The organism is Phocaeicola sp. (assembly GCF_057861905.1).
In genome coordinates this window covers 1-57,671 of the sequence record NZ_DBMACV010000003.1, presented here as the reverse complement: position 1 = coordinate 57,671, position 57,671 = coordinate 1, and the positions used below count along the sequence as shown (strand labels likewise).

Genomic DNA, 57,671 nt, shown 5'->3' with positions numbered 1-57,671 from the left:
TGCAAGACGAATTAAACTGGAACTGATCTTTTAACCAATAACACATCAATCATGGCAGACAACTATCTGGAACGGCAGCGTGAACAGTACGAGGCACGCAAGGCCGCATGGGAAAAAGCAAAAAAACTGGGCAAAAAGAAAGTGAAACCTACAGTCAAGCCTCAGCAGCCAACGGACAAACCCTGACACATTCCACCATCATAAGCAAACAGCTTTCGGAAGCAAGTGAATCGGTTCTGAAAAAAATCGCTACCTTTGCACGATTTTTTAAAGAAAAGCAAGATGAGAAACGCATACGAAGAAAGACTTGGAACCGACCGCATGCTGCCACTTATATTCAAGATGGCACTTCCCGCTGTCGCCGCACAGTTGGTAAACCTGCTATATAATATCGTCGACCGTATTTATATCGGTCATATTCCCGATATAGGAACAGATGCACTGGCGGGCATTGGAGTGACAAGTGCCGTCATTATCCTGATATCTTCGTTTTCGGCCATCGTAGGAGGCGGAGGAAGTCCGCTCGCAGCCATCGCCCTGGGACAAGGCAACCGTGAACGCGCAGGCAAAATTTTAGGCAACGGATTTATCCTGCTGTTACTTTTCACACTGGTAACCTCGGGCATCACTTACATCTTCATGGAGCCGATACTGCTCTTTACCGGAGCGTCCGAACGTACTATCGGCTACGCAACCGACTATCTTTCCATTTATCTGCTGGGCACCTTGTTCGTAGAATTGTCCGTAGGGCTGAATACGTTTATCAATACGCAGGGACGTCCTGCCATTGCCATGTGCTCGGTACTGATCGGTGCCATCCTGAACATCGGTCTGGACCCTCTGTTCATCTTCACCTTCGGTATGGGAGTAAAGGGAGCCGCACTCGCAACCATTCTGTCGCAGGCATGCAGCGCCATTTGGGTAATATCTTTCCTTATATCGAAAAAAGCCTCGCTCAGGCTGGAATACAAATACATGAAACTGCATAAAGGCATTGTACTCTCCATCTTTGCATTGGGCATCTCACCATTCATCATGTCGAGTACAGAGAGTCTTGTGGGCTTCGTACTGAACAGCAGTCTGGAAAAATTCGGAGATATCTACGTCAGTGCATTGACCATCATGCAGAGCGCCATGCTCATTGTAAGCGTTCCGCTGTCAGGATTTGCTCAAGGTTTTGTCCCCATTGCCAGCTACAACTATGGTCAGCACAACAAAGAACGCCTGAAAGAATGCTTTAAAATAGTACTGACCATTATGTTCTCCTTCAATTTTCTGCTGGTACTGTTCATGATTCTCTTCCCGTCGCTGGTAGCATCTGCCTTTACAAGCGACCAGAAACTGATAGCGACCGTAGAACAAGTCATGCCTGTTTTTCTGGGAGGGATGACCATCTTCGGCTTGCAGCGTGCCTGCCAGAACATGTTCGTCGCACTGGGGCAAGCCAAAGTATCAGTCTTCATAGCCTTGCTACGCAAGGTTCTGCTGCTCATTCCGCTGGCACTTCTCCTGCCCCGCTTCATGGGCATGATTGGTGTTTATGCTGCCGAAGGAATCTCCGATGCAACCGCAGCCATCTGCTGCACAGCTATTTTTGCCATGCAGTTTCCCCGCATTCTACGCAAAATGCAGGATAAAGCCTGAATACATCCTTATTCTGATTCAGGCTTCCGGCTCATTACCCGGTGGAAATCGTTCACAATCTGCTGTCCCATATTGATACGTGTACTGTCCACCTTACGGATTTCTACCGGAGTAACGGCATCCTTATATTTTGCCTTGCCCAGCTTGAATTTCATTTTATCCAGATTTCCCGTAATATTCACGCCCATCTTAAACGGCAGAGGCGATTTCAGGATAGAGATATGGTAACTGAAGTTCATATCCAACCCCTGAGTTCCTCCTACCGCCGCCTTATACCGGTCTATCTGTACAATGAAAGGATAAACCGTTACGTTACCATCTTTCACCGTCATGTTCACGGAAATACTGTCGAACATGTTACGCTTCTTGTTCTTGAACATCAGCATTTTCGAAATCTCGGCAAATGTTTCTCCATCCATCAGCACCAGACTGTCACCCTTGATGTGTACGGCAGAGCGCAACGACGGAATCTTGATATTCAGATTCGAGTCGAGTACCGCTTCGGCAGCCGCATCAAAGTCGACCACTCCCTGAAACGAACGAAGCATCGGGACAATCGTGTCCAGCGACGGAACAAATTCTACCAGCTTGGCAATATTGATTTTATGTAATTTAAAATCGAATCCGGCATATCCGCTCTTCTTTTCACGAGCCCGATAAACCAGTGTAGCATTCATTTGCGCATCCATTCCCCGCATGCTCAAGTCCTTCAGATGAACAGCCTGATTCCGGATGTCGACAGCTCCATGCACATCTTCGAAGACCATATTATCATACTTCACCCGCTTCAGGTTGGTCTGTAACTCGAAATCCAGGTTTTTAGGAATAACGAACAGTTCCAAAGAAGCAGAAGTCGTATCGGCTTCTGCCTGTAACGTATCTTCCGGAAAGTTCAATGAGTTGATAATCTGGTTACAGTCCAGATTACGAGAGGATATTTCCAGTTTCGCACGCAACGGACGATGGCGCTTCATTGTACCATATAAATCGTAGACAACCCCCGTTGCCGTCAAGTCTGAGTGTCCCACCCGGCAGGTAGCATTCTTCAATGTTATCATCCGGTTGCCTACCGTTACCGAAGTTTTCTTCATACGTATAGGCAATGCAAATTCAGGGGTCGACATCTTCATGCGATTAAAACCGATGATACCTTTCGGAATCCAGAGAGAATCACGCAACTTCTCGGCAGTAACTGCAAAGCCAGCCTTATCCATTCCCATCTTTGTCTGTCCTGCACGACAGAACATGGTGTCTGCTTTCAGAGAAAGAGCAACCTGAGGCATCGAAGGATTCTTCTTTCCCGGCTGCAGGCGCACGGTAGCATCCGCTTTCTGGCAGAACAAGGCAAGCGAGTCGCCCATGTTTCCCTTCAGCCGGTTCAGCAAGAATTTACACTCCATATCGGCTATACGGGTAGTATCCTGCGGGTTGGTAGACTTGACCGTCATCGTAAGCTTTTCCACATTCGAATTACCCAGCTTAGAGCGCAAGACAAGCTTATTAATTTCTGCCTGAGCCGCCAGATTATCATTGCCCATAAATTTCAGAGAAGCGTCGCTTGTAAACTCGAAATCCCTGTTCGTATCGCGCAACGAAAGATTTTTCAGTTCCAGTTTTCCCGCCATACGGATACGTCCCAAGTCCTGCTTCTTGATGGAAGACAGCCGGCACTTCAGATGCAGGTCGGCATCCAGATTTCCGCCAATCGTCACTCCATCCTGCAAAGGAAACGTCTTTGCCAGTGCAGTCAGGTCTGCTTTCGATTTCGTATTAAACGTAATATCGGGATCCCCCAGCAGGTCGGTCACCTTGGCATCGGCAAGAATATCTGTATGCGCTCCCTGAAAATGGAAAATCTTCAAGTCGGCATACGAAGGCTGCTGGCGCATCAAATCGACAAACGCATGAAAGTCGGCTGTAAAATCATCTATCCCGTACGGAAGTTTGTCGTACTTGGCCGATGCCTTGTCTATCTTGACTTTCAGTGTCACGGCAGGCATCTGTTCTTTTCCATACCATCCTTTCACGTCACCTTCCATCTTCACGCTCCCCTTTGCCGTCATCTCTTCACGCTTCAACACACTCTCAGGAATCATATTCAATACTGTTTCCAGCGAAGGGGCATGTAAACCATAGGCCATATCTATACAGAGAGCACGCTGAACCGTATCGCGTTTCAGGGTTCCCTTCACATCGAAAGTTATACCATTGATAGAAATATTGGCATCCTTCAGCGTCAGAGTACGTGTACGGCGGTCCAGATCGAGCGAGGTCTTCAGCTCTGTAGCAACCTTGTTGACCAGCAACTGACCGTCCTGCCAGAAAAGTACATTATCGTTGGCAAACCGCAGCCCCAGCGTAGAATGTTCCTTATGCAAGGAAGCTGTCAGGTTCAGCGAAGCATTCGTCAGACGGGCATACACCCTCGTATCGCGGTCATCAAAAATCACATTCGCACGTTTCAGTGCAACCCGGCGAATATCAATACCTCCCGACAACATTTGCTTATCTGCCGAGGCTGTATCGGCTTCAACCTCAGCCGTATCGGAAGCCATAATATCCCAGTTGGCTATCCCGTCTTTATTCTTAAAAGCATAGACCGATGCATCTTCCAGTCCCAGATAGTTCAACGTAACCTTCCGCTCCATCAAGTAATCCAAAGGATTAATCACGACCACACACTTTCCAAACGAAAGCAGCGAATCGGTCTTTTGCCATGCCGTATCATTCAGCACTTTCGACACCAGATGTCCGTCTACCAGCTTCAGACCGAAACGGGGAAAAGTAGAAAAGAAAGTCAGTTCTACACTTTTCATGTCGAGTTTGGCGTTCAGCGCCTGATTGGCCGTTTTAAGCACCACAGGCGTAAGTCTTGCAGGTGTAAATACAAAATTTGTCACAATCACGATGACTATCAAGACAACCGCAATCAGTGAGCCGAAAGAAATTCCGGCTATTTTCAATATCCCTTTTGTACGTTTCTTCATAATTATCACGCTTTCTAAATTTCAGGCAAAGATACAATCTTTACGATTCCGGTGTATGCTGTTTTTCTTTTAATTAAGAACTTACTTTTTTCTGCCCGTCTTCCGGAAAAAACGTCCTGACGTTTTCTGAAAATTTGTACAAATTTTCTAAGTTTTTGTACAAAAACAAATGCCTTTCCGTACAGATCTCAGGAGGAATGTCGTCAGGTTATAAAAATATTTTCACTTTTATCGAATAATATTCCACTTTCCCAAAAACATTTATTACCTTTAATTGTTTATTATAAAGATAAGCCTTATGAAAAAAAATCACATTAGGAGCTTTCATGCTCCTGGCAATCACAACCGCATGCAGGGACGATAGCTATAGCCTCCCCGCAAAATCATCAACCAATCTTGTTACTCCAGCACTACATACCCGTGTGAGCGACTCCCAAAGTCCTCTCACCGGTATCGTAGAGGCTTATCCTTGTGTGCAAGGTAGTTCCATCTATTTCGGGAACTACGTGAATAATACCTTAAATGTATTTTACGGCTTTTACAACATTCTGGATGGAAACATTACAGGAGACTACAACCGCGAAATTTCGCTGCCGGTCGGTACTTACAACATTGTGTATTGGGGAACCCCCAAATACGAAGAACCCATTCACACCACTCCGGCAATCGTAGAGCCCGGACTGACTCTCGGAGCAGATTTGTCGCAACTGTATTTCGGACTGCGAAAGAACGATCAGGATACAACATACATTCCTGTATACGACATGGTACATACCAACAAAGAAGTCCACATCGGGCAAGAAGATCTGGAAGCAAACATGAACCGAGTTGTAGCCGGATTGAAAGTAATCGTCAAGGCCAAAAATAATGCCGTCATCAATTCAAACATCACCGATATGAAAGTACTAATTGGTGGAATTGCAGAAAAGCTGAACTTGTATACGGCCGAACCTGCCAATATGACGAAAACAGTTAAATTTGACCTGGTACGATCGACCGACAATACCGAGATGAGCAATGCAATGGTTATGTTATTTCCTTCAACAGCCAACCCGCCACTCACACTGGTCATTACATTAAAAGACGGAAGCGTACATACCCTGTCGAAAAATCTGGCTTCAACCCTGACCGCCAATACACGCCTGACGGTAAACATCGTTATCGGAGATATTTTTGCAGGGGGGAGTTCCGGAAAATTCACAATTGAAAACTGGAACGAAGCCAGTGAAACAATTGAGTTTCCAGTGGTGGATTGAAGAAAAACTAAGTCCTTTCGGGGCTCCCCTGCCCTAAAAGCTTTAGCTATACAAGAATCCGTCCGACTGAAATACAGCATGATATTCTCTTAAAACAGACAAGCTGCAAACCGATTTCCAACTGAAAATTCGACGGAAAAGGGTTCAAACCCATCTTAAAAATTAGGAAAAATCCTCGCCAAGCTATAACTTTGCGAGGATTTTTTTATACATATTATGTACATATTCCGTTCGATACACGAAATTATAAATACCGTTTCCGCTGCAAGAGGGCTGCTGACGGAAATGTTCGAGAAAAGAAAAATACTCAGCTTCAGATATTCCGACGCACTGGCTTTGCTGAAAGACGACGAAAACCGCCTGAAACTGCTCATAGAAAAAGAGGTCATTCATCAGAACGGCAATTTTGTGGAACTGGACGCGCGGTTCATGGATTTCTTCGAGCTCCTGCTTGAAGCAAACGAAGAAATCAATACGGCTGTCATAGACGAGAACATCGAGTATCTTCACGAGCTTATGGATTATTACCTGAAGGAACGCATTCCTGCGCGTAAGGCCAGCTACGTAAGAAACATCAAGATTACATTTCAGAAAATAGCGCGTACTACTATCCGTAATATCATGAACCTGCAAACCAGCATCGACAATGCCTTCAAGCATGAACCGACCTATCAGATAAAAATTGCCAAGCTGGAAAACCTCGACAAGAAGCGAATCAATATCCAGCAACTGATTGACACGACGGAAAACTTGATATTACACGAAGAACGACTGTTCTTCCAGCAGGCAACCGACGAGGAACTAAGCCGCATTCTGCTGGAATTGCGCCGGGAACTGCAGTTGTCGGCCCATAGTCTTATCCGTGCCCAGCAGGATATTATCAATTACCTGAACCAGATTAAGAGCCAGATTATTCTGGTGGAAAAGATACGTCGGGTAAAATACCTGCAAGATCAGTTTGAACTGCGTGCCAAGAGTAATCTTGCCGAAGTGCTGGAACGTGAGCATTCGGTACTGCTGGAGGGAACAACACCTACATCGTTTAAACTATCTCTCAACTTCCTGAACTCGGACGAGGCACGCCCCATCATTCTGAAAGTAATAAAGAATCTTCAGTACCGGGAAACGATACGCAGCAACGAGGCTGGCGCCTTCAGCGAAGAAGACCTGACTTCACAGGCCATGTATCAGGAAAGTATCAATCTGGAGGAAACGGTGGGCGATTATATTCAGGCACAAACCGAAGCGATATGGAAAGATCCTACGGCAGAGCCGGAGGATTTGTTCTCGTTCCTGATGCGCTATTCATTCCGCAGGGAGGTAAACGAAGAAGAACGTACTACACTGTTTTGCCAAATTGTGTCACTTTATGAATCGCAGTTTCGCATTACAGACGAGTTCGGTGTATACAAGAATTATGAATATGCTCGCATCTACCCGATGCAATAAACACATATCGTGCTGCCAATAAATAAATTGCAACTATTTATTGAAGTACAAATTAAAGCAAGTCTGAAAAGAATAAAACAAAAACATGGAACTAAATATAAGAATTCCCGACCATACGGCTGCCATCTTCGACTATCTGCAGAAAGGACAGTTCATCAGTTCGAACAGCACAAATGAAGATATACGCAACCTCTATGACATGATAGATGATGACTTTGAGGCATTGTCTGTTTATTTTGCCCAGATAGGATATACACTGGAGCGAGGCAATGAATACTTTTATTTTTCACGCACGGAACCACGCATCACACTGGAACAGAAAATCCTGCGTGCCTATTACTGGATTGACGTACTCGACTTGTTCAAGACTTACGATGAAACATTTGGTCCGGGCTATCGTTTCCAGCCGGAACAGATACTGGTAGAGGCAAACATCAACGTCATGCTGCAGAATAAACTGGACGGAATACGAAAGCACTTCTCCGACAAGGATGTACGTAAGGAGGTACTGGAAAATATGATACGCCAGCTTACGCGTGACTCTTTTCTGGAACTGGAAAACGAAAAGACCAACACTTATAAGGTTATGAGCTCCTGGAACTATCTGGAGCGCCTGATTGAAAGTATAAACATTTACGACGATACCCAAGACAATGAGAAATCTGAATAGAATCATCTTTATAAATAGTGCGAACATTCCTTATGCTGACGATATTTATCTGGACGGAAACGTGCATTTTATCGGGACTCAGGGTGTAGGAAAAAGTACCGTGCTTCGCTCTATCCTCTTCTTTTATAATGCTGACACACAAAAGCTGGGTATTCCGGTAGAGAAACAAAGCTATACGGAATATTATTTCCCTTATGCCAACTCGTACATTGTTTACGAAGTAGCTACCGAAAACGGTGCTTTCTGCATACTCAGCTTCAAGTCGATGAACCGTGTCAGTTACCGTTTTATAGACTCTCCTTACCGGAAAGAGTTCTTTATCGATCCGGAAACACGCACGGCGTATTCCGGAGCCGACCGCATACGTATGCAGCTCGACCAGTTGAATGTGGACTATTCCCGCATTATCTATACGTTCGATGAATACAGGAATATTCTTTATGGCAACGGAGTTTCTCCAGACATGAAAAAATATTCGCTGATGGAAAGCAAGCAGTACCAGAACATTCTGCGTACCATCCAGAATGTGTTGCTGAACTCTAAACTTGATGCAGAGTTTATCAAAAAGACAATCATTTCATCCATCAACGAAGATGAAACGGCTATCGACCTGAATAACTACAAGGAACATCTGAAAAACTTTGAAGTCCGCCTGCACGACATCGAAGAGTTCCAGAAGCGGGAAACGCAAAAGCAGGCAAAAGAGATCACGCTGCTTTCGGCACAGGTATCGAAACAGCAGACGGCTTTGGCACAGGGTTGTCGCGAACTGGTTGCTGCCTTTATTAAAACTCAGGAGGCTCTGCCGCAATGGCAGGAAAAGAAAATATATGCCGAAAACGAACGGGGTAAACTGATAGCCCGCCGTCAGGAGTTACAGGAACAGTCGCGCCAACGATGCGACAAGTTACAGGAAACTCTTGCCGTACTGAACAATGAACTGCAAAAGGCACAAAAGAAGGAAAAAGAATACGCCCGCCAGCAGATAGAGCAGGTAATGGAACGCTCTGCCCGAAAGGAAGAATGGAAAAACCGCCGGAACGGACTGGTGGAAGAACAGCGCATCCTGACTTCTCAGTATACGGAGATATCGACAAAATACAAATCGCTTATCCAAAGCCTCGACGAGCAGTGGAACAAAATTCACGAAGCAAAACTCAAGCAACTGGATGAATTGAATAACACATACAATACGCGTATCGAGGAAGGACGCCGACGCCATGAAGCTGCTACGGAAGCTTTGTATCAGGAATACGAACAGCTCTCGCAACAATTGCATCCGGAAAAAAGTGAGAAACAGAGTGCACTGACGGCTATCGACTATCAGATGCAGCTTTGCCGCAAGGAAGTTTTCTTCGAAGCCGAACAGGAAGAACTGAAACATCGCATACAGTCGTATACGGGTATGCACATGAGCAAAAAAAACCGTATCGACAATGCTCAGCTCATTATCAAGGAAATAACCTTGAAATGGGAAGGTGAACTGCAAAACGGCATGAAAGAAAAAGACGATGCGCTTGTCCGGTTGCAGGCTGAACAGCAGCAATTGAAACCGCGTGTCGACGAACTGGAAACTTTCTTGCAGAACAGCCGCAACACATTGCAGGGCTGGCTGAAGGACAACAAACCGGGCTGGGAAGAGAACATCGGTAAGCTGTGCGATGAATCGATTCTCTGGCAAACAGGATTATCGCCTCAGTTGCACGATAACGGCGAATCTTTCTATGGTATTTCCATCAATCTGGCTGGAATAGACCGTCATATCAAGTCTATCAACGATTATCAGAAAGAAAAAGAAGCGGGCATACGCCGACTGGAAGAGATTGCATCCGAGATTGCTCACCTGCAAAAGGAAAAGGAAGAACTGGAAGAGGCCTTGAAAGGCAAATATCAGCCAAAGATAAAAGAGCAGAAGGATGTAATCTCACTGCAAGAATATGAACTGGAAAAGCTGGAAAGACAATATCAGCAGGACATGCTCGACTTAGAAAACTGGAAGAAAAAGGCTCAAGAAGAGAGGGAACGGAAACTGCACGAACTGGAAGCTCAAAAAGTTCAGGCTCAAAATGAACTGAAACTGACAGAAAACAAGTTGAATAACCTGAACAAAGAAAAAACGGATAAACTGAATGGACTGAAGCAGGAATGGAACAGTCTGCAACAGAACCTGACGAATGAAAAGGCAGAGCAGGCAGAAACCATACGGAAAGAGGAGCAAGAGGAGCAGAAGCGTATCGCATCGGTCAAGGCAGACTACGAAAACGAAATGCAGAAAGAGCTTCATACTCAAGGTGCTGATACAGAACGCCTGCAAGACATCGCCAAACAGTTACAGGACATCGAGCAGGAACTGTTGTTTATCAAAGACCATGCTACTCTACTTATCGAGTACCAAAAGGACAAACGCGACTTGATGGATCACATTCCGGAATGGAAACGTGAATATGACGAACAGAAACGTTTGCTCAACAATGAAAAGGAAGTGCTTCGCAAGGAAGCAGGTGCCTTGCAAACGGAAATTGACAAACTTGGTAAAACGCTGCATGAAGCGGAAGAAAACGTGCGCGTATTCTCCAGCAATCTGGAAGCTTACGAAAAGATTCCGGCCTACGACTGGTATAAACCTCATCAGGATATTTTCCGACCGGGAAGCTGTCCGGATACGGACGTCGCCGTACAGAAAAGCTGTATCGAACTGATTGAGGAACTGGGACGCATGGAAAATCAGTATATGCAATTGCAGAGTCGCCTGCGCAAGGAAGTCAATCTCTTTACAGGGCACTTCGACGAGGACAATACCTTCAAGTTTAAGACGAAGTTCAACGAGGACTGGGAGTACATACGTTTTGCCGATGAATTGCACGACTTCGTGGAAGAGAATAAAATCAGTGAATTTGTCCGTCGTATCAACAATGAACATTCCGACATATTCAAGCGTATCAGCATGGATACGTCGATGCTGACTGCCTCGGAAAGCGACATCCACGACCTGATAAACAAGGTCAACAAGGGATTCCAGACCTGCAATTTTGTCGGGGTTATCCAACGGATTGAAATGAAAGTGGAGGAAAGTAGCAACCGAGTGGTCAATTCCTTGCGAGCTATACAGAAGTATTACAACGAACATGCTTACGACCTTACTCCAGGCACGAACCTGTTTTCGAGTGAAAATGAGCAACTGGTCAAGCAGGAAGCAATTGCTTTGCTGCGCGATTTCATTAAGGAAATGCATGCTTACCGGTACGATAAAATCCGGTTGTATGATTCATTTGAGTTACGTTTCCGCATCGTAGAAAACAACAACGATACCGGATTCGTGGAAAAGTTGTCGAATGTGGGTTCGGAAGGTACGGATATTCTGGTAAAAGCCATGATTAATATCATGCTGCTGAACGTATTCAAGGAAAGTGCTTCGCAAAAATTCAAGGATTTCAAACTGCACTGTATGATGGACGAAATCGGTAAGTTGCATCCTAACAACGTAAACGGAATCCTGAAATTTGCCAACGACCGTAATATCATTCTGATAAACGGTTCGCCTACGGAGCTGAACCGCGATGCATACAAACATGTTTATCTCCTGACAAAGGGAGCACAAAGCAAGACACGTATTGCCCGGCTGATTTCTGATCAGAAATTGTAAGTCTGACCTTTTTTAAGTATCTTTGCTAAGTACGCATAAATAATTAGCAATGATTCAAATACTTAAATTACAAGGAACCGACAAACAACTATATCAACTGGTAGGACCGCTGGTGATGAATCCTAAAGTTCTGCAATACAACAACGGATATCCATTTAAAACAGGAGAACAGTTTGTATGGTATATTGCAGTAGAAAAGCGTAAAGTGGCAGGATTTATTCCACTGGATTTACGCAAGAAGGAACATATCATCAACAACTATTATGCAGGGCCTGAAGGTCATAACGAAACAATAGGGACACTGCTTGATGCAATTGTTGCAGACGAGGGAGAAAGTACGCTGCCATTACTGGCTGTTGTACAAACTCCTCATCAGCATTTGTTTGCCCAAAAGGGATTTGAAGTGATAAAGAGTTGGAAATTATACATCAAAATGCAGAAGATACAATGAAAGAAATAGCTCAGAAGCCTAAAAATGTCTACGAACTAACTCAGGAACGCCTGCGCGTAATCTTCAATGAATTCGACAACATTTATGTATCTTTCTCCGGAGGGAAAGACAGCGGCGTGTTGCTGAACCTATGTATCGATTACATACGGCGAAACAATCTGAAGCGTAAGATCGGTGTATTTCACATGGATTACGAAATACAATATAAAATGACAATCGACTTTGTGGACCAGATTCTGGAAAAAAACAAAGACATACTCGATGTTTATCGTATCTGCCTACCATTCCGTGTAGCGACTTCCACCTCCATGTATCAGTCGTACTGGCGGCCGTGGGATGAAGAAATGAAAGATTTATGGGTCCGGAAGATGCCTAAAAATGCCATGACCATTAAAGACTTCCCGGAATTGAAGCCGGAAACATGGGATTATGACTTCCAGCTTTATTTCGCACAGTGGCTTCATAAAAAGAAAAAAGCAACACGTACTTGCTGTCTGGTGGGAATACGTACGCAAGAAAGCTTCAGTCGCTGGCGCTGTATCTTCCAGGTCCCCAAGAATATTTTATACCACAAGTATATATGGACCTCCAAGATTGGAAATGATATCTATAATGCTTATCCAATATACGACTGGCGGACAACAGATATATGGACAGCCAATGGTAAATTTAAATGGGATTATAATCCGCTATACGACCTGTATTACAAGGCAGGAGTCAGTCTGGACCGGCAGCGGGTGGCAAGTCCTTTCATCAGCGAAGCGATAGAAAGTCTGGCACTCTACAAGGCTATCGATCCTGATACGTGGGGAAAAATGGTAGGACGTGTAAACGGTGTTAACTTTTCGGCCATTTATGGTAGTACACATGCTACGGCACGACAAAAAATACGACTGCCCGAAGGATATACATGGAAATCGTTTATGTATTTTTTACTTTCCACACTACCGGAAAAAACGCGAAACGGTTATTTACGACGCCTGGATGTGAGCATCAAATTCTGGCGGACGAAAGGAGGATGCCTCAGCGATGATGTCATCCAGAAACTGATTGACGCAAAAATTCCAATTGAGGTTGTAGACAAAAGTAACTATCATACGCGGAAGCATCCTGTCAAAATGGAGTATCAGGAAGATGTCGACATTCCAGAATTCAGAGAAATCCCAACCTATAAAAGAATGTGTATCTGCATACTTCGCAATGACCATGCCTGCAAATATATGGGTTTCTCTCCTACCAAAGAGGAAATCAGTAAGAAAAATCAAATTATGGAAAATTACAAAAACATTTGGCGATGACAAACAATGATTATAAAAGTCCGGTATATAATGTGAAGGCTATCCCTGTAGAAAAAGTCGTAGCAAACGATTATAATCCTAATGTAGTAGCTCCTCCCGAAATGAAATTGCTGGAATTATCTATTTGGGAAGATGGATTTACCATGCCTTGTGTATGCTATTACGACAAAACGGAAGATAAATATATCCTGGTCGACGGATTTCACCGGTATACCGTTTTAAAGACATCGAAGCGTATTTATGAACGCGAAAAGGGATTACTTCCTGTGGTAGTGATTGACAAGGACTTATCTAACCGCATCGGATCTACTATTCGCCACAATCGTGCGCGAGGCACACATAACATTGAACTCATGTCGAATATTGTTGCCGAACTGGATAAAGCGGGAATGTCCGACCAATGGATTATGAAAAATATAGGAATGGACCGTGATGAACTGCTTCGCCTAAAGCAGATTTCCGGTCTTGCCGAACTTTTTGCAGATGCCAGCTTCAGTATTCCTCAACCCAAGCCGGCTTATACTCCGACAACCGGCAATGACGAGGAGGTTAAATCTGTATAAGTAGCCGACACCTGCTTGCTTTATGGATCAAATAATACAACCAGCGAGAGAGAATCTGGCAAAAATGTTTCTATTCTTAAAGGAAACAGCAAGATTATGTGTACTCATTTTTACCAATCGCTGTTAAAAGAAATGCATAAGTTCAATAAAAATGAGGGCTGATTCCGTTTGTGAAATCAGCCCTCTTAAACGATATAATTCTTCTCAAAACGTTAGTTCAGGAACTTGTTCCCATTATTATCAGCTTATGAGCTTAGCCTTAATATTCTCCAGCAATATCAGACAACCTTGCATTTTGGGGTTTTCAAAACACACTTCCGCCTGATTAAACAAACGTTCCACTGTTTCTTTCAGATTGGGAATATAGGTTGCTTTATCTACCTGTAAAGACTGAGGCAGATTCTGACTGGCAAACCAATCACGTAAAGCCTTCAATTCTTCTTTCTTATAAATTTTTCTTTCTTCCATATTATAATTATTAAAACGGATATCCAACAGCAAAATGAAAGGCAAAATCACGTTTAAAGTTGGGTGATATGATAGGAAAATGGTCACGACCCGTGTACATCGGATTAATCGCCTTCATACCTCCATCAAAACGCAGTATCAGGAAATCAAGATCGAAGCGAATTCCTAAGCCATACGATACCGCAAGCTGCTTGTAAAAGCGGTTAAATTTAAACACGCCTTCTGTCTGAATACCCTGATTGCGTATGTTCCATATATTTCCGGCATCGATAAATGCAGCGCCGTTCAGCTTCCAAAATAAGAAAGTACGATATTCCAGATTCAGATCGAGTTTAATATCTCCCGTATGGTTCACGTAATCTATCGTATTTCCGTCTCCACGATAAGAGCCAGGTCCTAATGAACGTACACGCCATCCACGCACACTGTTGGCTCCTCCCGAAAAATATAACTTCTCGAAGGGCAAACTTTTGGAATTTCCATAAGGAACGGCGACTCCCAGTCCGGCATGAAAGACAAGTGAATTCCGTTCATCAATTACAAAATTCTTTGCATAATCGATATCAGCCTTTACGTACTGTGCAAAATCAATATTCGCCAACTTATACGCCTCTCCGTATCGGGGATTTTTATTTATCAGACGAGAAAATGCATACAACAGGTTTCCGGCTTCTTCTATATTGAAACGTATGGAGTAGGAATTCCGGTTTCCCGCAGAAAGACGACCGCCAGCCGCACTGTTATAGGTATATGTATATCCCATGCGCACAATAAACAGGTCTTCGTAACTATGACGTAATAACGGATTGACTTCATCCATTCGGTTCAAATAATCATCGAATGTGGGCGATGTATAAGGCATGTAGATATAGTTTATATCCAATAAGTCAAAGCGATGAGTAGATTTTCCCCGACGTGTCCAGCGATAACTCCATCCTGCCGAAGCCAGCGTACGTTCAAACTCCGGACGAATCTGCCAGTTGTACTTCATGCTGACTTCAGATGTGGCCTTAATACGCTTTTTAAAATCAGACGAAAGGAATGGAAACATGAATTCCGGAAAATTCAAACTGCTTTCCACTGCATATTCCATGTAGTTACTATTGGTATAACCTTCCAAGCCAGTCACTGCCTCGTATGCACCTCTCAGCTTTATCGTAAACGTTTCGGAACCTTTAAACAAGTTACGATGTGTATATGAAACAGATGCTGCAGCTCCAAGGTCCCCGGCCGAGTTAGTTCCTTCCACCTCAAACGAAAGAGATTTATTCTTGTTTCTCGAAAGCAATACATAAGCATCCAGATAAGCCGAGTCGTTATCCAAAACTTCATCGAAGCGAATATTGGAATATTTCAGAATAGAAAGGCGACTCAAAGCCGAGTAAGTATTCTGCACGTCCCTGCTTCGGTACAACTTACCGGGAGTGAGAAAGTTATAATCGGATAATACTCTCGGACGCAAGAACAGCTTGTCTTTATAATACAGATTGACATCTCCGGAACGGATAGAATCAAACTCCTGAAGAGCTTCGGCCGAAAGTGCTGAAAAATCAGCATCCAGCATATAATTTACGTTACGGATCTTATACTGACGATGCTCCCCCGGCTGGTCTTCCTTGCGAGAACGAAACGGAGCCAGTTCCAGCGTGAGCCCTACTTTATGCGTATTCAGCATAGTATCTGCCTGAAACGTGATATAATCTTTATTGAAACGATAATATCCTCTATTCTGCAAATACTGAGTAATGCGCTGACGTTCTTCGTCGAGTGTATTGACATCGAAACGCATTCCCTCGTGCAATAATGTTCTGGCCGAATCTGATTCCAGAAAATCACGTATTTTATAATCAGAAATATCGTAAGCAATGTGATCTATAATATAAGGTGAACCGGAATGAATCTGATACGAAACCTTCATACGTTTGCCCTTGGTCTCTTCCTCCAAGTCGACAACGGCTCCCATATATCCCATATTACGTACGGCCTTTTCTATTTCCTCCTGCGTTTCACGGGCCGCATCCCGGCTATAAACAACTGGAGCATCTCCCAGTTTACGCCAGAACTTATTAATCCACTTCGTAGAATCCAGTCCTGAAGCACTGTATATATACATCGGAAAGCGGAACAGACTAAACCATTTGGCATTCGGAGTCTGACGCACATACAGGTTCATCTGAGATGACTTAATCTCCTTATTATCCGATTCAATCTTCACATCGTCCAACAAATAGCTTCCTTCGGGAATAAATTTATTGACAGAACATCCTGCCAGCAGCAAGACAATACCCATAAGACTGATATGTAAAAGAGTCGTTTTCTTCATTTTAAAACAAACCGGAATAAGCAGATTTATCTGCAAAGATAGGCAATAATTAAAAATATCTTCTTAGCTTTGTCAGTGAATATTTGTTATTTTATACACAAAAGCCCATGCTAAGCAAAAACAAGATTAAATATATCCGTTCGCTGGAGTTGAAAAAGAACCGGAAGGAAGAGCAAGTCTTTCTGGCAGAAGGAAACAAGTTGGTCAATGATCTAATCGGTCATTTCTCATGCCGCCTCATATTAGCAACGGAACAATGGCTGCAAAGCCATCCTCGCCTGCTGGCTACCGAAACAATAGAAGTCACTCACGAAGAGCTTTCACGGGCAAGCCTGTTGAAAACACCGCAAGAAGTACTTGCTGTTTTCGATCAGCCTCACTACAAATTCGATGCAGATGTAGCCAATAATTCTCTCTGTCTGGCGCTGGACGATGTACAAGATCCGGGAAATCTGGGAACGATTGTACGTATTGCCGACTGGTTTGGCATCGAACATATATTCTGCTCGAACGGTACTGCCGACATTTACAATCCCAAAACCGTACAGGCAACAATGGGAGCCATCGCCCGCGTCAAGCTGCATTACTGCAATTTATCCGACTTCATCGGAAAGGCTTCTGAAAAAAACATTCCTATTTTCGGTACATTCCTCAACGGAGAGAATATCTATACCCAGCCACTTCCTAAAAATGGAATCATTATCATGGGAAATGAGGGAAACGGTATCAGCGAACAGATTGCGCAAAAGGTCAGTCATCGTCTGCTGATTCCCAATTATCCGCAAGGATGTGAAACAAGCGAATCGCTGAATGTAGCTGTAGCTACCGCCATCGTCTGTGCCGAATTCCGAAGAAGAGTTGCTTTTGAGCCATCACTTTAACAGGACAATGCGGCTGTTTTTTACAAACTCCATAGCCGAAACATTAAACGGATGTATCCAATATGCCCGCACGGCAGAATGAGGGAATAGATTACCCTCCATCCGTTTGATGAAATCGGCAAAGCATTCTCCCGGACATACCGCTACAGGAAACGGAGAAAGAAGAACAAGTCCGGGAAGCCACTCGGTAGCACATATTTCTTCCGTCAACGGATAAAGCTCACTCACACCACCCTCTTCATCGAGTTCCAGTACTTGAGAAGATTTTAGCTCTGCCGTGAGCAAGCTGTATACTCTGTGCGTCGCAAACCGTTTCATTTGCGGTTTTCCATTTTTCGCATAGGCTGAACCTGCACCTTTTCATCCATTTTAGCCTTCTGTTCCAATGGCTTAGGCAATTCTTTCGGCTGTTCCACAGGAGGCTCTATATGCGGAATCGTATCCATTTCTGCCTTTTCCTCTTCCAGATTATGGTAGCGAGTAAGACGAATATTGTCAACCAGCACACTGGTTTCCGGATTCTTTTCGTCCATGTAATACACAAAACCGCTGATACTGCGAATCGTAAAAGCCGAATCGGCACGCACATACAAGCGCTGTCTGCCCGAACTGGTTATCATACGAGTAAGCCCCTGTACACTGTCATTGTCAAAATAGAAGTTAAGTGCCATAATCGCCTTACCCGAAGCACGGCCCGTTTTCGGCATAAAATGGAAGTTGGCAGTCAGTTCCATAGCATCGTGAGGCTTGAACGTTGTATCAGCTTTCAAATCGAACACCAGCTTATTGGTCAGATTAGAAGACGAAAGCCAGTACAATGTACGGTCCTGCCATACATCGACCGTATCACCCGACATGGAAACGTCTATCTGATTATCGCGTTTGGCCACCTGTACCTTCATGTGATTCTCCTCACTTTCCAGACGCCTCTGCAAATTCTGATAGATAGTTGCCAACTGATCGCTGTTACGCGTATACCATACCATTGACGAATCGAACTCTTCTTCAGTGACATGATGCTTCTCGAAGACATACTTATAGTAAGCATCCTTCTTATAATTCTCTGTATACGACAAAGAGTTACTCATGGTAGAAGCCAGATGATAATCGTACAACAGACTTTCCATAGCATCCGGCTGAATAATATCATCCGGAATCTTCTTGCCGCAACCAGCCATTCCAGCCAGAAGCACAACAGTACATAACCAACCAGTCCGCTTTTTCATCATTTTACTTCTTTGACATCTTTCGAATGCATATTCTTACCCAGGTAACTGCTATAAAAGAGAAGCAAGCAGATAATGCCGCAACTGATTGACGCATCGGCAAAATTAAAAATAGGGCTGAAGAAGATAAAGCGTTCACCTCCCCACAGGGGCATCCACTCCGGCCAGTGTGTATCAATAATCGGGAAGTAAAACATATCCACTACCCTACCATGAAGCCAGTCGGCATAGCCCTGACCTACCGGAACCCACGATGCAATCTGATAGTGCGTGCTCTCACTGAATATCTCTCCATAGCACACACAGTCGATAATATTACCTATTGCTCCGGCAAGAATAAACGCCAGACACACGACATATCCGGTTTTCAACCTTTCCTTCTGCGTAGTAATTTTATGCAGATACCAGGTAATCAGCACTACAGCTACGATGCGGAACAAAGTCAGAAACAGTTTCGGCAATACTTCCATACCAAAAGCCATTCCGTTATTCTCCGTAAAATAGATGTAAAACCAGTCGGTTATATAGATATTTTCATGCAAATACATATGCGTCTTTATCCATATCTTTATTACCTGATCAATCAGCAATACTGCAACAACAATCAAAGCCGCCAGACGTCCTTGTGTCAAAAATTTCTTCATAAATACCTATATTCATTAACATATTTGTCATTCAGGCAGGCATAAATGGAGCCCTATTTTCCCCACTTCGCCTATCTGAATGACAAATCTATCATCAAATTATTTCTTGCCATGCTGTTTAGCCTCGATACTCAGAGTAGCATGAGGTACGGCACGGAGCCTTTCTGCAGGAATAAGTTTTCCTGTTTCACGGCAAATGCCATAAGTCTTGTTCTCGATACGCACCAATGCTGCACGCAAGTTTTGAATAAACTTCAGTTGTCGAGCTGCCAGACGAGTTGTTTCCTCTTTTGATAACGTATTGGCACCTTCTTCCAAAACCTTGTAAGTAGGTGATGTATCATCAGTGTCATTACCGTCGGCATTCATTATACTGCTCTTCAATTTCTCATAGTCGCGCTCAGCGAGCTGAAGTTTTTCCATGATAATGGCACGGAACTCCTCGAGTTCAGCGTCAGAATATCTTGTTTTTTCAGCCATAAGATTTAGTGTTTAAAAGTTAATAATAGTCTAAGGTCTGAAATCCGCCGCGCAGCTTCTTTTCCGAAAGAGAGCTTTCTTGCAGGAGCAACGCAGCGCATTACATCCTTATGGGTTCAATATCACAATTTGGTAACCTTCACATAAAGCGAGAAGTCATCAAAGTTTAATTCTGTTCCGTCAGCAACTTCATCAGCCAATGTCAGTGAGTTTGCCAAAACTTGGTTACAAATATAAGTATTATATTCGTTCACTGCATCATCCGTATTCGGATTTTTCGACAAGACAATATTTATCTTGTCAGTGATTTCGAAGCCACTGCTCTTACGAAGATTCTGGATTCGGTTCACCAGTTCACGGGCGATACCCTCACGCTTCAGCTCTTCCGTAACGGTTACTTCCAAAGCTACAGTCAGCTTACCCTCATTGGCAACCAGCCATCCCGGTATATCTTCGCTGAAGATTTCTACATCGGAAGCTTCTACTACGGCTTCTCCACCGTCGAGCTGGAACGTATATTTGCCATTCTTTTCCAGTTCGGCAATAGCTTCCTGGCTCATGCCTGCTACAGCAGCAGCTACAGCCTTCATCTGCTTGCCGAATTTCGGGCCAAGTTTCTTGAAGTCGCATTTTACCTTCTTCACGAGTACGCCGGAAGCTCCTTCTACAAAACGGACTTCCTTCACGTTTACTTCGGTCATGATAAGGTCTTTTACCGCATCGATATGACGTTTCTGTTCTTCATCCACTACCGGAATCATGATACACTGCAGCGGCTGGCGAACCTTGATGTTTACCTTACGACGCAATGCCAGTACCATGGAAGTTACATCCTGTGCCATCTGCATACGTGCCTCAAGCTCTGTATCGATCAGGCTTTCGTCGGCAACCGGGAAGTTAGCCAGATGAACAGATACCACGCTGTCACGTCCGGTTACGCTTATCAGATCCATATACAGACGATCTGCATAGAACGGAGCAATCGGAGCCATCAGTTTGGCAACCGTTTCCAAGCAAGTATAAAGAGTCTGATAAGCAGAAAGTTTGTCGGTCGACATGTTGCTTCCCCAGAAACGCTTACGGTTCAGACGAACGTACCAGTTACTCAGGTTGTCGTTTACGAAGTCTGTAATCAGACGTCCAGCCTTTGTCGGTTCGTAATCATTGAGGCAAGCATCCACATTCTTGATCAGCGAGTTGAGCAAAGACAATATCCAGCGGTCGATTTCCGGACGTTCTGCTACCGGAACATCAGCTTCTGCGTATGTAAATCCGTCGACATTTGCATACAGTGCAAAGAACGAATAAGTATTATACAGTGTACCGAAGAATTTACGGCGTACTTCGTCTACCCCATCGGTATCGAATTTCAGGTTGTCCCACGGCGATGAGTTGGTTATCATATACCAACGCAACGGGTCGGAACCGAATTTTTCGATAGCACCGAACGGATCGACAGCATTGCCCAAGCGTTTTGACATCTTGTTTCCGTTCTTGTCGAGCACAAGACCGTTGGAAATTACATTCTTGTAAGCCACACTGTCGAACACCATTGTAGCGATAGCATGAAGTGTAAAGAACCATCCACGAGTCTGGTCCACACCTTCAGCGATAAAGTCAGCAGGATAATAAGAACGGTTATCTACGATTTCCTTATTCTCGAACGGATAGTGCAACTGAGCATAAGGCATAGCACCCGAATCGAACCAAACATCTATCAGGTCGCTTTCACGCTTCATCGGCTTGCCACTGGCAGAAACCAATATAATGTCGTCTACATACGGACGATGCAAGTCAATCTTATCGTAGTTTTCTTTAGTATATACACCCGGAACAAAGCCAAGCTTCTTATAAGGATTCTCAGTCATGAATCCGGCTGCAACAGATTTTTCAATTTCGTTGTACAGTTCTTCTACCGAACCTACACAGATTTCTTCTCCTTCTTCGCTGCGCCAGATAGGAAGCGGAGTACCCCAGTAACGCGAACGGCTCAAGTTCCAGTCGTTCAGGTTTTCCAGCCATTTGCCGAAACGTCCGCTACCCGTAGATTCCGGCTTCCAGTTGATCGTCTTGTTCAATTCAATCATACGGTCCTTACAAGCCGTAGAGCGGATGAACCAACTGTCGAGCGGATAGTAAAGTACCGGCTTGTCTGTACGCCAGCAGTGCGGATAATTATGTACATGCTTCTCCATCTTGAATGCCAGACCTGCCTGTTTCAGCATCATGCAGATGTATACATCGAGCGATTCGGCAGCCTGAGCAGCCTTCTCATCGTATTTTCCATCAATCGTAAACTGAGGATCGTATGCATTCTTTACCCAGCGTCCCTGATATTCTTTATACTTTTCTACGTCAACACATTCTTTTACGAATGTTTCATCCAGTTCATCCAGCAAATAGAATTTACCGGTCAGGTCTACCATCGGACGTGTTTCGCCTTTCTTGTTAATCATAAACAGCGACGGAATGCCTGCTGCACGTGCTACGTTCGCATCGTCCGCACCAAAAGTAGGAGCAATATGTACGATACCTGTACCATCTTCGGTAGTTACATAGTCACCCGGGATGACACGGAACGCCTTAGCCGAAGCCTCTTTCCAGCTTCCGTCTTCAGTTGTTTCAACAGGTTTTACCCATGGAATAAGCTGTTCGTACTCCATACCTACCAGATCAGTACCCTTATATTCGCCTACAACCTTGAAAGGTATCAGCTTGTCGCCCTGCTTGTAATCTTCCAGAGCCAGACCTTCAGCCTTCTTGTTGAAGTGAGCATACAGCAACGGTTTGGCAAGAGCTACAGTCATCTTATCGCCAGTATATCCGTTGTAAGTCTGAACGGCTACATAATCAATCTTCGGACCTACACAAAGAGCAGTATTCGAAGGCAAAGTCCACGGAGTTGTTGTCCACGCAATAAAATAAGGTGTACCCCATTCAGCCATTTCCGGTTTCGGGTTCTTCATCTTAAACTGAGCCACTACCGTAAGATCCTTTACGTCGCGGTAACATCCCGGCTGGTTCAGCTCGTGCGAACTCAGTCCTGTACCGGCAGCCGGCGAATACGGCTGGATAGTATAGCCTTTATAAAGCAGACCTTTGCCGTAAAGCTGCTTGAGCAGCCACCACAAAGTTTCAATATAACGGTTGTCGTATGTAATATAAGGATTTTCCAAGTCTACCCAATACCCCATCTTATGAGTCAGATCGGTCCATTCTTTGGTAAACTTCATGACGTCTGTACGGCAATGTCTGTTGTACTCTGCAACAGAAATAGTCTTACCGATATCCTCTTTCGTAATGCCCAGCGCTTTTTCTACGCCCAGTTCCACCGGCAGTCCGTGTGTGTCCCAGCCTGCCTTACGCTTAACCTGGAAGCCTTTCATCGTCTTGAAGCGGCAGAATGTATCCTTAATTGTACGAGCCATCACGTGGTGAATACCCGGCATGCCGTTTGCCGAAGGAGGACCTTCATAAAATACGAAAGACGGATGTCCCTCACGTTCTGTCATACTGCGGGAGAAAACATCGTTTTCATCCCATTTCTTCAGCACTTCCTTGTTCACCTCAGAAAGGTTGAGCTGCGAATATTCAGTAAATTTTTTACTCATAATTATGTTGTTTTTATCTTACTTCTCTTATCATCTGGGTATAACCGCCCCAAAATTAGGTTGCAAATTTATAAGAAAAATGGATATATGGAAAACTTTTTAAACTAATATTCACACAAACAGGATTCCAGCCTCATTTCGGTTTCCTCTGGATTTAATTTTTTGAAACAAAGGAAACAGGCGGAACAACGAGCTGAAATAATCCTTAACTTTGCCCGGCTTCCTGTGAAACCAGCTAAACACAAAAATCGAACAAGCATATGAACGCAATCGTAACGCAAATGATTATCCTCTTCATACTGGTAGTTGTGGGATACATCATAAGCAAGAAAAAAATGATGGATGCGGATTTCGACCGCAAGTTGTCTGTCTTTGTCATCAACGTAGCATGTCCCAGCCTGATTCTTTCGTCAGTAATGGGCGACACACTGCCCGACAAGCACCTGATACTTCCTCTGCTCATCGTCGGATTTGCCACCTATGTGGTACTGATCGGTGCCGGATTCCTGCTTCCACGCTATCTTCCCGTAAAAGTAACCGACCGGGGCATCTACAGTTTCATGCTGGCTTTCGGCAATGTAGGATTTATCGGATATCCTATCGTGGCTTCTATTTTCGGGGCCAGCGCCGTCTTCTACGCCAGCATACTCAATTTTCCCAGTACCTTACTGATATTTGTCTTCGGCACACTTTTCATCTCGGGCGACCAGGGAAAAATGAAATTCAAATGGGACACGCTGTATTGTCCGGCCATGATAGCTTCTTATCTTTCTATCTTAATAGTGGCAACCGGATGGGTGCCGCCCAAAGTCATCAGCACACCGTTCACTCTGCTGGGCAACATGACCGTTCCTTCTGCCCTGCTCATTATCGGTTCTTCCATTGCACAAATACCTATCCGGCGCATGTTGGGCACTTCCAGCATCTATCTCACGGCAGCCTTGCGTTTGTTTATCATTCCTCTTTTCATTCTGTATCTGTCAAGATTATGTCAGGTCGACCCGACCATTGCCAACATCAATGTAGTGCTGGCTGCCATGCCTGTAGCTTCTTATGGCACATTGTTCTGCATACAGTATGAAAAGGGAGAAACCATTATGGCACAAGGCACGTTCATCACAACGCTGTTGTCGGTAGTAACCATTCCGTTGCTCACCCTGTTTTTGTAATTTGCGGCAACAGACAGTTCTCTTTTCTCTCCTTTTTCCGGAGAAGTCCGGCAAGAATGATATTTCAGATAAGCATATATAAAAAAGACATCAGGGAATCGGCACTATTTTTTGTACAAAAAATAAAATCTTTTGTACAGATTTTCAAAAAACGTCGAGAGAAATTCCGGAAGAGCCGCCGACATCCGAATTCGCTTTGCGGCAACCATGAAAAGGAAAATGAGAAGGCATCGTAAAGTATACGCTTACACTTCACGATGCCTCTCGCTTTATACACCTTTAAACAAAATGAACTTTCCGTTCTCTATTATTTGCGAGCTTCTGCGATATAACCCAGAGCTTCTTTACATTTTTCTGTCACATAAGCCCAGTCTTCGGCTGCGACTTTATCTTTCGGGAAGAGTTTAGAGCCCATACCTACGCAGAATACCCCTGCCTTAATCCATGCAGTCAGATTTTCCTGAGTCGGTTCCACTCCACCTGTCACCATCAGTTTAGACCAAGGCATCGGAGCAAGCATTCCTTTTACCAGTTTCGGACCCAGCACATCGCCCGGGAAAATCTTACAAAGATCGCATCCCAGTTCCTGAGCAAAGCCAACTTCCGATACGCTTCCGCAGCCCGGAGTATAAGGAACCAAACGACGGTTGCATACTTTTGCTATCTCGGGGTTGAACAACGGACCAACTACAAAGTTAGCTCCCAGCTGAATGTACAAAGCAGCAGTAGCAGGATCGACAACAGAACCTACACCCATTGCCATTTCCGGACATTCTTTGGCTGCAAATTTCACAACTTCGGCAAATACTTCGTGAGCGAAATCACCACGGTTTGTAAATTCAAATGCACGCACTCCGCCGTCGTAACAAGCCTTAACTACTTTCTTTGCGATTTCTACATCCTTGTGATAGAATACGGGGACCATACCGGTTGAACCGATTTTGTTCAACACGGCGATTTTATCAAATTTTGCCATCTTTTATTTTATAACCAACTATTATTATTCTATGCTAATTTATCTCTGAACACGTCCGCTTGCATCACCTCCGGCCAGTGCTTCAACTTCTTCTACCGAAACCATATTAAAGTCGCCGTTAATAGTATGCTTCAAAGCAGAAGCCGCTACAGCGAATTCCAGTGCTTCACCTTGGTTCGACTTAGTCAGCAAACCGTGAATAATACCACCTGAGAATGAGTCACCACCACCTACACGGTCGATAATCGGATCAATATCATAATGTTTGGAAGTATAGAATTCCTTTCCATTATAAATCATTGCCTTCCAGCCATTGTGAGTAGCCGAGAATGATTCACGCAGAGTAGAAACGACATATTTGAAGCCAAACTCCTTAGCCATTGCCGTAAAGATACCTTTATAGCCTTCAGCATCTGTCTTACCTCCTTCTACATCAGCCTCGGGTTTGAAGCCCAGACAGAGTTCTGCATCCTCTTCATTGCCGATACAAACGTCTACATACTGCATCAACGGACGCATGATAGACTGAGCTTTTTCCTTAGTCCAAAGTTTCTTACGGAAGTTCAAGTCTACAGAAATTGTTACTCCATGACGTTTTGCAGCTTCACAAGCAAGCTTGGTCAGTTCGGCAGCCTTGTCAGAAATAGCCGGAGTAATGCCCGACCAGTGGAACCAGTCAGCCCCTTCCATAATGGCGTCGAAATCGAAATCAGAAGGATCGGCTTCGGCAATTGCAGAATGAGCGCGGTCGTAAATCACCTTGCTGGGACGCATGGAAGCTCCCGTTTCCAAATAATAAATACCCACGCGATCACCACCACGAGCAATATAGTCTGTCTTAACGCCATACTTACGCAGTGCATTTACAGCCGACTGACCGATTTCATGCTTCGGCAGCTTTGTTACGAAGTATGCATCGTGACCATAGTTGGCACAGCTCACAGCAACATTTGCTTCGCCGCCACCATATACAACATCAAAGCTATCAGACTGCACGAAACGGGTATTTCCCGGAGTTGACAATCTCAACATGATCTCACCTAAAGTAACAATTTTTCCCATTGTAGATAATTTTTATACTATTTATAATAAGTTTGATAATCTTTCTGCCAAAACGGATACTATTTTCTTGAAATACGAACGATTTAATAGACAACATCCACTTTGTGTACGCACACAAAGGTACGAGTTATTTTTAAAATAACAAAAAAAGTTATATATTTGTATCGAAATATTTTTTTCATAAAAAAAGGAAGACCTGTACATATAAATTAAGGTGTAAAGAATATGGACAAACAAACAGAACGTATTCGCATAAAAGATATTGCCCAAATGGCGGAAGTTTCCGTCGGTACGGTAGACAGAGTCCTGCACGGACGGACGGGAGTTTCGGAAGCAAGCCGCAAAAAAGTGGAAAACATTCTGAAGCAACTTGATTATCAGCCCAATATGTATGCCAGCGCACTGGCATCGAACAAAAAGTATGTATTTGCCTGCCTGCTGCCCATGCACGCAGAAGGGGATTATTGGGTAGATGTTGAAAAAGGCATGAAGCAGGCAACAAAAGCTTTTTCCGATTTCAACATATCCTTGCATATCGATTATTATGACCAGTATGAATTCGGCTCGTTTGTGGCTGCAGGAAATCGTTTGCTGGCTATGGAGCCGGACGGCATGGTTCTCTCTCCTACTATTGAAACCGAGACCGAACAAATAGCCCAAAAGCTTCAGCAACGTGATATACCTTATATATTTATAGATTCAAATATTCCACGACTGAATCCGCTGGCATTCTATGGGCAACACGCCAATCAGAGTGGCTACTTCGCAGCCCGAATGATGAAAATGCTGATGCAAAACAATAAGGAACTTATTATTTTCCGGCAGATAAACGAAGGACGATTGGGCTCGAACCAGCAGTTGCACCGGGAAGAAGGTTTCTATGCCTACATGAAGGAACATCATCCCGACCTGAAAATGCGCGAACTGAATCTTTATGCCAAGCAGCCGGGAGAGGACGAATCTATTCTGGATGATTTCTTCCAAAAGAATCCCGATATATCGTACGGCATCACATTTAACTCAAAATCGTATATCATAGGTGAATATATGATGAAGCACCAGCGACATGATTTTCACCTGATAGGATATGACTTGTTAAATAGAAACATTGCATGCATGCGCGCAGGAACTATCGACTTCCTTATTTCGCAACAACCTACACTGCAAGGATATTATAGCATAGAAAGCCTTTGCAACCACCTCATTCTGAAGAAAAAGGTAAAAGAGTGCAACTATATGCCTATCAATCTGCTGACAATAGAAAACATCGACTTCTACTTAAATGCACATAGCAACAATAACTAACATATAATTTATGGAAACAACTTATCTAAAAATCAACCCGGCAGACAACGTTGCTGTTGCCATTACTCCTCTGAAAGCTGGCGAAACAATCCAGGTAGACGGACAGGAGATAACCTTAAAGACAGATATTCCCGCCGGACACAAAGTAACACTGCAAGACTTCAACGAGGGTGACAACATTATCAAATACGGTTATCCGATAGGACATGCTATTAAAAATGTACCTCAAGGTAGCTGGATTTGTGAAAAAGAAATAAAGACCAATCTGGCTGGATTGCTGGATTATACATACAACCCGGTAGAGGTTTCGCTGGATATTCCACAGGAAAACCTTACTTTCAAAGGCTATCGCCGTAAAAACGGTGATGTGGGTATCCGCAATGAAATATGGATTATACCGACAGTCGGCTGCGTAAACGGTATCGTAAATCAGCTGGCCGATGCGCTTCGTCGCGAAACCAAAGAAGAAGGAATTGATGCTATCATGGCGTTTCCGCACAACTATGGATGCTCTCAGTTGGGCGATGACCACGAAAACACAAAGAAGATTCTGCGCGACATGGTGCTTCACCCCAATGCAGGTGCCGTATTGGTCGTAGGTTTGGGATGCGAAAACAACCAGCCCGACATCTTCCGTGAATTTATCGGCAAGTACGATGAAGATAGAATCAAATTCCTGGTAGCCCAAAAGGTGGACGATGAATTCGAAGAAGGCATGAAAATCTTACGCGACTTGTATGCGAAATGCAAACAGGACGTACGTACCGACATACCTTTGTCGGAACTTCGTGTAGGATTGAAATGTGGTGGTTCGGACGGATTCTCGGGCATTACAGCAAATCCTTTGCTGGGAATGTTCTCCGATTTCCTGATTGCTCAGGGAGGTACTTCGGTACTGACCGAGGTTCCTGAAATGTTCGGTGCAGAAACAATCCTGATGAACCGTTGCAAGACTCCGGAACTGTTTGAAAAGACTGTACATCTTATCAACGATTTCAAGGAATATTTCCTTTCACACGGTGAGCCGGTAGGAGAAAATCCTTCACCGGGAAATAAAGCCGGAGGTATCTCAACACTGGAAGAAAAAGCATTGGGATGTACACAGAAATGTGGAAAGAGTTATGTTTCGGGCGTGATGCCTTACGGAGAGCGCCTGCAGACCAAAGGCTTAAACCTGCTTTCTGCTCCGGGAAATGACCTGGTTGCCGCTACAGCACTGGCCTCTTGCGGTTGCCATATGATATTGTTCACAACCGGACGCGGCACACCGTTCGGAACTTATGTCCCGACAATGAAAATATCCACGAACTCTCGTCTGGCAGTACACAAGCCGGGATGGATCGATTTCAATGCGGGAGTTATTGTAGAAAATGAACCAATGGCAGTAACCTGCAAACGTTTCATAGACTATGTCATTAAAGTAGCAAGCGGAGAATGGGTAAACAATGAAAAGAAAGGTTACCGCGAAATTGCTATCTTCAAGACTGGTGTAACGCTATAACCCAACAAGAATTCTCGGAAGCCGACGACGGTATTATACCACACAGCCGGTTTTCTGAGGAAAAACAAGGAATCTCTGAGAAACACGCTAAATGATTTTCAGAGATTCCTTTATATAATATTATAAGTAAAACTATCACATGGACTTTAACAAACTAACTCCCATCGTCAACAAGCCTAACGGCTGGGCCTTGATGCCATTAGTAGTATTTCTTTGCCTCTATCTGGTAACGTCATTAATCGTCAACGATTTTTATAAAGTTCCCATCACGGTGGCATTTCTGGTAGCTTCTATCTATGCTGTAGCTACAACAAAAGGATTAAGCCTCAATGACCGAGTCCTGCAATACTCGTCAGGCGCAGCCAATAAAAACATCATGCTGATGCTTTGGATTTTCATTCTGGCCGGAGCCTTTGCCCAGTCTGCAAAAGCCATGGGAGCAATAGATGCCACTGTGAACTTGACACTTATGCTACTTCCCGACAATCTGCTGCTGGCAGGAGTCTTTCTTGCGTCCTGCTTCATCTCACTATCTATCGGAACATCGGTCGGAACAATCGTAGCTCTTGTACCCGTAGCAGCAGGTATTGCAGCCAAAACAGATGTCAACCTGGCTTTTATGACCGCACTCGTCATCGGAGGATCATTTTTCGGCGACAACCTTTCCTTCATTTCCGATACCACAATAGCCGCTACCCGTACACAAGGATGTGTCATGCGCGACAAATTCCGGGTAAACTTTATGATTGCTGTACCTGCCGCCTTACTTGTTTTCATATACTATATCATCTATGGTGCACAAGTCGAATCGGCAAGTAATGCCTATTCCATAGAATGGGGCAAGGTAATCCCCTACCTCATTGTTCTGGGAACAGCCATTGCCGGCATGAATGTTACGCTGGTACTGCTGCTCGGCTTGCTTTCTACCGGCATCATCGGCTTTATATACGGCAGCTTCGACCTGTTCGGCTGGTTTGCTTCAATGGGAGAAGGTATCACCGGAATGGGAGAACTTATCATCATTACCCTGATGGCAGGAGGTATGCTCGAGCTGATTCGCTTCAACGGCGGAGTAGACTATATCCTACATCGCCTGACACAACACGTAAAAAATAAAAGAGGTGCCGAACTGAGCATTGCGGCTTTAGTCAGCCTTGCCAACTTCTGTACGGCAAACAATACAATAGCTATCATAACAGTAGGGCCGCTGGCAAGCAACATTGCCGAACAATTCAAGGTAGATAAGCGGAAAAGCGCCAGCATACTCGATATATTCTCCTGTGTCGTACAAGGAATCATTCCCTACGGAGCACAAATGCTGATAGCAGCGGAACTGACAAAATTATCTCCTATCAGCATTATCGGTTATTTATACTATCCCATAACCTTAGGTATCATAGCCCTTTTAAGCATTCTTTTCCGCTATCCTAAGAGATATTCATAATGAGCATCTTAGAGAAAAAAGGCTACTTTTGTTGCAAAAAAAACGGTCAAGATATTTGCAGGAATAAAAAAAAGTAGTACCTTTGCACTCGCAATCGAGAGAGATAGCAAACAAAGAAATTTGGTGCGTTAGTTCAGTTGGTTAGAATACATGCCTGTCACGCATGGGGTCACGGGTTCGAGTCCCGTACGCACCGCTTCCATTAAGGATGGTTCCGTAGCTCAGCTGGATAGAGCAACGCCCTTCTAAGGCGTGGGTCCTGCGTTCGAATCGCAGCGGAATCACAGAAAAGCGATTACTTCGGTAATCGCTTTTTTTTGTTGCCTGTCCGTATATAAATTTCTAATAAAAAAGACAATATTTCTTTTCGTTTCAACAATTATTCACTACATTAGTAGTGATTAAACGTTATAACTATGGATATGCGCATTTTTCAAGTAAAATCAAATAAGGCGCTTCCGCATACGGGAAGTATTCTTATTGCTTCCCCTCTATTATATGATTATCATTTCGCCCGTTCAGTCGTCCTGATGGTAACACATAATTCGGAAGGAAGTATGGGCATCGTAATGAATAAAGACTTCAGATATCATATTTCGCTGAATCAGCTCGTTCCAAATTTGGAATCAGCCCCCTCCATCCCTGTATACAAAGGTGGTCCCGTAGGACGTAACACAATCTTTTTCATCCATACATTACCCGAACTGGAAGGATCCTTCGACTTAGGAAACGGATTATATTTAAACGGAGATTTTGAGGCCATCCAACAATATATTCTGGCAGGCAACCCCATAGAAGGACATATCCGTTTCTTTGCCGGATATGCAGGATGGAACAATGAACAGCTCCAGAGGGAAATAAATGAAGATTCTTGGATAATAGGCGAAACCAGCAAACAGCACTTGCTGGACGAAAATTACAGAGGTCTATGGCAGACCAGTATGAACGAACTGGGCAACCCCTATCAGCTATGGGCTAAATACCCGCAATATCCTTCATGCAATTAAAGTGTTCAACTTCTGCAACAGGCATACATCCCGATAACCGTCACTTGTATACAGCCAGTCTTTCAGTACTCCCGTCGTATCATAGCCCGAAGAATGAAAAAGGTTCAGGCAGGCTGTGTTTTCTTTCTGAATATACGCATACAACTGATGTATACCCAGAAACCGGAAGCAATAACGCTCCATAAGCGATAATGCCACCCGACCTATCCCCCTGCGGCGGAACTCTTTGAGCACAACAATGCCCAGTTCCGCACGGCGATGACGAGGGTCGAAAGAAAAGACATCGATAGCTCCTGCCGTTTCCCCGTCACGAAGTTCGATAATCAGCCGAAGCTGACCGTCGATATAAATATCGTTTGAATTTTCGGCAATGTATCTTTCCAACTGAAAGCGGGAATATGGACATGTCACATTTCCATGCTGCCACAGCGATTCATCATTTTCCATTCTGTCCAGCAGTCCCAGATCTTCCGGCTCCACAGCCCGGAGCCTGACTTCTTCGGTATGTAAGAAAGCTGTTTCCATCATACACGCTCCTCATTATTATGCAGGTCCAGTGCCGACATCATGCGTTCACGTCCCGGTACGCAAAACAAGGAAGCCACCAGTACCATTCCGGCACACAGCAGACCTGTCGTATCCATCGTCCAGTAATAAACAGACAGATTGACCAGCGCCGCAACCAGCAGCAGGCAGACGCGCACTTCATTCCAGCGACGATAACTCTTCAAAGCCTCCAGCAGCGGCAGAACACGCACATATTTGGTCAGCGACAAACTAAACAGACGCAATGAAAGAGGTATCAGTCCCACGGCAAGCAGAATACCCAACACCTGCAACATATATCCAGTACGCACATCGTCAGCCAGCACACCTTGCGGAAGGATATCACATTCATACAGTCCGATCAATATGATACACAGCACCCACAACAAAGCAAACTCTATTTTCAGGCATCTCAACAATCGTATAATTTCTTTTTCCATCCTTTAAAATATTTACATGGTTCCGGTAAATACCGTACGGTTTACAATAGAACGCCCCAAGGTAACCTCATCCGTATACTCCAGCTCATCGCCTATCGATATACCTCTGGCAATCATTGTCAGTTTCACATCGTAAGGAGCCAACTTGCGGAAGATGTAAAAGTTGGTTGTATCTCCCTCCATGGTCGAACTCAGTGCAAGGATCACCTCCTTCACCGTGCCCGATTTCACACGATCCACCAGACTGTCTATCTGCAAATCAGAAGGTCCGATACCATCCATCGGCGAAATAACTCCTCCCAACACATGATACAAGCCCTTGTATTGCTGGGTATTCTCCACAGCCATCACATCGCGGATATTTTCCACCACACAGACCGTCGAAGCATCCCGCGAAGGATTCGAACAAATCTGACAGATATCCGTATCGGATATATTATGACAGACCTTACAATATTTCACTTCACGCTTCAACTTGATGACAGCGTTGCCAAATGCTTCTACAGTCTGTAAATCCTGACGAAGCAGATGCAGCACCAGCCTCATGGCAGTCTTTCTTCCGATGCCGGGAAGCTTGGCAAACTCCCCTACTGCTTTTTCCAATAAAACAGACGGATATTGTTGATTCATTTATTCATTCAATTTGCCGACAAAAATACAAAAAAAATCCAACTCTTTTTACGACCGGCAGGAAACCTCACCTATTTCGGGACTCCATTCCACCTTACTGCCATTCCTGATTACCTCTTTCCCGTTCAACAACGCAGCAAGTTTAACGACAAAACGCCCGCAGGCATATCTTCAATGCATCATAAGCCCAAAGAATGAAAGCCATAGAATGTTAAAAAACTGATTTAAAACATAAAAAAATCTTCTCACGAAGTATTCGCTGTTTCAAGAAAACTCTCTATTTTTGCGTCCGAACATAAAAACACTTACTAATCAATACAATGAAAACACTAATACTCATCGCAGCATGTTGCCTGATGGCAATCGGTCAAATACAAGGAAAAGATTTCAGCCGTCCTGAAAGTTCCAATTATATAAAAGGAGTAGAAGCCCTGAATGCAGGCAACGCAGAGCAGGCTTACCAATATCTGAATGATGAAATCAACCAGAATCCCGACAATGGATATGCACACTGCTACATGGCACTGGTATGCAATTTCTATGGCGACATGAAACTGGCACTGTACGCAGCCAACGAAAGCCTGAAACTGATTCCGGAAGAAGATACCGAATACCGTTCGTTTGCATACTATACCCGCGGTACACTTTACATGAACGCTCAGGCGTACGATCTGGCAGAAAAAGATTTGGATGAAGCTATCCGTCTGACCCCTTCGGATGTAGAGAATTATAAGACTCGCGCCGAGATTCATCTGGACAAAGGCGAATATGATGATTCACTTGCCGACCTTCAGACAGCCATCAAGCTCGACATCCACGCTGACGTATACGACCTGATGATGCAACTGCTGGAAGCAAATCCGGATCCGTCTTTCTTCGACAAAGTAACTTCCTGCTATGAGGGAGTGACTGCCAACAGATAAGATTTTAGACAAGTCAAATTATTCTTTTCGATAAAGGAAGAGCAGATAATACATATACTGCTCTTCCTTTTATTTTGTCAGGATGCAAACTGTATGTTCACCCGGCAGGCTTTCCAACCTCCCTGTACCCGACACAGCAAGCCCCCCTTCCACAGGTTCTTTCAGAACGAACATACGGCTCCACGGCAAAATTCATAGCCTTTTGCCATGAATCAGGTACAAAAACAGAACAAGGAGTCGGCCAAACAGCAACATTCCATTCCCTTTCGATTTTGAAGCAACCGATTTATTTGCTATTTTTGCAACGTTTTTGGCGTAAATTCTAACAATTTATCAAAATAGAAGCAAATGAATCAGACAAAAGGACATCCGAAAGGACTTTATTTACTCTTTGTAACTGAGATGTGGGAGCGGTTCAGTTACTACGGCATGCGCGCCTTGTTCATGCTTTATATGGTGCAAGCCTTGCTGTTCGACAAAGAAACAGCTTCGCAAGTATACGGAAGTTATACGGGACTGGTATACCTTACTCCGCTGATTGGCGGCTACATTGCCGACCGGTACTGGGGAAACCGCCGTTCCATCGTCGTGGGAGCACTGACCATGGCGGCAGGACAGTTCATGCTTTTTCTGAGTGCCTGCTATTTTCACCAGGCGGAACTGGCCAAATGGTTGATGTTTGTGGGACTGGGCCTGTTGATTTTGGGTAACGGATTCTTCAAACCAAACATTTCGACCATGGTAGGACGCCTGTACACAGCCGACGACAGACGTAAGGATTCGGCTTTTACCATCTTCTATATGGGAGTGAATGTAGGTTCCACCCTCGCCCCGCTGGTATGCGGACTGGTAGGGAATACCGGACATCCGGAGGATTTCAAATGGGGCTTTCTTGCAGCATGTATCGGAATGATACTGGGTGCTACGGTCTTCCAGTTGTTTAAGAACAAATATATCTGCGATCCGGAAGGTAATCCTGTAGGCACGGCTCCTGCCAAAACAGCAAAAGTGACAGAAACGTCACCGGCCGATAAGGAAGGAAACAAGCGTACGGTATGGATGATTGCGGGTACGGTTCTGCTTACCATCCTGTTCTCCGTCAACTGGGGAGGCAACGGCGGTATCTTTGCCGGAGCCGACTGGATCGGTTCGCTGATTTATGCCACTACCATCGTGATGCCTGTCATCATCATCACCGACAAGAGTCTGACCCGTACGGAACAAGCCCGAATCGGTGTGATATATATTATCGCCTTTTTCGTGATTTTCTTCTGGGCAGCCTACGAACAGGCAGGAGCTTCACTCACCTTCTTTGCCGACGAACAAACCGACCGTCACATCGGAGGCTGGGAAATGCCTGCCGCTTATTTCCAGTCCTTCAATCCGATTATGATTGTCACGCTGGCACCTGTATTTGCTGCTATCTGGTCATTCCTCGGCAAGCGGGGTATCGAACCCAGTTCACCGCGTAAGCAGGCTATCGGTCTGCTGTTGCTTTCACTGGGATATCTCTTCATCGCCTTTGGTGTAAAGGACGTGGAACCCGGCGTAAAGGTCAGCATGATCTGGCTGACAGGATTGTATCTCATCCACACCATGGGAGAGCTTTGTCTGGCTCCTATCGGACTGTCGCTGGTGTACAAACTCTCTCCCGTGCGCTTCTCCTCGCTGTTGATGGGCGTATGGTATCTCAGTACCTCGGCAGCCAACAAATTTGCCGGTATGTTGAGCGGCTATTATCCGGAAGGTGGTGTAACCAAAACTTTCTTGGGCTATCATGTAGAAAACCTGTTCGATTTCTTCATGCTGTTTGTCTTCATGAGCGGTACGGCAGCAGTGGTTCTGTTCCTGTTCTCGGGCAAGCTGCAAAAAATGATGAAGGGAGCTGAATAAGCCCGCGGTCTTCATCCGGAAATACAATCGCGAAACCGGGATGACTTACGGTTGCCGGTTTTCTAATAAGCCAGCAGGCAGGTATTAAACAACTACTGCCGGATGCGATATATCACAAGTCCTTTAACCCCTTCCCCTATCTCTCAGTCGCAGGACGAAAAACTTCGGGAAAGGTTAAAGGACTTGTTCGCATATATCCCGGCAACCTCGAAAAAAGGCTCCGGCACCTTCGGAAGAAAACGCCTCCATGTTTTTTTATTTTTTGTACAAAAGATTTTTGTTTTTGTACAAAAACAAAACGAATCGTCAGTATTGCTTTATCGGCATAGCATCGGCTTATCCGTAAATTGCCGCAGATTTTCAATAAGCAGTCATCGGATGTCTTGAGAAACAATATTTTTTATAACTTCACGGTCGGACAAATAATGTGCAATGTCATGAAAACGACTCTGTCGAACACGTTTTTCCCCAGCACCATGAATTCAATAAAACCACAATCTCTCCGGCGTGCCTGGACGACTTCGGCAATCTGGCTTTGCTGAACGTAGAGCAAAACTCATCGTACAGCAATCAGGATGTGGCGAAAAAGAAGATTGATTTCTACTCGAAACCTACGTACGATTCACTGAAGCTTAAACTGATTTATGACGAGGAAGTGGCATATTACGACGAGAATATGGTTTACAAACATAGGAAAGCCATGATTGAGAAAATCATGCAGTATTACACCAACAAAGTAAGATGCTAATCAATAGTGACCATCAACTCACGGTGATACAGTAAATATAATCACACAATAGCCGAAAGCATTCCTCCGTTACCTATAATAAAAAACACCCTACTTACAAGTTACTCGAAACACAGATTACATTTACCAGATAAAAGACAATTATCCAGCCGACAGAAAAATAAAAGAAGAGCTTTTCTTAAATAAAAATCGAGGCGTACAGACCGAGTTCAAGACTCATTCTGTACGCCTCGCAGCTTTATCAGATTTATTTATTCGATTACTTAGCTACACGTTCCAGCCATTTCACCATGAACAGCATTACTCCCATTGAAATAAAGCATACTATCATGAAAATAGCCCAGCAATATCCGATAGGAATAGCGTTATACATCAGAGGACCAATCCACAACAAGAGATTACCTACGGCAGTCGCACCGAGCCATAATCCCTGACAAAGTCCTAAAAGATGCTTTGGAGCCACCTTCGAAACAAATGACAATCCAAGAGGTGAAATAAACAACTCAGCCACAGTAAGCAGGAAGTAAAGAACAATCAGAACCCATGCTCCCGCCTTAACCTGCTGATCGATAGGAAGCTCTCTGTATTCGGCAGCAGAAGGATAACCCATAATGAGTGAATATGCAGAAAGGAAGAGATAAGCCAAACCTGCGATAAGCATACCGATGGCAATCTTACGTGGAGTAGAAATCTCTTTACCTCTTCTTGAAAGAGAACCGAAAATCATCATGATAATCGGAGTCAATGTAATCACAAAGAAAGGATTCACTGCCTGCCATATTTCCGGAGCAATTGTGGATGTATCAACAAAGTCTCTCGCAAAGAGTGAAAGTGAAGTACCGTTCTGGTGGAATGAGAACCAGAAGAAAATAACAACACCCAGCACTGCAAACAATGCGTAAAGACGCTGTTTGATTTCCTTAGCCATAGCAGCCTTTTCTTCAGCTGAATATGTAACAGCAGTTGCAGCTTCTTTCTTTCCCGGATTCGGGAACTGACTCTTCGTTATGAAGAAGATAACCAATGAAATAAGCATTGCCGCAACAGATGCAACAAACGAATAATGAATACCTTCATTAAATATCTGCAGATACTGTGCACAAGAAGCAGCCATATCAGCAGTTTCACCTACGCATTGTGACATCAATTGATTCAAGTTACCCATAGCCTCGGCCGACATACCGTCTGCACCTTTCGCTATATATTCATGACACAAAGCAGGAAGACCTGCATTATAGACCATATTGTGTGCACTCAGCCACCAGCTTCTCAACAGAGGAGCGATAAACGGAGCTACCAATCCACCGATATTGATAAATACATAAAATATCTGGAATCCCGAATCTCTCTTGCTCTTGGCTTCAATCAGTTCCTTTTCTCCTTTCTTTGCAGCCTCAGCTTCAAGATTATCGTACATCTGACCTACAATAGCCTGAAGGTTTCCCTTGAACAGACCGTTACCAAATGCTATGAAAAACAATGCGATACAAGTAAGTGTAAGCAACCATGATGTATTGCCTGCGTTGGCAGTAATAGGAATAGATAATGCAATATATCCAACAGCCATGACCACAAGACCGGCCATGATTGTACCTTTATAGTTCTGTTTTCTATCGGCAATCAGACCTCCAACAAGACTTAACAGATAGATACCTGCATAAAAGAATGAATAGATAAGTGTACTTTTCTCCTCACTTATACCAAATTTAGAACAAAGGAACAACACCAGCACAGCGTTCATGATGTAGTAGCCAAAACGCTCCCCCATGTTAGAAAGTGCAGCAGGTATCAAACCTTTAGGATGCTTGTTAAACATAAATAATGAAGATTTTAATGATTAATAAATTTATATTACTTGCAAATATATAAAAAAGTAGCAAAAATACGGGTATTTGTCGCGATTTTTCGTTCTTCTCGATATGATATAAAAAAACATGGGCGCAATTCGCAAAAAATCCGCCCATGTTTCAAACAAAACGTCACTACGTTTTCACTCGCCAAACAGCGTACAGACTTCTGCCTGGCTGACTTTTATCAAATCGGCCGGCGCCAGCTTTACCTGTAAGCCGCGTACGCCCGCACTGACATATATATAAGGATAATCATTACATGTATGATGGATATAGGTAGGAAAATGCTTTTTCATACCAATCGGCGAACATCCTCCACGGATATATCCCGTCAACGGAAGCAATTCCTTTACATGGATGAGGTCACACTTCTTGTTTCCCGAAACCTTGGCTGCCATTTTCAGATCTATTTCATGCTCGCCCGGAATCACACAGACAAAGTAACCCGACTTATCGCCATGTAGTACTAAGGTTTTGAATACCTGTTCGATGTTCTCGCCAAGTGTAGCTGCTACATGTATACAACTTAAGTCGTTTTCGTCTACTTCATAAGGGACAAGTTCATATTTTATTTTATCCTTGTCCAGCAAACGTGCCGCATTTGTTTTTGCAATCTTTTCTTTTGCCATAATTTACCTATTGTTTGATCATTTATCACTGATTAGCCAATTCTTCGCGCAGGAACTTAGGAGTATATCCTTTGTCCGACTTTGCTACCTCTTCGGGAGTTCCGCACGAAAGCAACTGCCCTCCTCCTTTACCGCCTTCGGGGCCCATGTCGATAATATAGTCTGCCATCTTGATGACATCCAGGTTATGTTCGATGACAATTACCGTATTGCCTTTATCTACCAGCCGGTTCAAGACCGTCATCAGCACGCGGATGTCCTCAAAATGCAAGCCGGTAGTCGGCTCATCCAGAATGTAAACCGTCTTGCCTGTATCGCGCTTCGAGAGTTCGGTTGCCAGTTTCACACGCTGACTCTCACCGCCCGACAAGGTAGTAGAGGGCTGACCTAACTTAATATATCCCAGTCCCACTTCCTGCAAGACTTTAATCTTGTTCAGAATCTGGGGCACATTCTCGAAGAACTCTACTGCACGATTGATCGTCATATCGAGCACATCGGCAATGGATTTGCCTTTATAGCGCACCTCCAATGTTTCCCGGTTGTAGCGTTTGCCGTGACAAACCTCGCAAGGTACAAAGACATCGGGCAAGAAATTCATCTCAATCGTCTTATAACCATTCCCGCCGCAAGCCTCACACCGGCCGCCAGACACATTAAAGGAGAAGCGTCCCGGCTTGTATCCGCGTATCTTGGCTTCCGGAAGTTCGACAAACAGATTACGTATATCGGAGAAAACACCTGTATAAGTTGCCGGATTGGAGCGAGGAGTACGCCCGAGCGGTGACTGGTCTACGTTGACTACCTTATCTATATATTCCAGTCCTTCTATCGAATCGTAAGGCAGAGGATCTTGCAGCGAACGGTAGAAATGCTGCGAAAGAATCGGTTGAAGGGTATCGTTTATCAAGGTAGACTTACCACTGCCCGATACTCCGGTCACACAAATCAGCTTACCCAAAGGAAACTCCACGTCTACCCCTTTCAGGTTATTTCCTCGTGCACCACGAAGCCAAAGCGATTTGCCATTTCCCTTCCGGCGTTCGGCAGGAATTTCTATCTTCATTTTTCCGTTCAGGTACTGCGACGTAAGGGTTGAAGTCTTGAGCATTTCCTCAGGAGTTCCCGCAAAGACAACCTCCCCACCCAGGCGTCCTGCCTTCGGACCCATATCGACTATATAATCGGCAGCCAGCATCATGTCTTTATCATGTTCTACCACGATGACCGTATTGCCTAAATCACGCAGTTCCTTCAGCGAGTTGATCAGCCGGATATTATCGCGCTGGTGCAAGCCAATACTCGGTTCATCGAGGATATACAATACATTTACCAGCTGAGAACCTATCTGCGTTGCCAGACGAATACGCTGGCTTTCTCCACCCGACAAGCTGACCGAAGAACGGTTCAGTGACAGATAATCCAGTCCCACATCCAGCAAGAATTTCAGACGTGTGCGTATTTCCTTTAATATTTCCGTTGCAATGATACGCTGTTTGTTATCCAAATGCTCTTCTACATGTGCCAGCCATTCGTAGAGTTCACTGATATCCATGGTAGAAAGCTGATAGATATTCTTGTCGTGAATACGGAAATGAAGAGCCTCTTTATTCAAGCGTGCACCTTTACATTCAGGACAGACATCCGTTTTTGCGAACTGGTCGGCCCACTTCTGCGCTGTAGCCGAAGCATCTTTCTCCTGCATCATCTGAATGTATTTCACGATACCTTCGTAAGTGACGAAGTAATCCGACGAAGCATGTATCAGCGAACTCTTGATTTTCAGACGCTCGTCTGCCCCGTACAGGATTTCATTGATAGCATCTTCCGGCAGTTCTGATACCGGAGTCTTGAGAGTCGCTTCATATTTTTCGAGCAACGCTTCTATCTGCCAGAATATCATCACATTCTTATATTTACCAAGTGGTGCAACAGCCCCCTCGTAAATGGAAAGAGAACGATCCGGAATAACCTTGCCAACATCAATCAGATTGACATATCCCAAGCCCTTGCAACGCGGACAAGCTCCTTGCGGAGAGTTAAAAGAAAAGTTATGCGGAGCAGGTTCCCGGTAAGAGATGCCCGTAACCGGACACATCAGTCGCTTGCTGTAATGGCGGACACTTTCTGTCTGGGCGTCAAGAATCATCAATAATCCGTCGCCCTGCTGCATGGCAGTCGTCACACTCTGCTTCAGACGCTTCTCCTCTTTCTCAGTAACTACCGTTTTATCAATCACCACTTCAATGTCGTGATTCTTGTACCGGTCCAACTTCATGCCGTGAACAATCTCTTTCACTTCGCCATCCACCCGCACATACAGATATCCCTTCTTGCGGATTTGTTCAAAGAGCTCCTTGTAATGTCCTTTACGCGTACGCACCAGAGGTGCCAAAATATAAATACGCTTCCCCTTATAATCCCGATGAATCAAGTCGAGAATCTGTTCTTCCGTATATTTTACCATCTTCTCACCCGAGATATACGAGTAAGCAGTACCGGCACGTGCAAACAGCAAACGCAGATAATCATAAATTTCGGTCGTAGTTCCTACGGTAGATCGAGGATTTTTATTGGTTGTTTTCTGTTCTATGGAGATAACAGGACTCAGACCTGTTATTTTATCCACATCCGGCCGTTCCATTCCTCCCAGAAAATTCCGGGCATAAGCCGAGAATGTTTCAATATACCGTCTTTGTCCTTCGGCAAAAATCGTATCGAAAGCCAATGAGGATTTTCCGCTTCCACTCAATCCGGTTATAACCGTCAGACTGTCACGTGGAATCTCCACATCCATATTTTTCAGATTATGTACACGTGCTCCTTGTATACTAATCGTTTCTTTTCCGTCTTCCATATCCTTAAAATCAATCATATCTTTGCAAAGATAATGCTTTTTTTTGTACTTTTGCCACTCAACAAATACAATCGAAAATGAAGTTTATCCATATCATCTGCCTTTCGCTGGCTCTTTCCGCCAACTGTCTGAAAGCAACGGTATCGGCACAGACCGGAACCGGATATTTTTTACATACCGTAACCAAAGGACAAAGCTTGTATTCTATTGCCAGCATGTATAATGTTTCCGTCGATGACATCGTGCGTCTGAACCCGGGAAGCCGTGAACAGATACGTGCCGGAGAAGCACTGAAAATACCACAAACGCATTACAGCAACGAAAGTGGACAGCAATTTCATACCATCCAAGCTGGTGAAACACTCTATCAACTGACTGTAAAGTATAAAGTCAGTGCCCAGGCTATCTGTAAAGCTAATCCGGGATTAAGTGCAGCAAACTTCCGTATCGGTCAGGTTATTGTCATCCCTGCTCAAGATAATAGTACAGCCCAGCCGGTACAAACCGTACAGCCGGAGCCTTCGACCAAGAAAAATGAGTGGAGAGACATGCACAAAGTTGAAAGAAAAGAAACGATCTTCAGCATCAGCCAGCAATATGGTATCACTCAAGAAGAACTTATCGCCGCTAATCCGGAGTTGAGAAACGGAAAACTGAAGAAAGGAAGTTTCCTTTTCATCCCTTATTCCCAGTCACAAGAAACGGCAAACAACACTCCGTCGGTCCAAACTACTCCCAGCAATGAGGAACTCTTTAAGGAAAGCTCCACCAGCAAAAAGCAGATAAAGACCATAAAAGTAGGAGTCATGCTGCCCTTCTCTTCCGGCAATCAGGACGAACAGTCACGTATGGTAGAATTCTATGAAGGATTCCTCATGGCAGTAGACAGCCTGAAACACCAGGGAGTATCTGCTGATATTTATACATACGATACAAAAGGGACAACAATCGGAACAAATGCCATCCTGTCTCAAAGTAAGCTCAAGGACATGGACATCATTTTCGGACCGGCACGGCAGTCATCAATAGCTCCTGTAGCCTCATTTGCCGAGAAGAACAATATCCGTCTGGTCGTTCCTTTCTCCCCCAAAGTTGATCAGGTTTTCAAGAACCCCAATATCTATCAGGTGAACACACCACAATCTTACCTATACTCAAAGGTATACGAACACTTTATCCGCAAGTTTGGAAAGACCAATGTCATCTTCCTTGACGACGGCAGCGGAGATAAAGAAAAAGCTGAGTTCATCAAAGGCATGAAAAACGAGCTGAAAGACAACAATGTCAAGTTTAGTCATATACAACTGGGCAGCGACATTGATCCGGACCGAGTCATTGCAGCTATGGATACGCTACGGGAAAATATATTCATTCCTACCTCAGGACGAAATACAGCACTGACACGCCTGCTGCCTCATCTCATGCTTGTCCGCCGCGAACACCCGGCCTTTAACATGCATCTGTTCGGCTATCCGGAATGGCAGACCTATACACAGGATTTTCTGGCTAACTTTTACGAACTGGATACATACTTCTATTCATCGTTTTACACCAACAACCTGTTCCCTGCGGCCATCAACTTCACTCATGCATACCGACGCTGGTACAGTAAAGATATGTCGAATACATATCCTAAATACGGAATGTTAGGATTCGATATAGGATATTTCTTCCTGAAAGGGCTGGCACAGCAAGGCAACAAGCTGGAAGAAAACCTGGATCGTGTACAAGTTACTCCGATACAAACAGGCTTCTGTTTTGAACGTGTCAACAACTGGGGAGGATTCATCAACCGGAAAGTATTCTTCGTACACTTTACCAAAGATTACGAACTGATAAAACTTGATTTTGAATAACAACTACATGAAAAAGCAATCTATTATTGCATTATTTAGCTTATTATGTTTGTCGGTTGGACTGCCCGTGCACGCCCAGCTGCAAGACCAGCGTCATAATCTGGCCATTGGTGTGAATGGCGGCGTAAATCTTAGTTCAGTCAGTTTTGATCCAAGCATCAAGCAAAAGACATTCCTCACTCCCTCTTTCGGACTTACTGTGAGATATATCTCAGAACGCTATTTTAAAATGTTCTGCGGTATACAGGGAGAAATCAACTTCTCACAGAGAGGATGGAAAGAAAATATCGATGACGGAACAGAAGATACTTATCAACGCACCATGAATTATGTGGAAGTTCCCTTAATGGCACATCTTGCTTTCGGTAAAGACAAGGGACACGGTGCACGATTCGTGCTCAATCTGGGACCGCAATTCGGTTTTCTGCTGAGTGAAAATGAAAAGAAAAGTGAAGCATTTCATCCTAATGAACGCCCTAACGGTGTAATCTGGCAATATGGAAAAATGGCAGAAGTAAAGTTCGATTACGGAATAGTAGGCGGCATAGGTGTAGAAACCCGTACAGGAATCGGTAATTTCCTGATCGAAGCACGATACTATTTCGGTCTGAGCGACTTCTATCATAGCACCAAGAAAGACCCGTTCTCACGTTCGGCACACTCATATATTGCCGGACGACTGACATATTTATTTGACTTGAAGAAATAACGCTATTCTATTTATTCTTAACTATAAACAGAAAACGGATAAACTCTCCGACTCTTATTATGATTATGAAACTCATCTCATGGAACGTAAACGGGCTGCGTGCCTGCTGCGATAAAGGTTTTCGCGAAACATTCAAGACACTGGATGCAGACTTTTTCTGTCTGCAAGAAACAAAGATGCAGGAAGGACAACTCGATTTGTCTTTCGAAGGCTATACCTCCTATTGGAACTATGCCGAGAAAAAAGGCTACTCAGGTACCGCTATCTTTACCCGCCACCAGCCGATTGCCGTCACTTACGGTCTGGGAATCGACGAGCACGACCATGAGGGACGTGTCATTACGCTGGAAATGGAAAACTTTTATCTGGTGACGGTGTACACTCCGAACTCACAAGACGGTTTGAAACGTCTGGATTACCGTATGACATGGGAGGACGACTTCCGGAAATATCTGCAACAGCTCGACCAGAAGAAACCGGTTCTTGTTTGCGGCGACCTGAATGTGGCACATAAAGAAATCGACCTGAAGAACCCGAAGACCAACCGGATGAACGCAGGTTTCACCGATCAGGAACGCGAAAAGTTCCAGACCTTGCTCGATGCAGGCTTTGTCGATACCTTCCGTCACTTCTATCCTACTCAGGAAAATATCTATTCGTGGTGGTCGTACCGCTTTAAAGCACGCGAAAAGAATGCAGGGTGGCGTATTGACTACTTTCTCGCTTCTGCACGCATTGCCGACAAACTTCAGGGCGCAAAGATACATACTGAGATATTCGGCTCCGACCACTGTCCCGTAGAAGTCACAATCAACTGGTAAATCCGCAGAAAAATGAAAAACGACGGCTTCACCTTGCGCAAGCGCATCCGCAGTTTCAAGTACGCCTTTCACGGCATATTCCTGCTCATCAGCCGGGAACACAATGCATGGATACATTGTTTCGCTGCCGTATGCGCCATCACGGCAGGTATTCTTCTTCATATTTCTCCGATGGAGTGGATTGTCGTTACTCTCTGTATCGGTCTGGTACTTGCTGCAGAGGCCGTCAATTCGGCTATAGAAGCGCTTGCCGACCGTGTATCGCCGGAGTATGACGAAGCCATCAAACGCACAAAAGATCTGGCAGCAGGAGCCGTCCTGCTGCTTGCTATTGCAGTTGCCATTACAGGACTGATTATTTTTCTACCCAAACTCATCGCCCTTATATGAAAAGATTGCTATTCACACTGCTGACCTTTGTCTTATCAATTGCACTTTTTGCCCAGGAAATAGAAATCACCGGCGCCCGAAAGGCTGTACGCACTACAGGAGATGTAGGAGCCGTCCTGCTTCCTGTGGCCGGTCTGACGGCCGTTTTACTTCAAAAAGACTGGCAAGGACTGAAACAAGGAGTCTTTTCGGGTGTAACAACCTTAGGAGTGACCTATGCTCTGAAATATATTGTGAAGAAAGAGCGCCCCGACCACAGCGACAATCACTCATTCCCGTCGATGCATACCTCTACATCCTTTGCAGCAGCCGCCTTCATCCAGCGACGTTACGGCTGGCAATGGGGACTGCCGTCTTATATTCTATCCACCTATGTAGGCTGGACTCGCGTCTACGGAAAGAAGCATGACTGGTGGGATGTTGCTGCCGGAGCCGTAATTGGAGCCGGAAGTTCTTATATATTTACCCGCCCCTTTGCCAAAGAACATAACCTGACTATCAGTCCCGTTGCTGGCGACGGACATTACGGTGTCTATGCTTCAATGACATTTTAAGCGTTTTCCCCAATAGAACAAGACGATTCCGGTACATATCGTAGCCGATGAATCGATCAATCCAACTTCGTTTTTTACTATTTCCGCTCCCTCAATTTCTTACGCAACTCGGTAGGCGAAGCCCCCAGATTAATACGTACATATTTAGCAAAGAATGAAAGATTGGGAAAATTCATCATCTCTGAAATTTCCTTAATCGACTTGTCGGAATACTTTAACTGAAAACGAATGTCCATCAGTACATATTCCTTTATCCAGTCGCCGGCAGTACGCCCACTGACCAGCTTACACATTGTAGAAAGATGCTTGGAAGTCACGAAAAGCCGTTCGCTGTACCAGGAAACAGCACGCGGCTTAACTTTACACCCCACCAGCAAATCTATAAAATTCCGGAACAAAACATCCCGCTGCCGTTGTTCATCGTCGGGAGAATAACGATCATCCAACTCATCCAGCAGTTCGCACTGTAAACTCCGGATAATAGACAACACAGCTTCTCTGCCACGTGGACGACGATGTTCCGCACGAGTCTTGAGACAAAGCAGCTCGCCATACAATTTAAGTGCCTTAAAGGCTTCCGGACTGACTTGTACTACAGATTTATCTCTATGCCGGAAAGCCTGCTTCCAAATGCCATCTCCCGGAACACACTCCCGGATTATCTGAGGTGAAAGACAAAGTGCGTACCCCTGAAAGCCGGGAAAGAACACACTTTCATCAATCAAGTCATTGGGCTTGCAAAGCAAAGCATCTCCCTCCGCAACAACAATGGTCGACATATTGACATTTATCTGAAACTTTCCCTCCGTACATACAAACAATATCAAAACATCAACTCGCGCAGGCCCGCTAATCAGCCTCAGTTCTTTTTCACCGCTTAACACAACTATTCCTTCATCCTTATAGAGAGCAGACGATACCTGCTTGAAAGTAGAGATATCCAAGCACTTGATTTCACCATATTGACTCATAAATACCTATTTTTATTTCGTCGGTAAAAATAAATCGTTTTCACGGGAAGAGGAAGTTCCATAAGGCATAAACAATGTTCCATCACTCGCAAGAAAGAATCTTTAAACAAGCCCCGGCAAATCCTCCGAAAAACATCGAGACGTTTTCTGAAAATTTATACAAACTTTCTGATTTTTTGTACAAAACATCAGAAGCTGCCGCCTACGTTCCATTACAGATACGTCGAGAATCAAACTATTTCGATAGTACTCTTTCCTCCAGAACCCACCTTGACAACCCGGATTTGTGTACGGATTCGTTCACGCATCTCTGCCGTGTGGCTGATGACTCCGACTTTCTTTCCTTGCATCGACTGCAAGCTCGACAGGGCATCTATCACCATGTTCAGGCTGTTGGTATCGAGCGTACCGAAACCTTCGTCCACGAACAAGTTGCACATCGGAATGTTGCGCGACGAAAGCGACGAGAGTCCCAGAGCCAGTGCCAGACTGATCAGGAAAGTTTCTCCGCCCGAAAGCGAACTGATGTTACGAACCTCATCCGCCCGGTCGTGATCGATGACACGGATTCCCAACGAATCCTTCACCTGCTCCAGACTATACCGGTGATTCAACAGACGAAGCTGTTCGTTGGCCTGCCGTATCAGGAAGCGCAGCGTAAAGCATTGCGCCGTTTCGCGGAATTTGTCGCCGTTGGCATTTCCCAAAATATCATTCAACTCCTTCCAGTCCTGATATGCCTTCCGCCTGCGTTCAAGCTCCTCGCCGACCGACTGCATCTGTTCCATGCTCCGGCGATGTGCCATCAGCATGCCGCCCACCTGCAAACGCTCTTTGTCGAGTTCCTCCGAAGAAGCCTGTACCTGTTGCATTTTCTCCTGCAACATTTCCGCAGGATGACATTCCTCACCCAACAATTCCAGCGGGATAACCTGTAAGGCACGATGAGTTTCCAATGCTTTCCGGCGTGCTTCCATCTGTCCCTGACACCATTTCACATTCTCATCCGCCTGCCGGATCTGCTCACGCTTGCCATTCCAGTCGACCGAAGGCGAGAAACACATATCCAGCCGTTCTTTTGAAAGCACATCCGTATGTTCCGCTGATTCATTGTAACGTGTGATGAAATCTTCTACACCCGTTTGCGCAATCGTGCCATCCGCCTGCTTCTTCCGATACTGCTCCTCGGCTGCCTTCACGAAACCCGACAACCGGCTGTACGATTCGACGACTTCATTATGAGCCTTATCAGCAAGCTGTACCTGTTTCTCCGCCTCTTCCAACTGTAACTTCAGCGTACGCTCCGTTTCATCCGGATCGGCACCGCCCAAGACCTGCATATACGATTTCTGCTTTGCTTCATAAATCTGTACGGCACCGGCAATTTCTTCCCGGTTTCCCTTTACGGCAGCCTGACACTCGGACAATTGTTTCTCCAACGCCCCGGCAGCCACTTTCCGTTCATTCAACAGCCCCACCGATTCCTGCTGCACACGAGTTGCCTCCCGATACTTGTCGTACATACCCGACAAGCGGTTAAGCACCCCTTCAACGTCTTGTTCGAAAGCCCGCTCCCAGTCGGGTAACGAAACATCCTGCCGCAACGCCCCACGCAGTTCCCCGTTCGTACGTTCAAGCTGCTGCAATTCCGCACGCTTCTGCTCACTCTGTCCCTGCCGTTGTTTCAATTCCACCGCCCGATGATGCAGTTCTTCCCGCTGACGCGAACACGAAGCCTGCTTTTCATCGTACGCACGACGCATGTCAGTCAGCTCATTTTGTGCCTGCTGATAAGCATTCTGTTCGGCACGCGCCTGCTTTCCCTGAGCCACAATCCGTTCCGTTTCCATCGTCAACAGAGCCGATAAAGTAGAAGCATCTGCCTGTACCACATCAACAGGCAGGACAGGATAAGCTACAACCAGCGCCGTCCATTCGCCGACAGCCTCAACCAGTTCCGCATTCAACCGTCCGGTTCCCTCACGCAAAGCCGACAACTTACCGTTCAGTTCCGAACAGAGCAGGCGCAATCCGCCGGGAGAAGCATCCAGCCGTTCCTCAATTTCCGTCAGCCGCTTGCGACGACGAGCAATTTCTTCCTTCACAGGCTGCAACACTTCCGCTATTCCTTCGGCATACGGATGCTCGCATGCCCCACACACCGGACAAGGTTCTCCCGGTTTCAGCACGGCACGCATATGCTCGGCACTCCGGCTGCTCGCCAATTGCCACGCCTCTTCCAGTCCGGGCAACAGACGATTTATCTCTTCACGCTCCGTTGTCAGTTCCTTCACCTCACGCGAAGCTTCATCCAACTTAATGGTAATTTTTTCAGACACAATCTGATTTTCAGACAAACACTTTCGTCGCTCCGTGACAACCGCCTGCAACTTTCTCAATCGTTCCAAATCGGTATAACATTTCGTCACGTCCGCCATCCGCTGTTGCAACGCCTCTACATCCACACCAGCCAATGCCTGTGTTTTCTGCCGGATACTCTCCCTACACAGAACCAGTTCTTCATCCGATTTCCGCAAGCGATTTTCTCCTTCCCGGCATGCCTGCTGCTGATTTTCCAGTTCGATACAATTTTTCTTCCAGTCGGCAGATTCTTTTTGCCAGCGTTTCACCGCTTTATCCAGCGATTCCAGCCTATCGGAAACCGCATTCTTGTTTTCCAGCATATCGCGGTGCGGCATCAGCTCCGCCAATATCCGTTCCGCTTCCGCCTGCCGTTTCTGCAACTCCACTACCTGAGCCGCATTTTCTGCCTGCTCCTTTTTCAGCAATTCTTCCTTTTTCGCCAGCGAACTTTCCTCCTCTTTCAGACGAGTCACGGTAGCCTGTTGCGCATCCAGTTCCACCTTCTGCTTACGGGCTGCTGTCACCAGCGGAAGCATCTGCTCCTGCTTCTCACGAATAGCATTATAATTTTCTTTTACATCCAACAGAAGTTTTCGTTTCTCGGCCTCTTCCTTTTCCAATGTACTGCACTGCAATTGCTTCCGACCGACTTCCTCTGTCAGCTCTTTCAGTTCACGTTGCAGATTCATGCAGGTCTGATACACATCCCGTATGGGAGCTACCTCATCGAGCAGCCGCAATTCGTCCCGTACCGGCTGCAAGCTCTGTGCCTTTTCCGAAGCCTGCTTCCATTTTGCCTCCTCATCGGCGAACGCCACCTCCAGCGCACACAAATCGGCATACCATTTCTGCTGATCCTTCAACTTCTGAAGTTCAGTCTGCAAACTGCGGAAACGAGCATCCAATTCTTCCTTGTGCGCTTCCACTTCCGCCAGCTTTTCCTCCGAAAGCTGATGTACGGCAAAAGCCTTTACCTGACTGAACACCTCATTATAGGCAGCTTCCGCCTCCTTATAAAACTCATAAATCTTACGAGCAACAGCCGTATACAGCTCCGTTCCGGTCAGCTTTTCCAGCAAGACAGCCTTATCCTTGTCGTCCGCCTTGACAAAATTGGCAAACGAGTTCTGTGCCAGCATCACGGTACGGGTAAACTGTCCGTAATCCAAGCCGATAATGCGGTCAAGTCCCTCATTGTTGATATTCTTATGTCCCCGCTTCTGACGTCCTCCTCCGGTTATTTCCACTTCCTTCTCGCTGGTTCTTCCCGCCTCGTCCACTGCTATCCGGTACAGCCTGCGCTCCGGACGCGTATAATTGATGCGGGCTATGGAACACGACCAGCGGGCACGATAGCGGAAACCGTCGCGAGCCAGAAACATTACCTCGGCAAAACACTCCTTCGTACCCTTACGAAGAATGTTACGCGGGTCGTCAGGATCGAGCACCTGATCGTTGTTCGGGCGCTCGGTATGGTAATAATCGAAATTATCTGCCCCATAGAAACGAGGCGCAAGCCCATACAATGCCAGACAGACAGCATCCAGAATGGTCGACTTTCCGCTACCTGTTTCACCTACGATGGAAAACAAATCGGCACTCCGTAAAGGTTCACTCTCAAAATCGATAACCTGTTCCCCCTCGAGCGAAGCCAAGTTATACATGATTACTTTCAACAACTTCATTCATTGCCTCCTTCCCTGCGAGCCGCTTCCACAGCCCTTCTGGCAAGTTCCACCAGCTCATTGCGCATCTCACAGCGGAACTTGTTCTGATAACTCTTTCTGATCACCTCTATCGGGTCGAGCGTCAGCAAATCGTCGACCGATTCCAACACTACTTCCCCGTCGCCAGCCGACTGCTGCACCCGATAGGCGATTACCGTCCGGCACAAACGCACATTTTTCGACTGAAGGACATCCTCTACCTGCTTGTTGATGCCAGCCACAGGAGCGTCGAGCAAGACATTCACCTCCAGATACGGAACAGGTTCTTCTTCGCTCATTTTATCTTTATCGGGCAAAGCACGCAGCAAGTCGAGCACCTCGGCCAGCGGAAGCGGTTTCGACGGAACAGAAACCAGTGGATGCTGTAAAGGATAGTCGAGGAACTCGGACACACCATTCAGGCGACCGTCCTCTATCTCATAATAAACAGCTCCGTGACGATAGCCCTTCTCTGCAAACGACATCGGCAGGGCACTGCCCGGATACAGCCAGCTTTCACGACCGTTAACTTTCTGATTACGATGCAAATGCCCCAACAAGGCTAACGTAACACTTTCATCTATTTCATCCAGACTCACCATTTCCGAACCACCTATCACGATACGTTCCGAAGAATTTTCGGCAATCTCACTCCCCGTAGCATACAAATGCGCCATCAGAATCAGCGCCTCTTTGTTCCGGTCACGCCGGAGATTCGCCGCCTCAACCGCCCGACGCAGGAACTCTCCTACACCCTCTCCGTAACTCATTCCACGGGTAAAGTCCCCATCGCGCAAGTAAGGCACCGCAAGCACCCAGGCACGTTCTTCCGGATGCGCTGCCGAACAGACAGGCAACAGCAAATCGTCCGGCAAGAAGTCACCTTCCTCCTGCCTGCGTATCAGCCCGCGCACATAGACCCGATGCCTTTCCAGCATCAGGCGAGGCGCCTCAAGCCGTGCAGCCGAGTCATGGTTTCCGGCAATTATTATCGTCTGCAACTGCGGGAAACGCTGTGTCAGCGTATCGAGAAAACTGTAATACAACTCCTGAGAGGCAGCCGAAGGATTACTCGAATCGAATATGTCGCCCGACACCAGCAAGGCATCAGGATTTTTCTGTCCGACAGCACCGAGCAGCCACCGAAGAAAATCGGCATGCTCTTCCTGACGGTCGAAGCCGTGGAAGGTATTCCCCAGATGCCAGTCGCTTGTAGCCAATATCTTTATCATGATAAGTTATCTGTTAATTCAGGATGATTCACTCCATAACCGAAAAGCGCAAAGTCGCCCAGACACGGATCGCCGGGGAACACTTCTGCCAATGCCTGCGTAATACACCGCGCAGCCGACAACGAAAAAGAAGGTTTATTGATCAATCCCAGCAGGAAAGCCACCCGGCACACATGCGTATCGAGCGGGATAATCAGGTCGGCAGGACTCATCCGCCGCCAGATACCGAAGTCGACAGCCGAATCACGACGGATCATCCAGCGCAGAAACATGTTGAGCTTCTTCTGCGGACTTCTGTCGGACACCCCCAAAAACGCGCAAAGCTTCTGCATCGGGTTTCCCGAGAAAGCCAGCAAGGCATCCTCCAGCGTACGATTTTCTGCATACACCGCATACAACTTCTCGAAATAAGTACGGAATGCCGCATACGAAACCATCCGGTAAAAGCTCCGTTGGTTCTCCCGACTGAAACCATTCTCCCAGCGTCTGGAAAGCACATACTGCAAGGGAGCATGCCCCATCAGCGCGTCCAGTTCGTCCACCTTACGGAGAATCATCCGGCGATTGCCGAAACTCAGAACAGCAGTCAGCAGTCCCATTATTTCAATATCTTCCTGCCGGACATAACGGTGCGGGAATTGTACGGGATCATTCGCGATGAAATCCGCCCGATGATAAGCTTCCGCCCACTCACGCAACTGCCGGTAAAGTTCCTCTGTCATAATCAAAACACCTATAAAACAACGATGAGATTCACCACAGAAACCTGATTATCCTGTAATGAATCTCATCATCCTATTCAAAATATCTACAGCCAGTATGCCGTCTATCAGTTGAAGTAATACAGGAAAGTAGCGATACCTTCGAGTGCTTTCTTCTTCTGTCCTTCAATTTCGATAGCAAACTTAATCTCAGCCTTAGCTGTTCCGCGCAAGTTAACCAACGAATGCAGCTCGGCAACCATACGGATTTTCTGTCCCGACAATACAGCTTGACCGAATCTCATCTTATCCATTCCGTAGTTTACCATCATCTTCAGGTTGTTTACTTCGATAATCTGATTCCAGAAATACGGAAGCAGTGACAACGTCAGGTAGCCGTGTACGATTGTGCTCTTGAAGGGGCTTTCCACTTTCGCACGTTCTACATCGACATGAATCCACTGATGATCCAGTGTAGCGTCGGCAAACTGGTTGATACGCTCCTGTGTTACTTCCAGCCAGTCGGAAATTCCGATCTGCTGACCAATCATTTTTTCAAATTCTTCGTAAGAATTGATAATTACTTTGCTCATATAGTCAGATTTTAGTGACAAATTAATGAGCAAAGGTAAGCAAAATATCGGACATTAACCTATGCCGGGGCAGATTTTATCCTATCAGACCGAATTTCTTCAAATCTTCGTCGACAGTGGTAATGCCTCCTATTCCGAAGGTGTCGACCAGTACTTTTGCTACATTCGGCGAGAGGAAGGCAGGCAATGTAGGGCCCAGATGAATGTTCTTCACGCCCAGGCTCAGCAAGGCAAGCAGCACAATCACCGCCTTCTGTTCGTACCACGCGATATTATAGGTAATCGACAGTTCGTTGATGTCGTTCAACTGGAAGACTTCCTTCAGCTTCAGGGCGATAACGGCAAGCGAATAACTGTCGTTGCACTGACCGGCATCGAGTACACGCGGAATGCCGTTTATATCGCCCAAAGGCAACTTGTTGTATTTATATTTTGCACATCCGGCAGTCAGGATAACCGTATCCTGCGGCAATGCCTTGGCAAAATCAGTATAATAATCGCGGCTCTTCATACGGCCGTCGCATCCAGCCATCACCACAAAACGCCGGATAGCTCCACTCTTCACGGCCTCCACTACCTTATCGGCAAGCTGAAGCACCTGATTGTGCGCAAATCCACCGATAATCTCTCCGGTTTCCAGTTCTACAGGCGGCTGGCACTGCTTGGCAAGCGCAATCACTTCCGAATAATCCTTATGTCCGTCGGCACCCGTTTCAATGTGCTTGCAACCCGGATAGCCGGTCGAGTTTCCGGTAAACATACGCTCCTTATATGTTGCATTCGAGAGCGGCGGCACAATACAGTTGGTTGTAAACACAATCGGACCGTTGAACGCCGTAAACTCCTCACGCTGTTTCCACCACGCGTTTCCGTAGTTGCCTACAAAATGCTTGTACTTCTTGAAAGCAGGATAATAGTGTGCCGGAAGCATTTCGCTGTGCGTATATACATCCACTCCCGTTCCCTCGGTCTGTTTCAGCAAGTCCTCGATGTCGTGCAAGTCGTGTCCGCTGATCAGAATACCCGGATTCTTGCCCACCCCGATATTCACCTTTGTAATCTCCGGATTGCCGTAACGGGTCGTATTTGCCTCGTCGAGCAGTGCCATCACCTTGACACCCATCTCTCCCGCCTGCATCACCTGCGCCACCCATTCGTCGGCAGTCAGTCCGCCGACAGCAATCTTTGCCAGTGCCGCCTGCATGAACGCATGAATTTCCTCGCTGTTATACCCCAGACGCATGGCATGTTCGTGATAAGCCGCCATACCTTTCAGACCGTAAACAAGCAGTTCTTTCAGTGAACGCAAGTCCTCGTTTGCCTCACGCAATACACCAACCGTAGCCGCCTTCTCTTCGAACGAAGCTTTTTCTCCCTTCCACTCCAGCTCGTCTACTTCGGGAAGTGCAATACCCCGCGCAGCAGCCTCAGCTTTCAGAGCATCACGCAGAGCGATTCCTCTCTCTACGCGGCGCAAAATACTTTCATCGTCGAAATTGGCATTCGTAATGGTAGAAAACAAAGCATCCGTTACAAACGAATCGACTTCCGCCGACACCTTTACCGACTGCTCACGCAAAGCACTGGCAGCCACCGATACGCCTCTTACCGTAAAGAGCAGCAAGTCCATATAACGTGCTGTACTACTATTCTTTCCACACACACCTTTCAGTACACAGCCGGTACCCTTGGCTGCCTCCTGACACTGATAGCAAAACATATTTCCTTCCATAATTTAGATAGTCATTAGTGATTTTTTATTAAGTTTGTGCAAAGATGCCGCTTTCTGCCGGCAATAACTGTAACCTATGTTACAGCCATTCTGAATAATCGTTAAATATAGACAAAATGAACGCCATACAACTTTTACAGCTTCCCTTATTTCAGGGAATATCCGAAGCAGCAGCCCGACAGTTGCTTGCCGAAGCTCCTAACAGTGTCCGTCGCTATAAAGAAGGCGACTTCATAGCCCGTCAGGGAGACCCCTGCCGTTCGCTCTATATATTATGTACAGGAAACGTACGGGCACAAATGGAAAATGCGGAAGGAAAACAAGTCACCATCGACCGGATAAGTGCCCCTGAAGTACTCGCTCCAGCCTTTATATTCGCATCGGAAAACCGTTTTCCGGTAAACATCGAAGTATTGGAAAACTGTGAGGTGCTGGTGCTCGACAAGAACTATTTTCTGGAATTCATGCACAGCCAGCCTGTCATCATGAAGAATTTTATCGGAATGATTTCCGACCGGAGTCTTTTCTTAAGCAAAAAATTGAATGAATTCGCCCTGCAAAGCCTGAAATCGCGTCTGCTGAATTACCTGAAAATCAATAAACGCATAGACAACCAGCAGGAAGTGGCCTTCATTCTGGGAGTAGCACGTCCTTCGCTGGCACGAGCCTTATCGGAGCTGGTAGCCGAAAAGAAGGTCAGCATGAACGGAAAAGAAGCCATCATTACAGAATGACCAGTCGTGCCGCATAACAAAAACTACGGCACACTGCTTTCCAAACCCATGCAACTGAAAATTACTTTTTGTCAAAATGACATGCTGATTTCTCCATTATCGCAAAATCCGAGGAAGAATCAAGTCGGCTGCTAAAAATCAGATTCTCACCGCTTCTCCGGAATCCAGATAGACAGTTATTTCTTTCACTAAGAAACCTTATCCATAAAACAAAGCACAATCTCATCACAGCGAGAAACTTTCTCGCCTGTTTTAATAGCACAATGCCATGAGTAATCCGTTTCATTTAAAAGAAATTCCAGAGGCAAAAACAGGAAATTTCAACCTGATTCCTGCTTCAAAATAAAACATGCCGAAACTTCGAATAAAATAACAGGATGTTTTACCCCAGACATCATCATCTTTCTGAGGAAACAACAGGTCATTTTCACCTCCAAAAGCTTTAACATAAAGATTGTTTTTAACCTTTACAGGGATTTAGCCTGCAAAAATCCGATGCAGATACAGGTCTGTCATTAACATTTCTCTCTATTTACAGGAAGAATTACGGACTTCCATGCCTGACAGATTTGTCGGAATACCGTAAAATCGTATATTTGCACAGCGTAAAGAAATGCAATGAAGAAAACAGCTTAACCTGAGTTCGGGATAAGTTTAGAATAAGGCCAGTTGTTTTGAGTCCTCAATATAGTATCCTTGCAATGCATCCGGTTTGTTTTCAAAGAAACAATAAG

At 45.3% G+C, this 57,671-nt stretch carries 47 protein-coding genes and 2 tRNA genes (1 of these 49 running past the window's edge); 27 read left to right on the top strand and 22 right to left on the bottom strand.

Annotation, left to right across the window (positions count from 1 at the left end; translation table 11 throughout):
• The 3 genes from ACZM60_RS01205 to ACZM60_RS01195 form a co-directional block, all read left to right on the top strand.
• On the top strand, nucleotides 1-26 hold the final stretch of the coding sequence (locus ACZM60_RS01205; RefSeq protein WP_340319291.1) for an NAD(P)H-dependent flavin oxidoreductase. 925 nt of this gene lie to the left of the window's left edge; only the last 26 of its 951 coding nucleotides appear in the window; its start codon lies beyond the left edge, outside the window; its stop codon occupies nucleotides 24-26.
• 25 nt (nucleotides 27-51) lie between these two features.
• Nucleotides 52-186 carry a hypothetical protein gene (locus ACZM60_RS01200; protein WP_021970594.1) on the top strand — a complete coding sequence of 45 codons (135 nt, stop codon included), beginning with the start codon at nucleotides 52-54 and terminating at the stop codon, nucleotides 184-186.
• A 96-nt stretch (nucleotides 187-282) separates the two neighbouring features.
• Nucleotides 283-1,644 (top strand): MATE family efflux transporter, encoded by a 1,362-nt coding sequence (locus ACZM60_RS01195; protein ID WP_340319292.1) that lies wholly within the window; start codon nucleotides 283-285, stop codon nucleotides 1,642-1,644.
• 8 nt (nucleotides 1,645-1,652) lie between these two features.
• Here ACZM60_RS01195 and ACZM60_RS01190 read toward each other — a convergent pair whose 3' ends face one another.
• Nucleotides 1,653-4,631, bottom strand: a complete 2,979-nt coding sequence (locus ACZM60_RS01190; protein ID WP_489520585.1) for an AsmA family protein — start codon at nucleotides 4,629-4,631, stop codon at nucleotides 1,653-1,655.
• A 326-nt stretch (nucleotides 4,632-4,957) separates the two neighbouring features.
• On the opposite strand from ACZM60_RS01190, the gene ACZM60_RS01185 reads away from it, so the two are divergent.
• The 7 genes from ACZM60_RS01185 to ACZM60_RS01155 all read left to right on the top strand — a co-directional run bounded on the left by ACZM60_RS01185 (nucleotide 4,958) and on the right by ACZM60_RS01155 (nucleotide 13,961).
• Nucleotides 4,958-5,887: a FimB/Mfa2 family fimbrial subunit gene (locus ACZM60_RS01185; protein WP_489520584.1), complete on the top strand. Its 930-nt coding sequence runs from the start codon at nucleotides 4,958-4,960 to the stop codon at nucleotides 5,885-5,887.
• A gap of 216 nt (nucleotides 5,888-6,103) precedes the next feature.
• Nucleotides 6,104-7,336 (top strand): hypothetical protein, encoded by a 1,233-nt coding sequence (locus ACZM60_RS01180; RefSeq protein WP_418586907.1) that lies wholly within the window; start codon nucleotides 6,104-6,106, stop codon nucleotides 7,334-7,336.
• Nucleotides 7,337-7,421: 85 nt separating this feature from the next.
• Entirely contained in the window at nucleotides 7,422-8,006 is a 585-nt protein-coding gene (locus ACZM60_RS01175; RefSeq protein ID WP_021970411.1) for a condensin complex protein MksE, read from the top strand.
• Complete coding sequence (locus ACZM60_RS01170; protein ID WP_489520583.1) at nucleotides 7,990-11,649, top strand: ATP-binding protein; 3,660 nt, start codon at nucleotides 7,990-7,992, stop codon at nucleotides 11,647-11,649. Before ACZM60_RS01175 ends, ACZM60_RS01170 begins: the two co-directional genes overlap by 17 nt.
• A gap of 49 nt (nucleotides 11,650-11,698) precedes the next feature.
• Nucleotides 11,699-12,100 (top strand): hypothetical protein, encoded by a 402-nt coding sequence (locus ACZM60_RS01165; RefSeq protein ID WP_489520582.1) that lies wholly within the window; start codon nucleotides 11,699-11,701, stop codon nucleotides 12,098-12,100.
• Nucleotides 12,097-13,398, top strand: coding sequence for a DUF3440 domain-containing protein (locus ACZM60_RS01160; RefSeq protein ID WP_340319299.1), 1,302 nt, complete (start codon nucleotides 12,097-12,099; stop codon nucleotides 13,396-13,398). The genes ACZM60_RS01165 and ACZM60_RS01160 overlap by 4 nt, the downstream gene beginning before the upstream one ends.
• A complete protein-coding gene (locus ACZM60_RS01155) occupies nucleotides 13,395-13,961 on the top strand; it encodes an IbrB-like domain-containing protein (RefSeq protein ID WP_021970415.1) in 567 nt (188 codons plus the stop codon). The genes ACZM60_RS01160 and ACZM60_RS01155 overlap by 4 nt, the downstream gene beginning before the upstream one ends.
• A gap of 240 nt (nucleotides 13,962-14,201) precedes the next feature.
• On the opposite strand, the gene ACZM60_RS01150 is transcribed toward ACZM60_RS01155, so the two are convergent.
• Together ACZM60_RS01150 and tamL are read right to left on the bottom strand one after the other, a co-directional pair.
• On the bottom strand, nucleotides 14,202-14,429 hold the full coding sequence (locus ACZM60_RS01150; protein ID WP_021970416.1) for a DUF6965 family protein: 228 nt from the start codon (nucleotides 14,427-14,429) through the stop codon (nucleotides 14,202-14,204).
• A 10-nt stretch (nucleotides 14,430-14,439) separates the two neighbouring features.
• A complete protein-coding gene (gene tamL / locus ACZM60_RS01145; RefSeq protein ID WP_340319300.1) occupies nucleotides 14,440-16,752 on the bottom strand; it encodes a translocation and assembly module lipoprotein TamL in 2,313 nt (770 codons plus the stop codon).
• Nucleotides 16,753-16,859: 107 nt separating this feature from the next.
• On the opposite strand from tamL, the gene ACZM60_RS01140 reads away from it, so the two are divergent.
• The gene (locus ACZM60_RS01140; RefSeq protein WP_340319301.1) at nucleotides 16,860-17,633 is read left to right on the top strand and encodes a TrmH family RNA methyltransferase; all 774 of its coding nucleotides are present in this window, start codon (nucleotides 16,860-16,862) and stop codon (nucleotides 17,631-17,633) included.
• Here ACZM60_RS01140 and ACZM60_RS01135 read toward each other — a convergent pair.
• The 5 genes from ACZM60_RS01135 to ileS form a co-directional block, all read right to left on the bottom strand.
• Nucleotides 17,625-17,951 (bottom strand): hypothetical protein, encoded by a 327-nt coding sequence (locus ACZM60_RS01135; RefSeq protein WP_021970419.1) that lies wholly within the window; start codon nucleotides 17,949-17,951, stop codon nucleotides 17,625-17,627. The two genes, ACZM60_RS01140 and ACZM60_RS01135, sit on opposite strands and share 9 nt — an antisense overlap.
• A complete protein-coding gene (locus tag ACZM60_RS01130) occupies nucleotides 17,948-18,862 on the bottom strand; it encodes a DUF4296 domain-containing protein (protein ID WP_418586911.1) in 915 nt (304 codons plus the stop codon). Before ACZM60_RS01130 ends, ACZM60_RS01135 begins: the two co-directional genes overlap by 4 nt.
• The gene (locus ACZM60_RS01125; RefSeq protein ID WP_489520581.1) at nucleotides 18,859-19,503 is read right to left on the bottom strand and encodes a lipoprotein signal peptidase; all 645 of its coding nucleotides are present in this window, start codon (nucleotides 19,501-19,503) and stop codon (nucleotides 18,859-18,861) included. The genes ACZM60_RS01130 and ACZM60_RS01125 overlap by 4 nt, the downstream gene beginning before the upstream one ends.
• 99 nt (nucleotides 19,504-19,602) lie before the next feature.
• On the bottom strand, nucleotides 19,603-19,983 hold the full coding sequence (locus ACZM60_RS01120; RefSeq protein WP_021970422.1) for a TraR/DksA family transcriptional regulator: 381 nt from the start codon (nucleotides 19,981-19,983) through the stop codon (nucleotides 19,603-19,605).
• 122 nt (nucleotides 19,984-20,105) lie between these two features.
• A complete protein-coding gene (gene ileS / locus ACZM60_RS01115; RefSeq protein ID WP_489520580.1) occupies nucleotides 20,106-23,594 on the bottom strand; it encodes an isoleucine--tRNA ligase in 3,489 nt (1,162 codons plus the stop codon).
• A 260-nt stretch (nucleotides 23,595-23,854) separates the two neighbouring features.
• On the opposite strand from ileS, the gene ACZM60_RS01110 reads away from it, so the two are divergent.
• The gene (locus ACZM60_RS01110) at nucleotides 23,855-24,763 is read left to right on the top strand and encodes an AEC family transporter (protein ID WP_021970424.1); all 909 of its coding nucleotides are present in this window, start codon (nucleotides 23,855-23,857) and stop codon (nucleotides 24,761-24,763) included.
• Between the two features lie 307 nt (nucleotides 24,764-25,070).
• Here the strand turns inward: ACZM60_RS01110 and ACZM60_RS01105 are convergent, their stop codons facing one another.
• On the bottom strand, nucleotides 25,071-25,739 hold the full coding sequence (locus ACZM60_RS01105) for a bifunctional 4-hydroxy-2-oxoglutarate aldolase/2-dehydro-3-deoxy-phosphogluconate aldolase (protein ID WP_021970425.1): 669 nt from the start codon (nucleotides 25,737-25,739) through the stop codon (nucleotides 25,071-25,073).
• A gap of 39 nt (nucleotides 25,740-25,778) precedes the next feature.
• Nucleotides 25,779-26,801, bottom strand: a complete 1,023-nt coding sequence (locus ACZM60_RS01100; protein ID WP_489520579.1) for a PfkB family carbohydrate kinase — start codon at nucleotides 26,799-26,801, stop codon at nucleotides 25,779-25,781.
• A gap of 225 nt (nucleotides 26,802-27,026) precedes the next feature.
• On the opposite strand from ACZM60_RS01100, the gene ACZM60_RS01095 reads away from it, so the two are divergent.
• From ACZM60_RS01095 to ACZM60_RS01070, 6 genes are all read left to right on the top strand, one after another.
• Nucleotides 27,027-28,106 carry a LacI family DNA-binding transcriptional regulator gene (locus ACZM60_RS01095; protein ID WP_340319306.1) on the top strand — a complete coding sequence of 360 codons (1,080 nt, stop codon included), beginning with the start codon at nucleotides 27,027-27,029 and terminating at the stop codon, nucleotides 28,104-28,106.
• Nucleotides 28,107-28,116: 10 nt separating this feature from the next.
• Nucleotides 28,117-29,607, top strand: coding sequence for a UxaA family hydrolase (locus ACZM60_RS01090; protein ID WP_340319307.1), 1,491 nt, complete (start codon nucleotides 28,117-28,119; stop codon nucleotides 29,605-29,607).
• A 139-nt stretch (nucleotides 29,608-29,746) separates the two neighbouring features.
• Nucleotides 29,747-31,051 carry a Na+/H+ antiporter NhaC family protein gene (locus tag ACZM60_RS01085; protein WP_021971508.1) on the top strand — a complete coding sequence of 435 codons (1,305 nt, stop codon included), beginning with the start codon at nucleotides 29,747-29,749 and terminating at the stop codon, nucleotides 31,049-31,051.
• 122 nt (nucleotides 31,052-31,173) lie between these two features.
• Nucleotides 31,174-31,247 (top strand) — tRNA-Asp (locus ACZM60_RS01080).
• A gap of 14 nt (nucleotides 31,248-31,261) precedes the next feature.
• Nucleotides 31,262-31,335: transfer RNA gene (locus tag ACZM60_RS01075), tRNA-Arg, on the top strand.
• Nucleotides 31,336-31,467: 132 nt separating this feature from the next.
• Nucleotides 31,468-32,058 (top strand): YqgE/AlgH family protein, encoded by a 591-nt coding sequence (locus ACZM60_RS01070; RefSeq protein WP_489520578.1) that lies wholly within the window; start codon nucleotides 31,468-31,470, stop codon nucleotides 32,056-32,058.
• Here the strand turns inward: ACZM60_RS01070 and ACZM60_RS01065 are convergent.
• Genes ACZM60_RS01065 through recR form a run of 3 tightly spaced genes read right to left on the bottom strand, consistent with a single transcriptional unit; the run spans nucleotide 32,047 to nucleotide 33,674 of the window.
• A complete protein-coding gene (locus ACZM60_RS01065) occupies nucleotides 32,047-32,586 on the bottom strand; it encodes a GNAT family N-acetyltransferase (protein WP_489520577.1) in 540 nt (179 codons plus the stop codon). The genes ACZM60_RS01070 and ACZM60_RS01065 overlap by 12 nt on opposite strands.
• The gene (locus tag ACZM60_RS01060) at nucleotides 32,583-33,044 is read right to left on the bottom strand and encodes a hypothetical protein (protein WP_489520576.1); all 462 of its coding nucleotides are present in this window, start codon (nucleotides 33,042-33,044) and stop codon (nucleotides 32,583-32,585) included. Before ACZM60_RS01060 ends, ACZM60_RS01065 begins: the two co-directional genes overlap by 4 nt.
• Nucleotides 33,045-33,056: 12 nt before the next feature.
• The gene (gene recR / locus ACZM60_RS01055) at nucleotides 33,057-33,674 is read right to left on the bottom strand and encodes a recombination mediator RecR (protein ID WP_021971504.1); all 618 of its coding nucleotides are present in this window, start codon (nucleotides 33,672-33,674) and stop codon (nucleotides 33,057-33,059) included.
• A gap of 320 nt (nucleotides 33,675-33,994) precedes the next feature.
• Between recR and ACZM60_RS01050 the strand changes: the two genes are divergently transcribed.
• From ACZM60_RS01050 to ACZM60_RS01040, 3 genes are all read left to right on the top strand, one after another.
• Nucleotides 33,995-34,597 (top strand): tetratricopeptide repeat protein, encoded by a 603-nt coding sequence (locus tag ACZM60_RS01050; protein WP_489520575.1) that lies wholly within the window; start codon nucleotides 33,995-33,997, stop codon nucleotides 34,595-34,597.
• A 348-nt stretch (nucleotides 34,598-34,945) separates the two neighbouring features.
• Nucleotides 34,946-36,490, top strand: a complete 1,545-nt coding sequence (locus tag ACZM60_RS01045) for a peptide MFS transporter (RefSeq protein ID WP_489520574.1) — start codon at nucleotides 34,946-34,948, stop codon at nucleotides 36,488-36,490.
• 427 nt (nucleotides 36,491-36,917) lie between these two features.
• A complete protein-coding gene (locus ACZM60_RS01040) occupies nucleotides 36,918-37,238 on the top strand; it encodes an HNH endonuclease family protein (RefSeq protein WP_340319310.1) in 321 nt (106 codons plus the stop codon).
• 259 nt (nucleotides 37,239-37,497) lie between these two features.
• Here the strand turns inward: ACZM60_RS01040 and ACZM60_RS01035 are convergent, their stop codons facing one another.
• From ACZM60_RS01035 to uvrA, 3 genes are all read right to left on the bottom strand, one after another.
• Nucleotides 37,498-39,054, bottom strand: a complete 1,557-nt coding sequence (locus tag ACZM60_RS01035) for a peptide MFS transporter (RefSeq protein WP_340319311.1) — start codon at nucleotides 39,052-39,054, stop codon at nucleotides 37,498-37,500.
• Between the two features lie 174 nt (nucleotides 39,055-39,228).
• Nucleotides 39,229-39,717: a Cys-tRNA(Pro) deacylase gene (ybaK, locus tag ACZM60_RS01030; protein ID WP_021971604.1), complete on the bottom strand. Its 489-nt coding sequence runs from the start codon at nucleotides 39,715-39,717 to the stop codon at nucleotides 39,229-39,231.
• A gap of 25 nt (nucleotides 39,718-39,742) precedes the next feature.
• Entirely contained in the window at nucleotides 39,743-42,574 is a 2,832-nt protein-coding gene (gene uvrA / locus ACZM60_RS01025; protein WP_489520609.1) for an excinuclease ABC subunit UvrA, read from the bottom strand.
• Nucleotides 42,575-42,651: 77 nt separating this feature from the next.
• Between uvrA and ACZM60_RS01020 the strand changes: the two genes are divergently transcribed.
• From ACZM60_RS01020 to ACZM60_RS01000, 5 genes are all read left to right on the top strand, one after another.
• On the top strand, nucleotides 42,652-44,430 hold the full coding sequence (locus ACZM60_RS01020; protein WP_489520573.1) for an amino acid ABC transporter substrate-binding protein: 1,779 nt from the start codon (nucleotides 42,652-42,654) through the stop codon (nucleotides 44,428-44,430).
• Nucleotides 44,431-44,437: 7 nt separating this feature from the next.
• The gene (locus ACZM60_RS01015; protein ID WP_021970398.1) at nucleotides 44,438-45,139 is read left to right on the top strand and encodes a porin family protein; all 702 of its coding nucleotides are present in this window, start codon (nucleotides 44,438-44,440) and stop codon (nucleotides 45,137-45,139) included.
• Nucleotides 45,140-45,201: 62 nt separating this feature from the next.
• Nucleotides 45,202-45,960, top strand: a complete 759-nt coding sequence (locus ACZM60_RS01010) for an exodeoxyribonuclease III (protein ID WP_340319341.1) — start codon at nucleotides 45,202-45,204, stop codon at nucleotides 45,958-45,960.
• Between the two features lie 12 nt (nucleotides 45,961-45,972).
• The gene (locus ACZM60_RS01005) at nucleotides 45,973-46,350 is read left to right on the top strand and encodes a diacylglycerol kinase (RefSeq protein WP_021970396.1); all 378 of its coding nucleotides are present in this window, start codon (nucleotides 45,973-45,975) and stop codon (nucleotides 46,348-46,350) included.
• Entirely contained in the window at nucleotides 46,347-46,904 is a 558-nt protein-coding gene (locus ACZM60_RS01000) for a phosphatase PAP2 family protein (RefSeq protein WP_021970395.1), read from the top strand. The genes ACZM60_RS01005 and ACZM60_RS01000 overlap by 4 nt, the downstream gene beginning before the upstream one ends.
• Before the next feature lie 77 nt (nucleotides 46,905-46,981).
• Here ACZM60_RS01000 and ACZM60_RS00995 read toward each other — a convergent pair whose 3' ends face one another.
• From ACZM60_RS00995 to hcp, 6 genes are all read right to left on the bottom strand, one after another.
• Nucleotides 46,982-47,875, bottom strand: coding sequence for an AraC family transcriptional regulator (locus ACZM60_RS00995; RefSeq protein ID WP_340319313.1), 894 nt, complete (start codon nucleotides 47,873-47,875; stop codon nucleotides 46,982-46,984).
• A 230-nt stretch (nucleotides 47,876-48,105) separates the two neighbouring features.
• Nucleotides 48,106-51,924 carry an SbcC/MukB-like Walker B domain-containing protein gene (locus ACZM60_RS00990; RefSeq protein WP_489520572.1) on the bottom strand — a complete coding sequence of 1,273 codons (3,819 nt, stop codon included), beginning with the start codon at nucleotides 51,922-51,924 and terminating at the stop codon, nucleotides 48,106-48,108.
• Nucleotides 51,921-53,177, bottom strand: coding sequence for an exonuclease SbcCD subunit D (locus ACZM60_RS00985; protein ID WP_489520571.1), 1,257 nt, complete (start codon nucleotides 53,175-53,177; stop codon nucleotides 51,921-51,923). Before ACZM60_RS00985 ends, ACZM60_RS00990 begins: the two co-directional genes overlap by 4 nt.
• A complete protein-coding gene (locus ACZM60_RS00980; RefSeq protein ID WP_489520570.1) occupies nucleotides 53,174-53,899 on the bottom strand; it encodes a TIGR02757 family protein in 726 nt (241 codons plus the stop codon). Before ACZM60_RS00980 ends, ACZM60_RS00985 begins: the two co-directional genes overlap by 4 nt.
• Before the next feature lie 107 nt (nucleotides 53,900-54,006).
• Nucleotides 54,007-54,471 carry a MaoC family dehydratase gene (locus ACZM60_RS00975; protein ID WP_337420209.1) on the bottom strand — a complete coding sequence of 155 codons (465 nt, stop codon included), beginning with the start codon at nucleotides 54,469-54,471 and terminating at the stop codon, nucleotides 54,007-54,009.
• 76 nt (nucleotides 54,472-54,547) lie between these two features.
• Nucleotides 54,548-56,203 (bottom strand): hydroxylamine reductase, encoded by a 1,656-nt coding sequence (hcp, locus tag ACZM60_RS00970; protein ID WP_489520569.1) that lies wholly within the window; start codon nucleotides 56,201-56,203, stop codon nucleotides 54,548-54,550.
• A gap of 116 nt (nucleotides 56,204-56,319) precedes the next feature.
• On the opposite strand from hcp, the gene ACZM60_RS00965 reads away from it, so the two are divergent.
• Nucleotides 56,320-56,937 (top strand): Crp/Fnr family transcriptional regulator, encoded by a 618-nt coding sequence (locus tag ACZM60_RS00965; protein ID WP_418586104.1) that lies wholly within the window; start codon nucleotides 56,320-56,322, stop codon nucleotides 56,935-56,937.
• Nucleotides 56,938-57,671: the final 734 nt, after the last annotated feature.

Bases quoted from the DNA above. Each gene is read 5' to 3' on its own strand.
- ACZM60_RS01095 (WP_340319306.1), top strand. From the start codon at position 27,027: ATGGACAAACAAACAGAACGTATTCGCATAAAAGATATTGCCCAAATG.
- ACZM60_RS01175 (WP_021970411.1), top strand. From the start codon at position 7,422: ATGGAACTAAATATAAGAATTCCCGACCATACGGCTGCCATCTTCGAC.
- ileS (WP_489520580.1), bottom strand. From the start codon at position 23,594: ATGAGTAAAAAATTTACTGAATATTCGCAGCTCAACCTTTCTGAGGTG.
- ACZM60_RS01090 (WP_340319307.1), top strand. From the start codon at position 28,117: ATGGAAACAACTTATCTAAAAATCAACCCGGCAGACAACGTTGCTGTT.
- ACZM60_RS00965 (WP_418586104.1), top strand. From the start codon at position 56,320: ATGAACGCCATACAACTTTTACAGCTTCCCTTATTTCAGGGAATATCC.
- tamL (WP_340319300.1), bottom strand. From the start codon at position 16,752: ATGAAGAAAACGACTCTTTTACATATCAGTCTTATGGGTATTGTCTTG.
- ybaK (WP_021971604.1), bottom strand. From the start codon at position 39,717: ATGGCAAAAGAAAAGATTGCAAAAACAAATGCGGCACGTTTGCTGGAC.
- ACZM60_RS01065 (WP_489520577.1), bottom strand. From the start codon at position 32,586: ATGATGGAAACAGCTTTCTTACATACCGAAGAAGTCAGGCTCCGGGCT.
- ACZM60_RS01085 (WP_021971508.1), top strand. From the start codon at position 29,747: ATGGACTTTAACAAACTAACTCCCATCGTCAACAAGCCTAACGGCTGG.
- ACZM60_RS01020 (WP_489520573.1), top strand. From the start codon at position 42,652: ATGAAGTTTATCCATATCATCTGCCTTTCGCTGGCTCTTTCCGCCAAC.
- ACZM60_RS00980 (WP_489520570.1), bottom strand. From the start codon at position 53,899: ATGACAGAGGAACTTTACCGGCAGTTGCGTGAGTGGGCGGAAGCTTAT.
- ACZM60_RS01105 (WP_021970425.1), bottom strand. From the start codon at position 25,739: ATGGCAAAATTTGATAAAATCGCCGTGTTGAACAAAATCGGTTCAACC.
- ACZM60_RS01155 (WP_021970415.1), top strand. From the start codon at position 13,395: ATGACAAACAATGATTATAAAAGTCCGGTATATAATGTGAAGGCTATC.
- ACZM60_RS01110 (WP_021970424.1), top strand. From the start codon at position 23,855: ATGAACGCAATCGTAACGCAAATGATTATCCTCTTCATACTGGTAGTT.
- ACZM60_RS01130 (WP_418586911.1), bottom strand. From the start codon at position 18,862: ATGATGAAAAAGCGGACTGGTTGGTTATGTACTGTTGTGCTTCTGGCT.
- ACZM60_RS01005 (WP_021970396.1), top strand. From the start codon at position 45,973: ATGAAAAACGACGGCTTCACCTTGCGCAAGCGCATCCGCAGTTTCAAG.
- ACZM60_RS00995 (WP_340319313.1), bottom strand. From the start codon at position 47,875: ATGAGTCAATATGGTGAAATCAAGTGCTTGGATATCTCTACTTTCAAG.
- ACZM60_RS01170 (WP_489520583.1), top strand. From the start codon at position 7,990: ATGAGAAATCTGAATAGAATCATCTTTATAAATAGTGCGAACATTCCT.
- ACZM60_RS01160 (WP_340319299.1), top strand. From the start codon at position 12,097: ATGAAAGAAATAGCTCAGAAGCCTAAAAATGTCTACGAACTAACTCAG.
- ACZM60_RS01165 (WP_489520582.1), top strand. From the start codon at position 11,699: ATGATTCAAATACTTAAATTACAAGGAACCGACAAACAACTATATCAA.
- recR (WP_021971504.1), bottom strand. From the start codon at position 33,674: ATGAATCAACAATATCCGTCTGTTTTATTGGAAAAAGCAGTAGGGGAG.
- ACZM60_RS00975 (WP_337420209.1), bottom strand. From the start codon at position 54,471: ATGAGCAAAGTAATTATCAATTCTTACGAAGAATTTGAAAAAATGATT.
- hcp (WP_489520569.1), bottom strand. From the start codon at position 56,203: ATGGAAGGAAATATGTTTTGCTATCAGTGTCAGGAGGCAGCCAAGGGT.
- ACZM60_RS01200 (WP_021970594.1), top strand. From the start codon at position 52: ATGGCAGACAACTATCTGGAACGGCAGCGTGAACAGTACGAGGCACGC.
- ACZM60_RS00985 (WP_489520571.1), bottom strand. From the start codon at position 53,177: ATGATAAAGATATTGGCTACAAGCGACTGGCATCTGGGGAATACCTTC.
- ACZM60_RS01060 (WP_489520576.1), bottom strand. From the start codon at position 33,044: ATGGAAAAAGAAATTATACGATTGTTGAGATGCCTGAAAATAGAGTTT.
- ACZM60_RS01125 (WP_489520581.1), bottom strand. From the start codon at position 19,503: ATGAAGAAATTTTTGACACAAGGACGTCTGGCGGCTTTGATTGTTGTT.
- ACZM60_RS01185 (WP_489520584.1), top strand. From the start codon at position 4,958: ATGCTCCTGGCAATCACAACCGCATGCAGGGACGATAGCTATAGCCTC.
- ACZM60_RS01195 (WP_340319292.1), top strand. From the start codon at position 283: ATGAGAAACGCATACGAAGAAAGACTTGGAACCGACCGCATGCTGCCA.
- ACZM60_RS01180 (WP_418586907.1), top strand. From the start codon at position 6,104: ATGTACATATTCCGTTCGATACACGAAATTATAAATACCGTTTCCGCT.
- ACZM60_RS01050 (WP_489520575.1), top strand. From the start codon at position 33,995: ATGAAAACACTAATACTCATCGCAGCATGTTGCCTGATGGCAATCGGT.
- ACZM60_RS01000 (WP_021970395.1), top strand. From the start codon at position 46,347: ATGAAAAGATTGCTATTCACACTGCTGACCTTTGTCTTATCAATTGCA.
- ACZM60_RS01070 (WP_489520578.1), top strand. From the start codon at position 31,468: ATGGATATGCGCATTTTTCAAGTAAAATCAAATAAGGCGCTTCCGCAT.
- ACZM60_RS01150 (WP_021970416.1), bottom strand. From the start codon at position 14,429: ATGGAAGAAAGAAAAATTTATAAGAAAGAAGAATTGAAGGCTTTACGT.
- ACZM60_RS00990 (WP_489520572.1), bottom strand. From the start codon at position 51,924: ATGAAGTTGTTGAAAGTAATCATGTATAACTTGGCTTCGCTCGAGGGG.
- ACZM60_RS01015 (WP_021970398.1), top strand. From the start codon at position 44,438: ATGAAAAAGCAATCTATTATTGCATTATTTAGCTTATTATGTTTGTCG.
- ACZM60_RS01190 (WP_489520585.1), bottom strand. From the start codon at position 4,631: ATGAAGAAACGTACAAAAGGGATATTGAAAATAGCCGGAATTTCTTTC.
- ACZM60_RS01120 (WP_021970422.1), bottom strand. From the start codon at position 19,983: ATGGCTGAAAAAACAAGATATTCTGACGCTGAACTCGAGGAGTTCCGT.
- ACZM60_RS01035 (WP_340319311.1), bottom strand. From the start codon at position 39,054: ATGTTTAACAAGCATCCTAAAGGTTTGATACCTGCTGCACTTTCTAAC.
- ACZM60_RS01135 (WP_021970419.1), bottom strand. From the start codon at position 17,951: ATGAAACGGTTTGCGACGCACAGAGTATACAGCTTGCTCACGGCAGAG.
- uvrA (WP_489520609.1), bottom strand. From the start codon at position 42,574: ATGGAAGACGGAAAAGAAACGATTAGTATACAAGGAGCACGTGTACAT.
- ACZM60_RS01140 (WP_340319301.1), top strand. From the start codon at position 16,860: ATGCTAAGCAAAAACAAGATTAAATATATCCGTTCGCTGGAGTTGAAA.
- ACZM60_RS01100 (WP_489520579.1), bottom strand. From the start codon at position 26,801: ATGGGAAAAATTGTTACTTTAGGTGAGATCATGTTGAGATTGTCAACT.
- ACZM60_RS01045 (WP_489520574.1), top strand. From the start codon at position 34,946: ATGAATCAGACAAAAGGACATCCGAAAGGACTTTATTTACTCTTTGTA.